We start from the raw sequence: 57,407 nt of genomic DNA, 5'->3' as shown, positions 1-57,407 counted from the left end.
ATTGGGTGAGCAGTCTCGGCCCCGTCTGGCCCGCGCTCCGTGCGATTGTTGCTGCCGTGCAGATCGAGCTTGGCGACAAGGTAGCTGGTGACCTTGACCAACTGCGGCTGCGGCCGCTGGTCAAGGGCGTCCGGCGGCTTTTCCAGGACCGAGACGATTCCTTCATCCTGTCGCCGCAGACACTTGCGGGTGCGCGCAGTGTCGCCAGTGCCGGGCTGACTTTCGATGCCTGTATCCGTTTCGGCCAGTTGACAGCTCTGGCCGAATTCGCGGCCCGCGTGCCGGAATTGAGCATCGTCCTCGATCACATGGGCAAACCACGCATTGGGGATGGCCACCGTGAACTGTGGAGCAACGGTCTGCGCCAACTCGCTCTTCAGCCCAACGTCACCGTCAAGCTTTCCGGCGCTGAAGCGGATCCGGGACGTCCGCTGGCGCCTCAGGCGCTTCCTTTTATTGAGGAAACTCTCCAGGTCTTCGGTGCGGGACGATGCATGATTGGAAGCGACTGGCCGGTGTCGATCAGAGATTCTTCTGGGTACGAGGAGTGGAACGACCTCATCCTCGACCGTGCTCTTACTGGTGCCAGTGACGCCGAACTGGAAGACGTCGCCTGGGGCACTGCCGCGCGCTTCTACGGACTCGAGAAGGGCTGAATAATGGAAAAAACATGGTTACCAACGCGGACCATCCCGGGGACCGCGGTATCCCTGACATCCCTGGGATTCGGTGCCGCGCCTGTCGGGAACCTCTACCGCAGCACCAGCGATGACGACGCGGCCGACGCGGTCGAAGCTTCATGGAATGCCGGGCTAAGGTACTTCGATACCGCACCGCACTACGGCCTCGGCCTCTCCGAGCGCCGCCTGGGCGGTGCTCTGAAAGGCCGGCCCCGGGACGAATATGTACTCTCCACCAAAGTTGGACGCCTGCTTCGGCCCAACCCCGTGCCGTCAGGCAGGGACACTGAAGGCTTCGACGTCCCGGATGACCTGCTGCGTGTGCGGGATTACTCCGCAGACGCTGTGAAAAGATCCGTCGATGAAAGTTTGGACCGGCTGGGCACGGATCGAATCGACATCGTCTACATTCATGACCCGGACGAGCACTGGGCGGAAGCCCTCGGGGGTGCCGTCCCCGCTCTGGCCGACCTCCGGGACCAGGGTGTGATCGGCGCCTACGGCGTCGGTATGAACCAGCACGAAATGCTGCACCGTTTCGTTACTGAAACCGATGTCAACGTCATCATGCTCGCCGGCCGGTATACCCTCCTCGAGCAAGGAGCATTACGAGACCTCATTCCGGCGTGCCAGCGGCGGGGTGTTGGCATTGTCAACGTCGGGATCTTCAACTCCGGGCTGTTGTCCAAGGACCGTCCCGCCGCTGATGCCACCTACAACTACGAACAGGCACCGTCTGCGCTCATCGCACGCGCAAACCTCTTGGCCGACATCTGCGAAATACATGGCACCACACTGCCCGCTGCTGCCCTCACCTTTTCCTTTCGCAATCCGGCTGTTACCAGCGTTGTAGTGGGCATGCGCACGGCCGCGCAGGTCGAACGCAACGTGGTTCTGGCACAGCAGAGCGTTCCGGAGTCGCTCTGGACAGACCTTCACGAGCGCGGGCTCATCGCCGAAACAGAGGCGCAGCTGAACGAGCTGAAATCACCAGGTACCGAGGCGCCGCCCAGGGCAGAACAATGAAGTTCATGCGGGTCGGCCCTGCCGGCACCGAGCGACTAAGCGCGATCCACGACGGTCATCACTACTCTCTGCAGGGCTTGACAGAAGACCTGGACGGCTTGTTCTGGGTTGACGGACCTTCTCGCAAGGCAGCAACGTTGACTGCGGGGACGCTGCCGGAAGCGGACATCCGCGGACAGCGTGAGAGTTCGCCGACCCCGCGCCCGGGAGCGGTGATCTGCGCTGGGCAGAAATATGCGGCCCACGCAGCGGAGTCCGGCGCCCAGGCGCCGGATCAGCAGATCATTTTCCTCAAGACACCCAACGCGGTCACGGGGCCAAACGACGCGGTGCACACCCCTACGGGTTCCGCAAAGACCGATTGGGAAGCGGAGCTGGGAATCCTGATTGGCCAGGCTACGGCCTTCCTCCACTCCCCGGAGGATGAACCAGGCCGGATCGCCGGTTTCGTGGCCGTCAACGGTCTCTCCGAGCGTACCTACCAGATTGAGGATTCTGGTGGCCCATGGAGTGGAGGTAAATGCGTTAAAGAATATTGCCCGGTCGGACCGACGCTCGCGACGACCGATGAGCTCGACGCCTCCAACTTACCACTGCGCAGCTGGGTCACCGGCGAGCCACGGCAGGATTCGAATACCTCCGACATGATCTTCGACGTGAATCGGATGGGCCACCACCTGAGCCAGTACATGGAGCTTGAACCCGGCGAGCTCATCCTCCCCGGGTGGCGCTCTCAGGTCGGCTTCCATATCACACGGAAGGCGATGTCGTCGAAATCGAGATCAGCGGCCTGGGCCGTCATCGCCAGAACTACGTCCAGCAGGCTACTGCAGGAAGCTGCACCCGACCGAGACTTGGAAGGAAGTAACTAGCGATGTCAGCAGAATTTGAGGGGCTAAAGGCCATAGTGACCGGCGGTGCATCCGGAATAGGCGCCGCCACCGTCGCGCATCTTCTGGCTCGCGGCTGCGCGGTCGCGGTTCTGGACCTGGCACCGCAGAGTGCAGATCCGCGCGCTGTGGCCATCCAGTGCGACGTGTCGAACACTGCCTCGGTGAACTCCGCCGTGCACCTGGCCGCGCACCGGCTCGGCGGCATTGACATCCTAATGAACAACGCGGGTATCGGAGCCCAAGGCGCCGTTGACGATAATGACGACGAGGAATGGCTGAGAGTCCTCAACGTGAACGTGCTGGGCATGGTGCGGACCACGCGTGCAGCGCTGCCGTACCTTCGCCGTTCCGGGTGCGCTGCAGTTGTAAATACCTCATCAATTGCCGCCACGGCGGGTCTTCCACAGCGCGCCCTGTATTCGGCGAGCAAGGGTGCGGTTCTCTCGCTGACACTGGCAATGGCCGCGGACCATATCCGGGAGGGCATCCGTGTTAACTGCGTCAGCCCCGGTACGGCCGACACGCCCTGGGTGGGACGGCTGCTCGAACAGGCTGAGGATCCTGCTAGTGAGCGCGCTGCGCTCAATAGCAGGCAACCGCACGGCCGTCTCGTCTCCCCCGCAGAGGTGGCAGCCGCCATCGGATACCTGGCGAGTCCGCAGAACGGCTCCACAACTGGGATCTCACTGGCCGTGGACGGCGGAATGAACGGTCTGCGCCTGAGACCTGTCGAAGCTCCCAGATAGTTGGCCCGGCAGGGTTCAATAGGCCCACCTAAACTCGGACCGGTCGCCACTTCACGTCAAAGCGGAGCCCATTCAAACGACCGCCCTCGACAGCAAACATTAGGGAAGATAGCATGATGACATTCGAGCTACGCACGTACACCGCCGCCCCCGACAAGATGGCAGCGCTGTTGCTGCGCTTTCAAAATCATACCCGAGCGCTTTTCCATGAACACGGAATCCATGACATCGGTTATTGGATTTCTACCGACAGCCCCGATGTCCTCATATATCTGGTGCGCCATGAGGGCGATCCTGAGTCCAATTGGGAGGCCTTCAAAAATGACGCAGAGTGGGTGGCCGCCCGCGCAGCTTCCATGGCAAACGGTGAGCTGATCACCTCCATCACATCCACCTACATGACGGCAACTGACTTTTCTCCGCTCCGATCCTGACCTGCCCTACCGGCCGGAGGTTGATCAGCGCCACCGCTGCCCGTCTATGACTCCTCGGAACGCCGCCACCATCTTGCGGAGACCCTCCAAGACAAGGACGACCGCTAGGCCGGTCAATTCCCCCTTCCGGCAGACATGCACCAGGGTGCGCCAGCGACGCAAACCGTGGCGAAAAAGCCATCCTTGGCCAAAACACCGAAACGGCCATGCAAGGCGGTAGAGGATCGAGAGTGCACCGCGGCGATCTCCAATGCTGAGACGCGTCCCACCCAAGAAATCCACGTTTTTTTCGGGGGTCGGTTTCGATGAGCGAAAGCGAAATAGCGGGGCTAATCGCACACTGGGGCAGAGCACCTTCCGATCCGAGGGTGTCATCACCAAGACCGGGAGTATCTGCGTCCGCCAGCCGGTGGTCGAGGCCGCCGGGCCCCACCGCCGCCCCTAAGCCAATGCCGGCCGCGACATGCGTTACCGCTGGGACGCAGCCGAGGAAGCGTCCCGGGTCCACGGCCCCCAGGGGAGCCACCGGCTCCGCCTAAATGGGACCGGTTCGAAGCCCGGCACAAATGCCGGGTCATCACCAACGTCGCCCTCGCACGGGAACTGGCCCGCTGGTGCTGGTCCCTCGCAGCCCGGGTCCCAACAGGAGCTGAGCTGCCGCGGAGATCTCGGAGGGTGGGCCCTCTTAGAATGAGGGTCTACCGAAAATAGAGTTCAGCGTGAACGCATCACGCAGGCGATTTACCCAGAAGTTCAAGTACCAGCTGTGCCGGGAGGTAATCAACACGTCCCAGCCGGTCAAGGACGTTGCCACCGCCTGCGGTGTCATCCCCGAGACGCCCCGCAAATGACTGGTGAAATACCGGGAGGCCAACGGCGGCACGGAGGCGGATCTCGCAGTGTCGGAACGTGCCCGGCTGAAGGAGTTCGAGCGTGAAGTTCAGGAGCTGCGGGCGGAGACTGCCTTTTTGAAAAAGCCAGCGCTTACTTCGCGCGGGAGCAGCGGTAGTGAGGAAGCATGAATTCATCGATTCCCAAAAAGCTGGGCCCGTCGATCTGAATTCGGTGGTGAAAATGTGCCGCTGATTGGCAGTCTGGACGTCCCGTTTCAATCACTGGGCCACACATTTGCAGTCGGCCACGTCTGCCCGCCGCCAGGTCTTGACCACGCAGATCGAGCACTATTTCGAGGAGTCCGAGGGCAAACTACGGGTATCGCCGTATCCACGCCGATCTCGCCGCGGAACAGACTGTCGGTGACGGTCGAAAAGTGAGCCATTCTGACGGTTGAAAACTGAGCCACCCGGTCCGAACGATTGGATGGGTGATCACAGTGGAAGATTGGGCACTGATACGGCGGTTGCATCTGGCCGAGGGTGAATCGATGAGGTCGATAGCGGCTCGGCTGGGTGTCTCGCGGAATACCATCGCGAAGGCGGTGGCGTCCGGGAGTCCGCCGAAGTATGAGCGGGCGGCCGGGGACTCCGCGATCCGGGCCATCGAGCCGAAGATCCGGGCGCTGTTGAAGGACAATCCCAGGATGCCGGCGACGGTGATCGCCGAGCGGGTGGGCTGGTCCGGTTCCCCGGCGTGGTTTCGGGAGAACGTGGCACGGATCCGCCCCGAGTACGCACCGGCGGATCCTGCCGACCGGATCAGTTACGAGCCCGGAGACCAGATCCAGTGCGACCTGGTGTTCCCGGAGGGAAGGATTCCCTGCGGGCCCGGCAGGGAGCGGGTGTTCCCCGTGCTCGTGATGGTCTGTTCACACTCGCGGTTCATCATGGCCCGGATGATTCCATCCCGCACTACCGGGGACCTGCTGGCGGGGATGTGGGAACTGCTGGAGGGCCTGGGCGCGGTGCCGCGGCGGCTGGTCTGGGACAACGAAACGGGCATCGGCCGCGGCCGCCGGCTTGCGGCCGGCGTCCCGGCGTTCGCCGGGGTCCTCGCGACCAGGATCGTGCAGCTCAAACCCTATGATCCGGAGAGCAAAGGCATCGTGGAGCGGGCCAACGGTTACCTGGAAACCTCCTTCCTGCCCGGCCGGACCTTCGCCTCCCCGGAGGATTTCAACGCCCAGCTCAGTGGATGGCTGCCCGGGGCGAACCGCCGGCTGGTCCGGAACACCGGAGGACGTCCTGCGGAGCTGATCGGCGCCGACCGGGCCGCGATGCTGGCGCTGCCGCCGGTGCCACCGCTGACGGGATTCTCCTCCCGGGTCCGTCTGCCCCGGGACTACTACGTCCGGGTCGCGTCCAACGACTACTCGGTGAACCCGCAGGCCATCGGACGTTTCGTGGAGGTCCATGCGGATCTGGAGACGGTGCGGATCAGTTTCGAGGGACGGGACGCCGGGATTCACCGGCGGTCCTGGGGCAGGGGCCAGACCATCACCGACCCGGCCCACGTCGAGGCGGCAAGGGTGCAACGGACAGCCTTCCAGAACGCCGCCGCGGCGCCGGAAGAATCCGGCCTGGACGCCGAGCTCCGCGATCTGGCCGACTACGACCGGGCGTTCGGTGTGGTCTTCGAAGACGGGCAGGTCCTCCCATGACCGGGGACAGGGAGATTTCCGGGCAGATCGAGTACTACGCCCGGGCCATGAAGGCACCGCGGATCCGCGAGTCAGCGGCCCGCCTGGCCGACCAGGCGCGCGAGGCCGGCTGGTCCCACGAGGAATACCTGGCCGCCGTGCTCTCCCGGGAAGTTGCGGCCAGGGAAGCCTCCGGCGCGGAAACCCGGGCCCGGGCTGCAGGATTCCCGGCCAGGAAGTCACTGGAGGACTTCAACTTCGACCACCAACCCGGGCTGAAACGGGAACTGATCGCCCACCTGGCGACCGGCGCGTTCCTGGCCGAGGCCTCCAACGTGGTGCTCCTGGGACCGCCAGGGACCGGGAAAACCCATCTGGCCACCGCGCTCGGCCTGCGGGCCACCCAGCTTGGCCACCGCGTCCTGTTCGCCACCGCAACAGGATGGGTGACCCGGCTGCAGGGCGCGCACCAGGCCGGCCGTCTGCCCTCAGAACTCATCCGGCTCCGGCGCTACGGTTTGATCATCGTCGACCTATGCCGAGCCCGCGACTATGCCGAGGCGTTCAGGGACAGGCGGCAAGGCCTTTGGCGCCACAGCGTTTCGTAGTCAGGATGGGCGTTGGCGTATCGGCATAGTTCCGGTGGTAGGAGCCTGATCATGGGAGCAAGGGTTGCTTCCATGAAGGAGGCGAGGTGCCGTGTCGGGGACAAGAAGGAAGGCCGGCCAGCTGGGCCCGCAAGTCGAGGGTTATCGGGCGTGGTTGGCCCAGCGCGGTTACACACCGGGCACGATCGGGAACATGCTGAAGGATTTGGGCCAGGTCGGCCTATGGCTTTCTGCCGAAGGGCTGAGGATTGAGGATCTGAACGAGGAACGGTTGGCTGCGTTCCAACTTGCCCGGCGACGGGGTGGCCGGAGCAAGAGCGCAGGCCCCCGTGCCTTGGTCCCCCTGATGAGCTACCTGCGGGAGACGGGCGCCGTCCCTGAACCAGCGCCCTTGGTGACACCGTTAGGTGCGCTTCCGGCCTCGTACCGGTCGTGGATGGTCCAGGAGCGTGGCTTGGCGCTGACCACTGTGCTGCGTTACGAGAACACTGCCCGGCGCTTCCTTGAGGAGTCCTCCTCCGGTGGCGTGTTCGCCCCGGAGGCTCTGACAGGGGTGGACATCAATACGTTCCTGCTGCGGGAATTCGCCCGGGTGTCGGCAGGGTCGGCGAAAGGCCGGGTGCCCGAGCTGCGTTCGGTTCTGCGTTTCCTCTACCTGCAGGGTATTACCGGGTTGAGTCTGGGGGCGTCGGTTCCTGCGGTGGGTGGATGGCGTTTCGCGACTCTGCCCCCTTCTGGGATGTCCGCGTCGGATGTGCAGCATTTGCTCGACAGCTTTGACCGCAGCACGCTGGTCGGTGTCAGGGACTTCGCAATAGTGATGCTGGTGTCACGGCTGGGCCTACGGTCCATCGAGGTCGCACGGATGGAACTACATGACGTGGACTGGAGGGCCGGCGAGCTCATGGTCCGGGGCAAGGCACGCCGGCAAGACCGGTTACCGTTGCCGTCAGAGGTCGGCGAAGCCCTGGTAGCCTACCTGTCCTCTGGCCGGAATCCTGCGGATGCCGTGCACGTGTTCCTGACCTGCCGTGCCCCGCGCGGACCGATCCGCGCCGACCTGGTCGGCGATGTTGTCGAGCGGGCATGCAAACGTGCAGGCCTGCCCAACGTTGGACCGCACGGGCTGCGGCACGCACTGGCCGGGGAACTCCTCCGCAGGGGCGCCGGCCTGGTGGCGATCAGCCAAGTCCTTCGCCATCAGGATCTGGCCACGACCGCCCTCTATGCCAAGGTTGATCTGGTCGCGCTGCGCCAGGTTGCCCAGCCGTGGCCGGGGGTCGTGCGGTGAGTGTGTTGGAGCAGGATCTCGCGGACTACCTGCAGCTGCGCCGATCGCTCGGACACGAACTCGCCGAAGCCCGTTGGCTGCTGCCGGGCTTCGTGGCCTATCTGGACGCCCACGGAGCGTCCACGGTGACGATCGAAGCGGCGCTGGAGTGGGCGCAGCGATCGCCGACAGGCCAGCCCACGACCGTGGGGCCACATCGGATGACGGCAGCCCGCGGGTTCGCCCGTTACCTGGCCGGCATTTACCCCGGCACCGAGATCCCGCCGTTCGGTCTGATGCCGCGCCGGCAACGATGGCGCCGACCGTTCATCTACTCCACCGCAGACATCGAGGCGCTGATGGGCCAGGCCCGAAGCTCGATCGCCCCACCGCTGCGGGCTGCGACCTACGAGACCCTGATCGGGCTGCTCGCGGCGAGCGGTCTGCGGATCGGCGAGGCAATCAAGCTCGACCGCAGTGACATCGACTGGTCCGAGGGCGTGCTGCTGATCCGCGAATCCAAGTTCGGCAAATCCCGGCTGGTTCCGCTTCACAGCACGACGATGCAGGCACTGGCCCGCCACACTGAACTCCGCGACGAGCTCGAACCGCGACCGAAGGAGCCAAGCTTCTTCGTATCCCGGACCCACAAACGCCTCAGCTACGCCGTTGTCTGTCAGACATTCCGGCAACTGGTCGATGCCGCCGGCATCGGGGCCGGGGCACCTTCAGCACCGAGGTTGCACGATCTGCGCCACACTTTCGCTGTTAGCACCCTGCTCAACTGGTATCGCACCGGCGAGGACGTGCAGGCGAAGCTTCCATCGCTGTCGACCTACCTCGGCCACCGCGAACCGGCATCCACCTACTGGTATCTCTCGGCAGCACCGGAACTGCTCGCCTTGGCCGCGGCACGCCAAAGCACCGGCTGGACGGCGGCACGCTCATGACGCTCATCGCACCGACACTGCAGATGTTCTTCACCGACCGGCTCGCCCAACAGCGCCAGGTGAGTCCACGCACAATCGCGGCCTACCGCGACGCCTTGAAGCTGCTCTTTGAGTTCATCCACGCACGGACCGGCAAGTTGCCTTCCCAACTGCACTGGGACGACCTTGACGCCACGATGATCGCAGCATTCCTGAATCATCTGGAGGACGAGCGGCAGAACAGCGTCAGGACCCGCAATGTGCGTCTCACGGCAATTCGATCGTTGTTCTCCTACGCCGCGCTGCGTCATCCCGAGCATGCGCTGCTGATTCAGCGGGTGTTGGCCATCCCGCCGAAGCGGTTCGACAAGCGTGTAGTGACGTTCCTGGCCGCGCCCGAGATCGACGCACTCCTCGCGGCCCCGGACCAGTCCAGCTGGGAAGGGAGGCGGGACAAGGCCCTGATGCTTCTGGCGGTCCAGACCGGACTACGGGTTTCGGAAATCACGGGACTGAACTGCCGCGATGTCACGCTGGGCACCGGCGCGAACGTCCGCTGCGAAGGCAAAGGACGCAAGCAACGCGCCGTTCCCCTCACCGGCCCCGTCGAGGGATTGATGCGGGTCTGGCTGGCTGAACGAGCCGGGCTCCCGCACGATCCGTTGTTCCCGACCCGCACCGGACGGCGCCTGAGCCGCGACGCTGTCGCGCTCCGGGTCAGCACGCACGCGAGGACCGCTGCGCAGCAATGCCCATCGCTATTGGGCAAGCGGATCCACCCCCACGTGTTCAGGCACAGCTGCGCCATGTCGCTCCTCCAAGCCGGCGTCGACACCTCCGTGATCGCACTCTGGCTCGGCCACGCGGGCGTCCGGTCCACCGACGCCTACGTTCATGCCGACATCACCGTCAAGGAGAAAGCCCTCGCCCTGACCACCCCAGCATCGGCGCGTCCTGGCCGTTACCACCCAACCGACAAGGTCCTCGCGTTCCTTGAGAGTCTGTAACTATGCCGAGTAACGACTGGCAGATATTCCGCCCGCTCGCCCGAGTCGGCGGCAGCCTCGGCATAGTCGCGGGCTCGGCATAGGTCGACCTATGCGGATATCCGCATAGGTCGACGAGGTCGGCTATATCCCGTTCGAACAGGACGCCGCGAACCTGTTCTTCCAGCTCGTGTCCTCACGCTATGAACATGCCTCGCTGATCCTGACCTCAAACCTGAGCTTCGCCCGCTGGGGCGATGTCTTCGGGGACCAGGTCGTCGCCTCCGCGATGATCGACCGCATCGTCCACCACGCTGAGGTCGTCACCCTCAAGGGCTCCAGTTACCGGCTCAGGAACCACCAGATCGAGTCCCTGCCCTCGACAAGACCGGAAAATACGGCAGAATAATTTCGTCAACGTGGCTCAGTTTTCACCCCACGAAACGGCTCACTTTTCGACCAGCACTGACACCAGACCAAGCGCTCACCCGGGCTGGTGCGGTAGATCATGCGCTGCCAGGGCCTGGTGGCCTGTCAACAACGCCCGTTCCGTCTCCCCACCGCGGCTGGCGCTGAGGCGGCCACGGGCATGCCTGACCTCGTCATCCGGGACTTCGCTGCCGACCGCCCCGGGGTGAAGTTCGTCGGCGACAACACCTACATCCAGACCTGGCAACGGTTCATCTAGCCCGCCACCGTCATCGACTGCTACTCCAAGAAAGTCGTTGGCTGGTCCATCGCCGATCACATGCGCACCGAGATCGTCGCCGACCGCTCAAGAACGCCGCCGCTACAACCCGGATCGAGCCGGACGCGACCTGGCACTCCGACCGGGGCAGCGTCTACACCTCGGCCGACTTCAGGGCCCTGGCGGCCGGCCTGGGCAGGCGCTCCTCGATGGGACGCGCCGGTGTGCCGGGACAACAGCATGGCCGAATCGTTCTTCTCTTACCTGAAAAACGAGCGTGGGTATCGGACCGTTTACGCGACCAACTCACAAGCCCGGAACGACGTCATCCGCTACATCGAGGGATTTTACAACAGCCGGGGCCGTCGCTCCTCTCTCGGTTACCGGCGGCCCAACGAAGTCCGCTACTGTTACCAACAGCCAGGCTTGACAGCGTAGAGAATCCATTAATTCCGCAGTCCGAAATCCCCGGCAGCTCAAGCAGCCATGGACGGATGACCAGACGTGTGCCGTTTCCGGCCCGGCCCGGATGCCCCGGCAGCGTGGAGGAGACCCGCGACTCGGCTATGGACAACCGGCAATCGCCGGCGACGCCCGACATTCCTAGACCAGCGGCATCCCGCCGGCCGAACACCTCGTCCTGCGGTAACCAACCCGCTCATATCAGCAGTCCAGGGCGCTGACGCCCTCCGTGACAAAAGAAAATTTCTGCCGCGCGTCGGTCATGTTCCCAGCCCTTGCCAGGTTAAAGGTGCGGGGCGCAGGCTGATCGTGTCTTCCGGTCAGTCGCCGCTCAGCCTGTGGTGCTCGTAAGCTCGCATATCAGCATGGTCCTGGAGGGCTTTTCCGCGGGAACCGTGGATTGTTGCCTTGAGCACGCGTGAGAGTCTCCTGCTTCATCCTGTCTTCCCCGGGATACACACTCATCCACAAAGACGAATAGGGAAAGGAAGCGGAGACCGTCCTGGAAGTTCTTCGTGAGAAGTGTGCCGGCATCGACATATCCAAACGAGAGGCCAAAATCTGCGTGCGTCTGCCCGGACGCCGTGCTGGCCAGTACACCTCGGTGGTTAATAGGTGGGGTCCGGCCACTAACGGGGTCCTGGCTCTGCGGGAGCACCTGCTCCGGGAACAGGTTACATTGGTGGTTATGGAAGCGACCAGCGAGTGCTGGAGGCAGGCAGTTTTACTTCCTGTTGGAAAACGGACCGAACGTATTGCTCGCGAACGCCCAGCAGGTAGAGAACATGCCAAGGCGCAAGACCGACGTCTCAGATGCGGACTGGCTGGCCCAGCTTAGCGCGTATGGACTCGTCGCGCCTCGTTCGTTCCGCCCGAACCAATCCGCCGCCGCCGTGACCTCATCCGAACACGTACGATGTTCATCCGTCAACGTGGCAGCGGAATCCAATGCGTGGAAAACTTCTCAAAGGCACCGGCGTCAAGCTCTCCTCCGGCGCCACGGACCTGACCGGGGTGTCCTCATGTGCCATGCTTCAGGCCCTCATTGGGGGCGAGCGGGACCGGCGGTACTGGCGAATCTCGCCGTCTACGGCTTGCGGGCAGAGATGCCCGCCTGACCGAAGCCCTAAACGGTAGATTCAACGACCACCATTCCTTCCTTACCCAAATGCATTTGAACATCATCGATGGGCACACCGGGCCATTGCCGATCTCAGTACCCGCGTCAGCGAGGTGCTGGCACCGTTCGCCGCCGCGCGGGACCTTTTGGTCAGCATCCCCGGCATCAATGAGCGCGTCGCGGAAATCATCATCGCCGAAAACGGGGCAGACAACACCGTGTTCCCCACGACGGGTTACCTGTCGTCCTGGGCCGGAACCGCACGGGCAACAATGAATCCCGCGGACGTGTGAAATCCAGTAAACCCATTCAGGGAACGGACACAAAAGAGCGGTCCAGAACAAATCAGTCTTGGACCGCTCACCTTCGCCCTCTTGACAGGAGAAAACTGCATATCACTTGTAATTCTTTCGCTCAAGGTCTGGTGTTGGGCCCGCGAGCCAGAACAGCCCGTTTGACAGAGGGGCGGTGGTGTTACCGGCCGCCCATCCCGCTTAGAGAGATGCCGCGAATAAGGTAGCGCTGGAGCAATATAGCCAGGGCCGCCGTTGGGATCATTGAGATGGTCGCGGCCGCCATAATCAACTGCCACTGTCCCCCGCCCTGGCCGATGAACATGTTCAGGCCCAGAGGGACGGTCGTGTTTTGAGGGCTGTTGACGATGATCAGCGGCCAGAGAAAGCTGTTCCAGTACCCGATGAACGTGAAAACGATCAACACTGCCATTGACGGCAGGACCATGGGAATCATTATGCGGGTGAGGATCTTGAAGTGGTTCGCTCCGTCGATTTTTGCCGCGTCTTCCAACTCCCGGGGCACCGTCATCAACGCTTGTCTAAGGAGGAACGTACCGAAGGCCGTGAAGGCCCAGGGCACGATGAGGGCCTGGATGCTGTCAACCCATCCCAGCTGCATCATGAATAGGTACATCGGGATCACGACGACTTCCTGCGGAACCATGAGGGTTCCGAGATAGACGAAGAATATCGAGTCGCGCCCGCGGAACTTGAGGCGGGAGAAGGCATATGCGGAGGCAAGGGAAGTGGTGACCACGAGCAAGGTGCCGAGCACGGCGACGAGAAAACTGACCAGCATGTATTGGCCGAAGGGCACGTAAGTCCATACATCCGCGTAATTTGCCCAGCGGATTTCACTCCCCACCAGACTCGGAGGTGTGGAGAACACTTCGGCGCCGGGTTTGAGGGATGTGGCGACCATCCAAATGAAGGGGAGGAAGAACACCAGAGCGAACAAAGTTAACAGTGACTGGGAAAGGATGCTCCGGCGTCGCTCTTGTTGGTGCCGTAGTCGGACAGAGAGTGTCCCCGCATTTGCCGATCGCGGCCCGAGGGCGTCAGCTGATCCGTCTTCATGAGTTAGCGTCGCATCACTCATAATGAACCATCTTCTTCTGTACCGCGAAGACAATGCCGCTGACGAGGAGAATGATCAAGAACAGCAGCACCCCGATGGCAGAGGCATAGCCGAGTTTGTGGAATTGGAAGCCGGATGTGTACAGGTACATGACGAGAGTTGTTGTGCTGTTACCCGGGCCGCCCGCAGTGAGGACGAACGGCTGCGCAAAGACCTGGAAGGAAGTGATCAGTGTCATGGTTGCCCCGAAAAAGATGGCCGGTGAGATGAGTGGGAGCTTGATCCGGAAGAACTGGGATGCTGTACCTGCCCCGTCCAATGAGGCCGCCTCGAGAAGGTTCTCCGGCACTGCTTCGAGAGCGCTGGCAAAAACGAGCAGGTTATACCCCAGGCCTTGCCAAAGCGACATCAGCACGACAGAAGCCATTGCGAACGATTCCGAGCCTAGGAAGTTTGGGGCATGCACTCCGAAAACACTCTGCCAAATGCCGTCCACAAGGCCGCCGGGCACCAACATGATTTGCCACACGGCGGCATTGGCCACCATTGGCGTCACAACCGGGATGAACAGCAGGACCCTGTATGCGTTTCGTCCCCTGATTCGCGGCGAAATCCACGTTGCCAGAGCCAACGAAAGGGTCAGGTTCAACGGAACGTAAGCCGCAACGAAAACAAAGGTGTTTCCGAGCGATTGTAGAAATTTCTTGTCGTCGGTTAGCAGTTTGATGAAGTTTGCGAACCCGGCGAAGGTCGGGACACCGGTAAGTGGCCAAATGGTGAACGCGACTACGAGTGACGCCCCAATCGGGATGAGAGTGAAGATCGCGAATCCGCCGATGCTAGGGGCGAGGAATCCCGCAGCAATGCGGCCATCGCCGCGCGAGCGACGTGTTTTCGGTCCCGCCGACCCTTTCCCGCTTTGCGGCCGCTCGAGCCTCCGGCGTTCCCCTCTTACGGTGACGGTCATATGTGCTCCTATATTCGCTCCGGCGACGAAGGGGTGAACCGGGCGGCCCTCGTCCTGTGAAAGGGCACCGCCCCGGGACCGATTACTGGCTGGCAGACTGATCCTGGACGTTCTTCAGGAAGGCATCGACGGGACTCTGTCCGTTGATGACAGGGACGGATCCCTGCTGCCAATTAAGGCCGTCCTGGGTCCAGGCCGCCGTTTCGCGGTAGGGGACCCCCGCCTTGAGAGCAGCATCGAGTACCGACTGGGCCCCGGGCACCGCGGACTTGTACCATGTCGGCTGCTGGGCCGTACGTGCAGGGAAAGCCCGGCCCTGATCGCCGAGGTAAGCCAAAGCATCAGGGCCGGTGATGATGGCCAATGCTTTCATGGCAGCATCCGGTTTCGAACACTTTTGAGTAATGCCGTAACCGGACCCCTCGATTGGACCGGCCAGACCTTTCGGTCCGGCTGGAATGGTAGCAACACCCACCTGGAACTTCGCCCCGCTCTTGATCCCGATCATCGACCACGGACCGTCAAGATACATGGCGGCATTGCCTGCCATGAATGCTTGGTTGGCCGTGTTCGCAGTACCGGCCACCAACGGGGCGGCTACCTTTTCCGTGCTGACGAGTCCGCTGTACCACTTGAGGGCCGACGCGATGTCCGGATTGTTGACATCAAGCTTTCCGTCTTCCGTGACGGCCTGCTTCCCGACAAGGGTAGGAGCCCAGTCCTGGATCGCTTCAATCGCGTTGTTGGCCCCGAAGCCGTAGTCCGATCCCTTAGTGAGCTTCTTTGCGTCCGCAACGAACTCATCGATCGTCCAGCCCGCCGTCGGCTCGGTCACACCCGCGGCTTTGAACTTGTCCTTGTTGTAGTACATGATCATGGGCCCGAGATCGTAAGGAACAGCGAGTTGTTTGCCGCCTGCCTGAAGAGCCTTCATGATCCCGGGATCAAAATCCGCCGGGTTCACCCCGGCGCCGGAAAGTTTGTCGTCAAGGGGCACCAGCGAGTCTTTGAATTCGGCCACATGGCCCATCTGCATGCCAATGACACAAGGAACATCACCACCCGATAGAAGCGTGGGAAGCTTTGTCCAGTAATCGGGAAACGACATGGTCTGCAGCTTTATCGTGAGATTGGGATCCTTCTGATGCACGATGTCGGCCACGTGCTGCAACGCATCGTTCTCCAGATTTGACCCTGCCCACACCGTCCAAGTCACCGTCGTCGGACCACCGGCGTTTGAGGCCGCGTTAGAGGAGCTGCCGCAGCCAGTAAGAGCCAGAGCCCCAGCAGCTACCATCGCTCCGGAAGCGATCCACGTCCTTTTCATTGTTACTCCTCGTTGAGGCATTGAATGCGTTGAAGTCCAATGATTGCGGAGGCCAGCACCCGGAAGCATCAGATGATTTGTCCAGCATTAGACAGTCATTGGTGCTTGTCAAGGTATTTCACTCCCTTTATGAATAAGAATTGTCTGATCAATTCTTATTCAGGGGCCCCGGGACTACTCGGCCGGACGGGTAGTCGCCGCCGGCACTAAGCCCGCCTGTGGAAGCCAGCTTGACGCATTGAGAACGGCGCTGGCCCGGACCAGGGGGCGGACGGAAGCTTCCAATCGGCTCGTCCCTTCCGGCAACCTCCCTCGCGACAGCCGTACCGAGCGGTCGGACTATAATGATCTGATGATTAACTCAGTCGAAGCAGCTGCCTCCGTTTCGCCCATGCGGTCTCAAACCGACGTCGTCGTGGAGGGCATTAAACGAATGATTACAGGAGGAGTCCTTTCCGCCGGGGCGCGCCTGCCGGTGGAGAAAGATCTCGCCGCGGAGCTGGGTGTTTCGCGCGGTTCATTGCGGGAGGGAGTGCGGGCGCTGTGCATCATGGGAGTCCTTGAGACGAGGCAGGGGGATGGCACTTACGTCACCTCTCTTGAACCGAGCCTCCTGCTTGCGCCGATGAGCTTTTTGGTCGATTTGAACGCATCCTCGAACAGTCCTCACCTGCAGTCGGTCCGCCGCGTACTTGAGACAGAGGCTGCGGGAAGGGCAGCGCTGCTGATGACGGATGCAGATTTGGCGGCGGCGGAAAAAATTCTCTTGTCAGCCGAGGCTCTCATTTACTCAACGACAGCAATCGACCATGACGCTGTAATGGAAGCGGACATTGCCTTCCATCGGGTCGTGGCCCGCGGTTCGGGCAACCCTGCCCTGGAAGCCTTGGTCGAGGCACTGGCGAGCCGAACGGTTAGGGCGCGGATGTGGCGCGCTGTCAATGAAGAAGGGGCCGAACGGGCCACCCACCAGGAGCATAGGGCCATACTGCTGGCTTTGGCCCGCCACGATCCGGACAGCGCCCGGATCCGAATGGGCAGCCACCTTCTTGCAGTTGAAGACTTCATGCATGACCAGGCCCGCCTGAGTGACCCCCCGCAGGCGGCCGCCGGACAAGGCGTGGCGGCAGAAGCAACAGAACCGGGTCGCACCTTCGCTTCGGCCGCGGATGTTATGACAGGCCAGGAATAGTTCCAGTAATGGGCAACTGGCCAAACATCCGATCTCTGCGGGGAGGCTCAAGAATTTAACTTGATCTCGGCCCCCCTTGACTTTGCTAACGGAACCCACTGAAACTGAGATTCATCCGATGCATTTTCTCGCTGACGGGCGGACGTCAGCGACGCTTCGGGCCGCTCAACGGCATGAGCCGTGGCCCCGGGGTTGATTGCTCGGGACAGAAACTCACTTCAAGGAGCGTAATGGCTGACAGCACAAGCACCTTTCCTCTACGTACCATCCACCTTGACTTTCACACTGGGCCGGGGATCCCTGAGATCGGCAAGGAGTTTGACGCCGCGGAGTTCGCACGCCGGTTCAAAGAAGCTCACGTGGACAGCGTCACCGTGTTCGCGAAATGTCATCACGGGCATCTTTACTACGACACGGACAGGCCAGAACGCCATCCAGGACTACCGAGGGACCTCGATCTGATGGGCAGTCAGATCGATGCCCTGCATGCTGAGGGGATCCGCGCCCCGATCTACCTGAGCGTGCAGTGTGATGAATGGGCCGCTGACAACCATCCGGAATGGGTAGCGCTGGACGAAGATCTCCGGCAAGTCAAACGGGGCGGCTCCGCGTACAAGGCCGGCTGGCAGATACTGGACATGTCCAGCCCCTATCAGGGACATCTGGCGGAACAAATCCAGGAAGTGCTCGATAAGTACGCCCCCGTGGACGGGATATTCCTTGATATGTGCTGGGATCAGCCCAGCAGCAGCCGATGGGCGGCCGAGGGCATGCGCCGCTCCGGTCTAGACCCACGCGATCCCGGTCAGCGCGCTGAATATGCCCGTGCTGTTTCCTTGAAATACATGGAGCGGTTCCGCGACATGATTGAACCATACCTTCGGGAAGACAGCGCCCAGGGGACCTGGTTCAACAGCAGGCCCAAAACACGCCTTCATGAGGAAAGCTACCTGGTCCGCCACGTCGAGATTGAATCCCTGCCCACCGGAGGATGGGGTTACGCCTATCTGCCATACGTCGCCCGTTTCGTACGTCCTCTTGGCCTGCCCACTCTGAGCCATACCGGACGCTTCCACAAGAGCTGGGGTGATCATGGTGCCCTTAAGCCGGAGGCAGCGCTGCTCTATGAATGCGCTCAGATCCTCAGCCTCGGCCTCACAGGGGGAGTAGGAGACCTGTTGCACCCCAACGGCATGCCGAACCCGGTGGTATATGAACGCATCGGCAAGGTGTATGACCACATCGAACGTTGCGAACCCTTTGTCCTGGGGGGGACCCTTAAATCAGAAATCGCATTGATTGTCGATCCCGAACTCGGTGACGCACCCGGACCCTCGGGAATCGGAGCCGTCAGGGCGCTGCAGCAGCTTCGACAGCAATTCGACATCATCGGCCCTGACGCAGACCTCTCCCCATACCGTTTGGTGCTGATTCCCGAGAGCACCAGGGTCCGGTTCGCTTTGCAGGAAAAGCTGAGCGCTTTTCTCGGCAGCGGCGGAGGGTTGATTATCGCCGGCGAAGCAGCCGTCGACGACGCTGGCAACCCTGTTCTAAATGAACTGGGCATTGAACCTCAGGGTCCGTCTCCCTTCAGCCATGTCTTCCTTCGAGCCAAAGGTTCTCTGGAGAAGGTAACCGACCCCTTCGACACGGTCATATACGAGCGTACCCAGCGGATGAGGGCCGCCAACGGTGGCGAAGTCTTGTGCAGCATCGTCGAACCGTACTTCGAACGATCCTATGACCAGTTCAGCGGCCACGACTATACCGTTCCCGAGGCGGAAAGCAGCTACGCGGCAATCATCCGCAACGGTTCTGCCGTTACCCTTGCAGCCCCTCTGCTCAAAGCTTTCGGAGCCCATGCAAACGCCCCATACAGGGAACTTCTGGGGGGCGTTATCGATCTGCTTCTACCCGATCCCCTCCTCCGGGACGACGGACCCGCCCACCTGGAAGCCACCGTCGTCGAAAGGGGCGGCACCACGGCCGTTCACCTGCTTAGCTTCATACCAGCGAGGCTCGCGGAAGGCCTGGACGTGGTTCATGACGCGGTCCCGGTATCGGACCTTAACCTCCGGGTCAAACGTGCCTCCGCGCCCCAGAGCGTCACCCTCCAACCGGAAGGACGACCGCTCGAATTCAGCCACCGGGAGGGCTACGTCCATACAACGCTTTCATTCAGCCAGGGGCACTCGATGGTCGTCATTCAATAATCTGGCCATGCGTATGCAGCCAATCCGCTCCACGGGTGATGTCCCCGTGGAGCGGATGGCCCAGGCGCAAAATTTTCGGATCCGGCGTCGTTCGAGGCATTCCTTCCAGCTGGTCTTGCCAGCATCCTTTCTGCCCGTAGGCGCTTCGCCGCCAGTCCGTCTCTTTTCCCACGAGTACAGTGCCGGCCTCATTCGACTGGTCCACCTTCATAATTCCACTGTCTTTCGGCTACGAGGAGGGCGGCGCGCTGCGGCTCACTCAGATCAAGGGCCCGAGAAGCCAGGTGGTCGAGTCTTCAGCGGCGCCACTTCAACCGCTGGTCGAAGTAATTACCCCGCACTGGGGGAACGGCAGGAGGAGCAACAGCAGCCGGTTTAGCGGCACGGACGTCGCGCCCCGGCTGCGGCAGCGTTATTACTAGGAACCACTGACGGCGATGTATCCCGACTTGTAATAACCCAGCGTGAGCCCGGGTGAGGTGTACCACTGATGTGAGACACATTTTGAAAGGATTGTGCCGATGTCTTCCCGTCCCACTTATTCCGATTAGTTCAAGGCCGATGCCGTGAAGCTCGTCACTTCCTCTGGCCGTTGACCCGCCTCAGTTGCCCCCGAGCGGAGGATCTCCGTAACCGCGCTGAAGCAGTGGCTCCAGCTGCACCGGGAAGGAGAGGCCGGGTCCGGCGGCAAGCCCGATGATCCGGTGGATCGCGAAATACAAGGCGTTGGACGCGCGACTGCGGGAGCTGGAAAGGGAGAATGATTTCCTGAAAAAGGAACGGCGTTCTTCGCCAAAGAACAACGGTATGAGGACCTCTACCGGCTTGTTCAGGAGAAGAACGCCGAATTCCCTGTCAGCTGGATGTGCGCCCCGGTGGGCATTCCGCGGGCCTCGTATTAACGCTGGCTGGACCACGAAGAAATCACCGACGGTGCCCGGCGCCGGGAGCTGATGGGGCTGGTCAGGGCGACGTTCGATTCCTCCTGCGTAGTAGGAGCTGCCGCGCACGTATCCGCCGTCTTCGTCATCAGGGCCCTCGACGTGCCCGGTTTTATCGTGCCCGGTGTCCAGGATCGGCCGCAGGGGGCGTAACGGGGCGATCGTATCGGCCTGCGCAGCTCGAGTTGGCATGCGGCTTCCACCCGGCTGGTGAGAACCTGCGAGACAGGCGCAGGACCGTCAGGGCTGGATCATAGCCGGCCCCCTCGATGCGGACAGACTCGAAGATCTCCTCGATGACGATCCCTGCCCGGTGCCCACGTCTGCCAGCCGGAGCCGCCGTGCACGCTCCGAGAGGAAGACTGGATGTTGCCGGTCTTGCGCCGCTGCCGTGTTAAAATGAAGGTTAAGGTGAATCGCCCCGGCCTGAATCGGGGCGATTCACCTTACTAGCACATTAACTTTGCCAGATATTATGGGTGGGAAAGTTCTTTACTCAACTCAGCCGGGCGCGTGCCGTTTCCTTATCGCGCTGCGGCGCTTCTCTACTCACGATTCGTCGTAGATAAACAGTTCAATCACAGGCACTGCGACCGCAGGACGCTGTACGGGAAGCTTGATCGTCAGAGTCCCTTCAGGCTGACCGCCCATATGGGTGTTCTGCGCTGACCGGTGAGGATCAAGCTGCACCATCTTCAGTTCTGAGCCGTCATTGAGCAACTGTGCGTACCTCACCTTGCCCGCGAGCCCCTTCAGGTGCACGTATTCGAACGGCCAAGCGAACAGATGTAGATACAGCCGATTGCCCCGTTGCGTGTATCGGGCGTCTGGCGGGGGTGCGTACCCGGATTGGCCGGCACCATAGATAGAACGGCCATGCAGTTTCATCCACTCACCGATTCCCGCCAGCGTTGTCTGGGCTCGGGAATCAAAGGCGCCCCGGCCTGTGGGGCCTACGTTCAACAGCAGGTTTCCATTCTTGGAGACTCCGTCAATGAGCATTCTGACTAGAAGGTCGACGGATTTATAGTCCAGGTTGTCACGGTCGTAGCCCCAGCTGCCATTCAGGGTTTGACAGGCTTCCCATGCCACGGGTTCACCGTGAACTTCCATCTGTGCCGCAGGCTGATACTGCTCAGGGGTGACGAAATCACCCGGAATGTCGAGTCGATCGTTGACGACAATCCCGGGCTGCAGCTCACGCACCATCGCCAGCAGCTCCTCCGAGCCCCAGTCCTCCCGTCCCTTCCCTCCCCAGATGCCGGCATGACCTTCATCGACATAGGAGAAGTCAAAGAACAAGTAGTCGATCTGTCCGTAGTTTGTCAACAGTTCCCGAACTTGGCCGTGGAGGTAGTGACGGTACTTGGCGATGTCTCGGTCCTTGTTCAGGGCACGGGCATCGTTATCGTCACGCCGTGGATGTACTCCATCTATGGGGAAGTCCGGGTGATGCCAGTCAATCAGCGAGTGATAAAAGCCCACCTTCAACCCGGCTTCACGCAAGGCAGTGATGTAAGCAGCGACCAGATCCTCGCCGAAGGGGGTTCGCGTGGCTTTGTAATCGGTCAGCGCCGAATCCCATAGACAGAACCCCTCATGGTGCTTGGTGGTGAGGACCACGTACTTCATTCCCGCGTTCTTGGCTGCCTGGGCCCAGGCATGCGGATCGTAGAGGTCGGGAGCGAAATGATCGAAGTATTTTTCGTAGGTTTCCTCCGGAATCTTTTCCCGGTTCATAACCCATTCGTGACGAGCTGCCATCGAATAGAGGCCCCAGTGAATGAACATGCCGAAACGAGACTCTTCGAACCACGGTGCTTGAGGTAACAAGACTGACTCCTTGCTGACTAGGACAGGCTGCTGGCCGAACGAAAATTGGACCGCCGGACGGACGGGCCGCCTAACACTCTAAACATCTAATGTATTCTCGACCCTAAGGAGTCCATCCATGCGCTGTCAACGGCCCTGCAGGAAAACTTGGTACATCAACCACGAAGCAGTACCACCAGTTTTTAGCCTGACGACCGCATTGTCGTTAGGTCGGCAAGACGTGCGGCGCCGTCAGGAATGACGGCAGAACGCTGTCAGAAATAACACCCAAATCTGCACTGATAGATCTTAGATCCGATGATTGCTATAGATTTGAACAGGATCTGCCCTGCTTGATCTCCTTGCCCAACTGAAACTCACCGACGTCTCCGATCGGATCCGCCGCCCCTTTCGAACGCTCCGAGGCACGAACCACGCAGCGCAACGGGTCCCGGCCCAGGACGTTGACCACAGCCGGGACCTGAACCTGAAGATCCCAAAGCTGCGGACCGGGTCGTTCTTCCCGCTCTGCTCGCATCTGCGATCTTTGGCGCAAGGCCTATTTGGACGGCACGAGCTGTCTAGCTGAGGCGGCCATCTAAACCCGAAGTGGCGAGCAGTACGGAGTGCGCTGCCCAACTGAATAGACCACCGTCGGGGCTTGTTACTTAGCCCCGGTACCCCTCGACGTTGCATGTGGAATTAGGCGTGCCTGGACCGAGCATTCAGCGGCTGATGCCGCTGCGGACTGAGAAGGAACGGCTGGTGGGTTTCACGGGGAGACGGTGCCTGACAAAGCTGATTAGTGTTTCGCCTGGCGCGGCCGATGCCCGAGGTAGGTATGAAAGCTGAAGCGCGCCGGCATCCGACCTCGAAGTGGTCAATTTTAGGGAGTCTATGAAAACCGGCGGGCGGAAAGTGTGGCAAGCCAGCAGCAACTGGCAGCCCGGGCTGGCACCGAGAGGCGCAGGAATGGCACTTCATCGAGAGCATTTCTCGGAGCGACAAAACGACGATCTGCCGGTGGAGCGGCTACCCGCCGGCACATCCGGAAAGCACCTGCTGGACGTGCTCAACTCATATCACCAGCGGCACCTGGATCCGTCGTGCGCTGTCCAGCTTTTACCGTTAGGGTCAAGTCCCGTGGAGTGGATGCTCCTATTGCTGTCAAGCGGCGGTTTGTGTGGTGATTTGCGTGAGAGCGCGGGTCGCGCGTTGTTCGAGTTCGGGGTCGGCGCGGATGCCGATTTCAAGTCGTCGGAGTCGCTGGTAGGGGACGCTGAGCGTGGCGGCGAGCACGCTGATCGGGATCCCGAGGCGTTGCCGTTCCATGCGCAGTTCTCGGCCGACAGGGTTGTCCCTGCCCGGGTTGAGGAGAGCGGCGTAGATCTCGTTCGCGATGTGGCGTTTGAGGCAGCGGGTGATGTCGCGATCGGTGAGTCCTTCGGCGCGGCGGCGGGCGAAGTATGCCATGGTGCGGGGTTCATGGTGTCGCCTGCGCAGCAGCACGATCCGGTGGAGGGCGGCGTTCGCTTGTCTGTTCCCGCCGCGAGACAAGCGATGACGGGTCCGTTGCCCGGACGAGGCGGGAAGGGGCGCGACGCCTGCCAGGGCGGCGAAAGAGGACCTGGTCGCCAATCGTTCCGGGTTGTCGCCGGCGGCGACCAGAAGCGTCGCTGCGGTGACCGTTCCGACGCCGCTGAGGGACAGCAGTGTCGGGTTCACGGCACGCACGATCGGGTTGAGTTGTTCCTCGATGGTATCGATCTCGTTTTGGAGGGCCAGATAGCGGGACGCTAACCGTTTGAGTGTCTGCCGGGCGACCAGCTCAGGATCGAATCCGCTGCCGGCGCTGGGCCTGGTGCGCGCGAGCGTGGCGACGAGCTTGACGCCGGCCAGTGCGCGGTAGGCTGTCCGCACCGGCTCTGGCGCGGTGATCAGCAGCGCCTGGATCTGATTCATCGTCTGCGCCTTCGCTTTGGCTGCCGAGCGTCGTTCGCTGATCAGGATCCGCAACGATTCGACATGGCCGTCAGCCGTCTTCGGGACGGTGGCGCCGGCACCGGTGAGCACCGCCAACGCGGCCTGGTGCGCGTCGATCGGGTCCGATTTGCCACGCAACCTGCGAGCCTGCCGGTTTTGCCGCATCACCTCGACCACCGTGAATCCCGCAGCGCTCAGATCCCGTGCGATGCCGGCGCCATAGGAACCGGTGCCCTCGACGCCGACCTGATCAACCTGCCCGTGGAGTCGGAGGAAATCGATAATCCCCGCATAACCCAGGGGCGTCGTCGGGAACTCCCGGTCCGCGACAGGACGGCCGAGAGGGTCGACGATAGCGACGTGATGAGTGTGCTTGTGCGTGTCGATCCCCGCGACCATAAGGCCCTGCGGTGCGGAGAGGCCGGCGGCTGGAGTAACGGCTGTCATGCTCGTCATAGACGGATTCCCTTCCTGCGGTGAACAATGTCACCGCGGGCCGGGTGGGGCAGACAGCACAAAGGCGAGACGACTTTCCGGTCAGGCTCCTGACTTGTTCCATGGTGGTGGGATGCCGCGGGATCTGCAGTCTTGTAGCGTCCAGGGTGTCAGCCGGCACAGGTCCGCAAGCTCCTTGCCGCCCGGTTGTCCGGGTTGGCTCACTGATAGCGTGCCGCGCCGCTGACACCCGCCCGGGGCGTGGCTCGACAGAGGCATGCAAACACTTCAAGTCAGGGTGCCCGCCACGGGTGATCCATCACCGACATCGGCGAAAGGAACCCCGGACATGATCGTTATTGGCATCGACCCTCACAAATCCTCCATCACCGCCTCAGCCATCGATTCCACGGGCTGTCAGCTCGCGGTGCGGCGTTTCGTGGTCAATGCAGGCACTGCCAAGCAACTGCTGGGCTGGGCCGCCCAATGGCCCGAGCGCAGATTCGCCATCGAGGGCGCCAACGGCCTGGGGCGCCGAATCGCTCAGATCCTTGTGGCAGGCGGGGAGTCCGTGGTCGATGTCCCCTCGACACTGGCCATGAAGGTCAGAGTCCTCTCCACCGGCGGTGGCCGTAAGAGCGACCCGGCAGATGCTTTTGCTGTTGCCGTCACTGCACTCCGGCAGGAGAATCTGCGCCCGGTCGCTGCCGAGAACCAGAGCACGATTCTGCGGCTGCTGGCCGAACGCCGTGAAGACCTTGGCCACGAACGGGCCCGGCTGCTTAACCGTCTGCACCGGCTCCTGCGCGAGCTCATACCCGGAGGAGTTGAGCCCGGCCTTAGCGCCGACAAGGCTGCCGCCGCGCTGCGTACCATCCGGCCGGCGACGGCCACCGATGCGCTCAGACGCGAGCTCGCCCGGGAACTGCTGGCCGATTTGCGGCGCATCGATGCAGCCATCAAAAACAACGAGGCACAAACCCGCGACGCCCTGGCCGCATCCGCCACGACACTGCAGGAAATCCCAGGAGTCGGCGTCGTCCTCGCGGCGAAACTCCTGGGCCACGTTGGCGACATCACCAGATTCCCCAGCGCCTCACACTTCGCCAGCTACACCGGAACAGCACCCCTGGACGCCTCCAGCGGCCAACAAAACCGTCACAGACTCAACACCGGAGGAAACCGGCAGCTCAACTCCGTGCTGCACACCATGGCCGTCTGCCAAAGCCGTGACCCCGGACCAGGCCGGGAGTACTACCTGAAGAAAACCGCCGAAGGAAAAACACCCCGCGAAGCCCGTAGGGCGCTCAAACGACGCCTCTCCAATGTCCTCTACAGGCGGATCCTGCACGACCACAACCACGCCCAAAAACTGGCGGCTTGACACACAGAGGCGCTGACAAGTCATGGCCTGCCCGGCCCGCGGAAACTCCGGCGACGACGGACAGATCCACTCCAAGACAGCCCTCGCGGGCGTCCGTGTAATTTCGGGTCACGCCGACGCCGGAGCCGAATCCATCATCTCTGTGTAACGGTTGATCCTTCGCTTAGGCGCTGAGGGCCATGATCGTGTCGGTGTCCACCTCGCTTCCGGTGTCAGTGATGGGGCGCATGCGAGAGCGGGCGAGGATGTCGAGACCCAGATAGCGGCGTCCCTCGGCCCATTCGTCGGTTTGCTCGGCGAGGACGCCACCGACGAGGCGGATGATCGCGTCCCGGTTGGGGAAGATTCCGACGCTGTCGGTTCGGCGGCGGATCTCTCTGTTCAGCCGCTCGTTGGGGTTGTTCGACCAGATCTGCTGCCAGAGGTCCTTGGGAAACGAGGTGAACGCGAGGATGTCTGCCCGGGCCGCGTCGAGGTGCGAGGCGACGGCGGGAAGTTTCTCGCTCACGTAGTCCAGGGTCCGGTCGAACTGTGCGGTCACCGCGGCAGCGTCGGGTTGGTCATAGACACTGTGCAGCATCGCTTTCACGGCCGGCCACATGCTCTTGGGTGTCGCACTCATCAGGTTCGCGGAGTAATGGGTGCGGCAGCGTTGCCAGGCTGCCCCGGGCAGGTTCGCGGCGATCGCGTCTTTCAGCCCGGCGTGCGCGTCGGAGGTGACCAGCTGCACCCCGGTAAGGCCGCGGGCGGTGAGATCGGCAAAGAACGCGTTCCATGCCGGACCGGTCTCTGACGTGGCGACCTGGAGTCCGAGGACCTCGCGGCGTCCGTCGCCGTTGACCCCGGTCGCGATCAGGACCACGGTGTTCACGACCCGGCCGCCCTCTCGGACCTTCATCGTCAACGCGTCCGCGGCAACGAAGGTGAACGGGCCGGCCTCGGACAGGTTGCGGTGCCGGAACTCGTCCACGTGTTCATCGAGATCGGCCGCCATCCTGGACACCTGCGACTTCGACAGGGAGTGGATACCGAGCTGCTTCACCAGTTTGTCCATCCGGCGGGTCGAGACGCCGGCGAGGTAGCAGTCCGCGATCACGGTGATTAGCGCGGCCTCGGATCGTTTCCGGCGTTCGAGGAGCCATTCCGGGAAGTAGCTGCCCTGTCGCAGCTTCGGGACAGCGACATCGATCGTCCCGGCACGGGTATCGAGGTTCCGATGCCGGTAGCCGTTGCGGTGGGTGGTGCGGTCAGGGCTGCGTTCGCCCCACTCCGCGCCGACGACGGCATCGGCGTCAGCGGACAGCAAAGCGTTGATCATGGTCTGCAGCAGATGCCGCATCAAATCCGGGGACGCGTCGGTCAGGGCTTCGCCGAGCACGGTCGCGGGGTCGACAATATGAGGAGCGGTCATCGTGTTGATGCCTTTCGAGTGGGATGTGAGAGTTTCCTCGAAGGATCACACGGTGACCGCCTTCACGTCAGCAACGACGCAGACAACCACCGTGGCGTTACACCACTATGCGGGACTCCACTACCGTTAGTTCGAATTCGTGGTGCCTAACCGTCATGTCCGCCACTTCTCTCGGCCCGAGGCTTCGCACTTGCCGTAGTCAAAGAAGCTGGCAAGCTTCGTCGATGAGTAACTCCGGGGTCGATCTTGACCCGTCGGAGCACCTCGGATTTTCTCGATCTGCGAGCTGTTAATGTGCACGTCACGGTTGCACTACCCCTGAAGGGATCACCAAGATCCGCACAGCATGGGCAGCGTTTCTTCGGCGTCGGGACGGCACCAGATCGATTTGCCAAAATCTCAGGGGAACCTGCGCCATAACCCCCCAATTAGACTGGCCGGGATGACCCAGTTCCAAGATATGTGCCTCCGTCGGATCCCGCCGATTCCGTGTTGGAAGTTCTTCCAAATCCATCTACATCTCACAGCCTGGCGTGATGTAGTCAGTATCCGGCGACTGTGTGTAGGACGTAGGGGCCTTCCAGTTCGGCCTTTTCCTCGGGGGTGAGCGTCAGTTCCAGCGAGGCGACGGCGTCCTGGAGGTGGGCCGCCTTGCTCGCCCCGACAATCGGCGCACTGACCACGTTGTTGGAGCGGACCCAGGCCAGAGCGACCTGGGCGCGGGGTACGCCGCGGCGTTCAGCGATGACGCGCACGGCTTCGGAGACAGCCCTGCCGCTTTCCTCGGTGGTTTAAAGCGTCTTGCCGAACTCGTCCTTCTCCGAGCGGTTGGTTTCTCGTCCCAGTCCCGTGTGAGCTTCCCGCGAGCCAGGGGACTCCAGGGCAGCACCCCGATCTTCTGGTCCGCGCAGAGGGGTAACATTTCGCGTTCCTCCTCCCGGTAGACCAAGTTGTAGTGGTCCTGCATGGTGACGAAACGGGTCCAGCCGTTTAATTGCTGCAGGTGCAGCGCTTTGCTGAACTGCCAGGCGACCATCGAGGATGCGCCGATGTACCGGACCTTGCCGGCTTTGACGACGTCATGGAGGGCGTCCAGAGTCTCCTCGATCGGCGTGGCGGGGTCCCACCGGTGAGTCTGGTACAGATCCACATAATCCGTTGCCTGCCGGGTCAGGCTGGCATCAAGTTCCGCGAAGATAGCCTTGCGTGACAGGCCCCGCCCGTTCGGGCCCTGCCGCATGACCCCGTGCACCTTCGTGGCAATGGCGGTTTCCTCCCGGCGGGTGAAATCGGCCGGGGCCCGGCCCATGATTTCCTCGCTCGAGCCGTTGGAATGCACGTTGGCAGTGTCAAAGAAATTGATGCCCGCCTCCACGGCCTGGCGGATTAACGGCTGGCTCTGGTCCTCCGGCAGCGCCCAGGGATGCGGGTCCCGGTCCGGGTCCCCGTACGTCATGCATCCCAGGGCCAGCGGCGAGATGTCCATGCCGGTGTTTCCGAGTTTGATGTATTCCGTGTTCGTCCTCCGTCAAACAGTCCCGGGCCCGGCTGCGGCCGTTGCCCCCACGTTATGTGAAAACGGACCCCTGTGGGCGCACTGAAAGTATCCCCGCCGATCCCACCATCACAGCGTCGCAGGCAGAGGCAGATGCCGTCGGGTTGGGAGAAACAGGAATTGCTGAAGATTTAGTTGAAAGCTTGACCTGGCCCAAGCTGTCAACGAAACCTTCGGCAGTCCCCTTGGCCGTCAGCACAGGCCATGGTCGACAACGCTGTGCCTGCTTCGGGGCGAGGCCGGCTCGTCGTCGCCATGCTGTGGTGGGGGCCGGTGTCGTCGCAATGGCTGCCTTGCGTTCGTGTGTCCGTTGTGTCCGCGGACAGGGTCTGAGGGTCGCTGCCGGTCATGCAGCGGTCCGCCGATCGAATCATGAATGGTTTGAAAGGGGTGAAACCGTGATGGAGAGTCCTGGAGGCGGAGCATGCAGCCCGGCATCCCGGGAGTCCGCAACGAGCGAGGGCATGACCATGTTGCTGCCGCTCGCGGAGTCCTACGGCCGGTCAACTTTGTCAGGACAGAGATACCCCGCACCGTGTCGATGCGGGGTGCGGCTGTTTGGGGGAGGCCTTTGGTGGGGAGAACTGAGGGTGTGGACAGTGTCCACACTTTGGGTCACGGACTGGGCTGTACCGATGCCGGACTGGCCCGGATTCCGCAGGTTTCCGCGCGACCCCAGTGTTTGCAGGTGCCGAATGCAGTTCGAGTCCCACCTCGGGCGCAGCATGACCCCTCGTCAGAGGGGTTTTTGCTCTAATGTGTGGACATTGACCCTCCGCGGGTCCCTCTGACGTTGGCCGCGATCTGTGCCTGGCGCCGCGATGGCCTGTTCGGTTGTGTGGGTGGCGGGGTCAGGGTCCTGGCCTGTGGGCCTTCCGCCTGCTGGAATCTAGGGTGTGTGCCGTCCTATGTTTGCTGTTCCGGTGACCAGTTTTTGGCCCTCACTCATTCATGGCCAGGAGTTGTGGTGATGACATGACGAAGCCGAATTTTCTTCGAGGTTCTTCCTCGGATTGCTGCTTTCTGCGAAGCGGACAGAGTCCGCTCGTCGGCGTTTGTCCGGCCAAAGGGGTGTGGACAATGTCCACACCTTGTCCGGCCGGCTTTTGAGCCGCATTTTTGGTCCCTTCCCCGTGGTTCTGTCTTCACCACTTCATGCAGGTCTCTGTTGCAGGCGACATGACCTTGCTGCTCGGACCCTAGGTTTCCTAGGACGCTCCTGCCAACGGAAACGTCTTCCGGGGCGGCTGCGGCTGTGGCCGGCGTGCGATCCCTTGACAGAGCGGACGTGTGTGGGATCCGGACTTTCTTCCGGGCGGTCCTGGTTTGGTTGATCCGTGAGCCCTGTCCATAGTTGGACGCGCCTCCTTCGTTTTGCTCCCATGCGTAGGGTCAGTGCCGTTGCCGCTAAGAAGGGCGTCCCCCGCAGACTTTGCGGTGGGCGAGGCGGCTGCCGCGCCTCTCAGTCACGGGCCCGTCACCGGCGCCAGGAACACAAAGCGGCACAGCGGCTTGGATGGTGATCATGACGGGCCAAGCCACCTACACCTGCGATCTCATGGGCGGCCCGTAGCCGCAACTGAGCAAATCCCAACATGTCCGGTGAGGGATCGGCTTACCGTACGTGCTGGGCCACAGGTAGGCCGCGCTGCCGATGCCCACCGCGTCGTACCGCCCATTGCCGGCGGTTCGGCGCCATGGCTGCTCATCCACCGCGGGCCGTGCTCCCTGAGGCGTGCGGCCACCGGTTCAGCCACTTCCCGGGTGGAACCGCGCCGGGACGCATAGGCCACTGGAACCGTCACTGTCTGCCTGTCTTTCCGGCCGGCGCCGCGGCAGGCCGGCGTACCAGCAGCAGCACCGCCGCGATCACCGCCCAGAGCGTCGGCGGGAGGTTGGCGATGATCACCGGGCCCCAGCCGGCGGCGTTGTAGAAACCGGCCGGGTCCAGCGGCCCGCCATACCTCGCCATACGTCGACGGTACCGCTGCTGCACACAACAGGACCCCAACGTAGGCGACCCACCGGGTCCAGCGCGGAAGGACGCCGGTAGCGGCGGCCGCCCAGCCGGCAGCACCTAGAAAGAGGCAGGTGATGGCGAACGCGATGGAGCTGTTGTAAATCAGGATGTAGCCCATCGTCAGCGCGCGGTTCACTGACGGGTCCGGGTTCGGTGCCATGGCATCCAGGGCAAGACCCCCTTCGAGCCCGTTGGCCACCAGGGTCACGCCGACCCACACAGCCATGGACGCGAGGACCAGCGACCCCGCCCACCCGTAGTCCGGATTGGCTCGACTAATAAGGTGGCCCAGTCCGGCAGCGAAGATCATCGCAGGCACGTAGAGACCCAGATCAAGCAGGATCCTGGTGAAGATGACGTTACGGATCCTGTACGCCTCCGCCGCACCCCCGGCGCCGTCGTAAATTCCCACGGACTGCTCATTCACCAGGTACAGCGGGAACTGGGCAGCCCAGAAAACCACCATTCCGACGGCGGCCCACCCGGTGAGCCGCCGGATCGTGCGACCTTCCACAGCTGACACCTTCCCGTGTTCTTCGGAGGAACCGGCGCACGGCGTGGCATGCCGGTGGTGCGCTGTGCTGGTTTAAAGGCTAGGGACCCATGGCGCGTCCTGCAACGGACGTGGCACGACGCCGCAGAACGATACACGCAACCGGCAACGGGTCCGGCACGGGCCAACCCGGCTGCTAGGTACACACCGGCACTGTTATGAACGGGCCTCTACTGCCGTCGATTAGTCCGTACTACCATGGCGAGCAAAGGGGGTGGCCGGCATGCGCATTCTGGTCGGATACGCCAGCGCACACGGATCGACCGCGGAGATCGCCCACCGGATCGCCGACGTCCTGCAGCACCCGGACTGGACGGTCGACGTCGTGGAGGTGCAGAAGATCGCCGATCCCGGATCTTATGACGCGGTGGTGCTGGGCAGCGCGATCCATAACCAGGCGTGGTTGCCCGAGGCCACCGAGTTCGTCCACCACCACCAGGACGTGCTGCGGGCCCGGCCGGTGTGGTTGTTCAGCGTGGGAATGTCCGCCGGACTGCCCCGGTGGTTGCGCAAGCAAGGACGCGCGGCCCAAGACCGGCGGATGGCCCACGCATTGCGGGACGTCGTGCGCCCGAGGGGCCACCACCTGTTCTCCGGGGCCGCCTGGCCTGAGCAGTTCCCGCGCACGTCCGGCATTTTGGTCCGTGCCATGGGCGTCCACTTCGGTGACTACCGGGACTGGGCTGAGACCGAGGCCTGGGCCCGGGACATCGCCGCGGAGCTGGTCCGGTACTCCAGAGCCGAGACCGACCACGCGTGACCCGGGGACATGATGAGCCCGGAGCGAAGGATCCAGTACGGAGGACGATATGCGGATACTGGTGATCGACGGCCATCCCGACGCCGGCAGCTACTGCGACGCCCTGGCACGTGCCTATGTGGAAGGTGCCCGCACTGCCGGTCACGAGGTTGAGCTCCTGCGGCTGCGGGAGATGAACTTCGACCCGATTCTCCACGGCGGATTCACCCACCCCCAGCCGCTGGAGCCGGCTCTGACTAGGGCGCGCGACGCGGTGCGCTGGTGCGAGCACATGGTGATCGTGACCCCGTGCTGGTGGTTCTCGGTCCCGGCCCTGCTCAAAGGCTTCATCGATCGGGTGTTCGTGCCCGGGGTGGGGGTGGACTACCTCGACCGGTTCCCTTACATACGCAAGCTGCTCAAGGGCCGCTCGGCCCGGGTGGTCTACACCCAGAACGCGCCCCAGTGGCTGGCCGTACTCACCCGCGAGGACCTGTTCTGGCGGCACCTGCGCCGGGCAGTTCTGGGGCATTGCGGATTCCGTCCGGTTCGACGCACTGTGCTGGCCGGAATGCAGACCGCCACCGCTCAGCAGCGCGCCAGGTGGTTGGAGCAGGTCCGGTTGCTCGGCACCGGCGGCCGGTGACCGGCACAGGCAGCATGAGAGGTTACGGGAGCCCATATCCGACGGCAGGGCGGGCTCCTAAGTTTGGGGGGCGCCGTGCGATGATCCGCCGGGCTTTATCTGACCAGTCGTGGAATGCCAGCGCCGGCTTACGGCATATGAGAGCGCCTGCTTTGACTGGCTGTGTCGATCGGTACAAATCACGCCCGAAAGTCACCGCGAAGGCGGCTGAACATGACCTGGTCACGCAACTCGCCTCTGCGGAATTGAGCGTGGCGGAGCACGCCATCGCGATGGAATCCGGCCTTTTCAAAGCGCGTTGTTCCCAGAGAGATCCCGCAACGGAGCCATTGCCGCCTGGTCAGTCGTAGTCGGCGTAGGAATCGGTGTCATCCTCGGCGGGGCGGCGGCGGAAGTCTCTGGAAAGGTACAAGGCCAGGGCCGCTGCGTTCTCTTCCGCCACGGTGACCGTCACCGTGGGCCGGCCCAGGGTGTGCAGGGCGTGGATGCAGTGTCGGAGGAGTTCCTCGGCCAGGCCCTGGCGTCGGTGATCGGGGTGGGTGAAGAGTTCGGCGATGACTGCTTCGCCGTTGCGTTCGGCGACGATGATGGCGGCTGTGATTTGCCCGTCAGGTCCGGAAGTCACGAGTGATGCTCTCTCGATGGTCTCCCCGAGGCCCTCATCGAGGGGAGCATCGAACCCAGTGGTGTCCCCGCGGTGCGTCTGCGCGGGTCCATCGGCGTAAGCGTGCCGGTGCAGGGCGGTCAGTTCGGCAAGATCATCGGGTTCCAGCGGCCGGACAAGGGCGAGTCCTGCCGTGGTATTTTGGTGCCCGGTCAAGGCAACCAGGGTGATTGAATCGTCCATGCTGTCGCTGCCTTTCGGGGTGTGCGGATGACACCGTTGAACATAGTGTCCGGCATCGTGCCCGCGCGCGGAAGACACAGGACCGCAACGATGTCCGGGGAATTAGAGGTGCGGAACGGCTGTGTACGGACCGTGGCATACGCTCGTGGCCCTGGGGCGGGTCTGGCGGGTCGATGTACCCCAAGCTCCGACACTCAGAGTTGTGCGGACGAATCCGAAAACTGACAAATTTTGGCGGCGGGGGAGCGGGTCGAGGGTGTCGCGGTGGGGGACCGGCTAACGGGCGGTCCAGATGGGGATGCTGGTCTCCGTCGCCGGGTTGGATAAGTTTGCAGGATCATCTTGGAGCGTTACCTAACGAACGGACGGGGCGGTCATGGGATCAGGTCCCAAGAACCTAGTGGAACTTCGGCGCGCGGGCGATATCCAGCCTTCCTGGTTCCTCGACCTTGTTCAGCCGGAGGTCGGCGGCGGACGGTTCAATCTGGGCCAATTCTCGAAGATCGAGGCGAACCCTGGCGCGAAGGCCCTTCGTGTTAGCGGCATCGACCAGTCCACGTTCGAGCGGCTGGTCTCCAGCTACGGAACGCAGTTCAAGGCCATTGAGTTTTGGAAGTGTCCCAGACTGGTGGACCTCACACCGCTTGAGGACCTGCCGGAGCTTCGGATGGTCTCGTTCTACTGGAACCAGCGATCAACGCGTCTTTGGAACCTTGCGTGTACTCCGCATCTGACGGCGTTGCGCGTCGAGGATTTCACGCGGCTCCTCCGGCTAGATGACCTCTGCGCCGGACACGCGTTGAGGGAACTCATCATCGGTGACGCCGTATGGAGCAAGTCGACTTTCGAGACTCTGGAACCTCTGGGCACACTCAAAGGACTACTGAGCCTATGCCTGCATCCGAAGCGAATCGACGATGGACGAGTTCAGCCTCTTGGTACCTTGACGAACCTTGAGAAGCTATGGATCCCGTTCAACCTATTCACGACGGAACAGATCGCTTGGCTTCGAGCACGGCTGCCTGAAGCAGTGGAATCGCAGGCGCTGACCGCGCTCCTTCCGCTGAGGCCGGCGATGGAACTAGGCGGCAGGTCGCGCGATGTTCGGCTGGTTGGGAAGGGCAAGCCGTTCCTCAATTCGGAACTCGACGCCGCTCGAATTCGAAAACACGTATTGAAGTTTGAAGAAATGGTCACAAGCTTTCGAGACGACCCGGCCCTCAAGCCCGAGTGACAGATTGGAGAGAACCCACAGTCGTCCTCAGCTTTCGCCCGGCGGCTGGGGCGGAGCCTTGGGAAGGCTCCGCTCAAGGATCACCTTACGGGCTGAAGGGTGACAAATAGCGCTGCGCAAAGACCGCCATTCATCGCTGCGAGTCACACGCTGGCGCCTTTCGTCTACGCAGATGCGGGCAGATCCGCCTCGTTCTGGTCGCGCATCATGTCAGAGTCAGTGGCATTGGAAGCGGCCCAAACACTTTGCGGATCGGCGCCCCCATCCAGGGCCTCCGTCATGGCATCGCGTAGATCCATCCTCGCTTGATCAGCTGCAAAGTCCGCGGACTCACTGTCTGCGGAAGCAACCCAAACACGCGCCAAATTCTCTTCCACATCAGCCTCCAGATATTGAGTCCACAGCCTTCCCCGGTGGGAGGCAGATCGATTATAGCCATTCGAATCCGGCGAACTCCACATGCATGTGCCCGTCATCGGGCGGGAACGAAACGACGACCCGTGAGCGGCGCAATCGCAGGGTTGCTGAAAGGACTTTGCCAAGCGGTGGGGCCTGGAGGTTGGACACCGCCTACTGGACCTCCTCCCTTAAGCCCCGCGACAGTGGGACGACTCTCAGGATGGCTGCCCGGGTCCGTACCCGAAAGGGATTAAGCGGCGGCGGCGGATAGTCGAGGCCGCTGCCCGCATCTTCGGGCAATACGGATATCACCGCGGTTCCCTGCGGCAGATCGCGCAGGACATTGGCGTCATCGCCCCGACGATGGTCAGCCACTTCGGCCACAAGGAAGCGCTGCTTATGGCTGTCCGGGACAACTGGAACGCACAGTCCGGCATCGTCAGCGGCGACCACGCAGCCCTTGCCTACTTTCAGCGACTACCCCGGCTGATGGAGGATCACACTGCACACAGGGGTTTGCTGAACTGTTTCTGACCTTGGCCATGGAAGCCTGCGGCTCCGGTCAGTTTCGGTGTCGTGGGTGGGTTCTCCTCAAGGTGATGTGCCGGTTTTGGGCAGCCGGAAGCCAGCGGCGTCCGGTCGGTTGTGGTGGTGGGGCCTTGCGGTGGGGGCCAGTGGACGACGGCGGGACCTCCCGCCGTCGTCCACTTGCGTTTGGTTTCAGGCGTCGTTGTGGGCAAGGTTGCTGGAGAATTCGCGGTGGGCGTCGGCCTGGTTCAGGAGTTCCCTGGCACGGTCTCGAAGACTCCGACGGCGTCTGCTCCGGCCACGAAGCGCAGCGGCGGCTCGTCCAGTTCGGCCAGTTGGATCAGCGCCTCGGCCAGCTTGGCCGGGTATCCGCCCTGCGGCCCGTTCATGCCCTTCCAGGCGCCCGGCCGCAGGCGCCGGGCCGCAGGCGGTCGCAGCAGGCGTCGACGCGTCGTCGGACCCCCAAGCCTCGATATCTATCTCCAGCCCAAGAAAGACAGTACTGTCGGGTCACGACAAGAAATGGGGAATGGAACCGTGGGTTTTATTTTTCGGAAACGAATAAGGCTGGGCAAAGGATCGACGCTCAACGTGTCGAAGTCAGGGGCGAGCGTGTCCGAGCGCATCGGATCTGTGACGCTGAACAGCCGGGGGCGCGGGAGCATCCGCATCCTTCCGGGACTGTCGTTCAGGTTCGGCAAGCGACGCTAACGAGCTGGAACTTGGGCGTTCGAAGCAAAAAGTAACTGCCGGCCGCACGGTCAGGCGGCTTGGCTGTAGCTTCGTCTCCGAATGGGCACGTGTGCCGCCTGACACCAGGGGCACGAGCAGATCAAGTAGCTTCGGAGGGTGGACGCGCCCTCGTCGAGGCTCGCTCCACGTCAGTCGTGGCCACTCAAAGACGGCAGGGTTCCTGGAGGGCGCGAAGCGGGGCTGGTCACGCCTGTTGACGGCAAAGTCTGAATGGGCGGCGACGGTGGGCCGGACTCGTGGGCGGATTCCGGCGGCCTGTGTTCTGGCGCGCGGAGGGTGGATACTCGGTGGTGTGCACCAATCTTGGAGCCGACTACCGTCACATTGTCCCGACCAGGCGAGGGGCCAATCCAGTAGCGGGACCGTGGCGTGCAAGCAACGTTATGTTGTTGTGCTGGAATGTCGGTTAGTGAAGTGAAGGGCTTCGTCTGGGCCTTATTGGCCGCACTCCTGTGGTTGTGCGGGTGCGCCAGTTCAAGCAGGCCGGTCACTGGGCATTCCGGGGTTGTTACCGGCCTCGTGCTGACCGCCCCGGTCTGTCCCGTCGAACGTATTGGTCAGGAGTGTCCACCGCGCCCCGTGTCAGGGGCTGCGGTTGTGGCCTTGGACGGGGATGCTGTCCGGGGCTCAACGCTGACCGACAGCACCGGTGCCTTCCACCTCAGACTCCCTGACGGTCGCTACGTGATCAGAGCGAGCAACGTCGGCGGTTACGCTTCGACGGCTACCGGGCCGGTGGTGATCTCGGATACCCCCGTTCACATCACGCTGGTTGTTGACAGTGGGATTCGCTAGGCCGGCACCCGACACGCAGGCCGGAGAGCCGCCCGCTTTAATTTCGGACCGGGGCGTCCGAGAGTGGCTGACGGTTCCGGGCTGGGGGCCGCAGCAACGCGTGGATTTCAACTGCCGCCTCTTGGCAAGCCAAGGTAATCCGGTGCCATCGAACACGGAATCGCCCCCGCTGCATCCGCTATTGGTGAACCGGCTTTGACCTGTGACTCGCAGCGATAAATGGCGGTCTTTTCGCAGCGCTATTTGTCACCCTCCAGCACGTAAGGGGATCCTTCACCGCGACAAGTCAGGCAGAGCTCGCCACCGCGTGTCTGCACGAACGGCGCCTTCTTGGTTTCTCATAGGCTGACTCGTAGACGACGGGATGCTCTCGTCGGCCGGAGGAGGACGATGAAAAGCTGGGGAAAGATTGTCACGTTGGGGCCATCTTCTTGGTCTATGCAGGTTCATGTTCTACCGGCTCGTGCACGACATCTTGAACGAGGGTCTGACGGGGCCGAACATCTTCGGAATCGCAGTGTTTGTCTTCCTCCCTGTCCTTTGCTGGGCGCTGGCAGTCGGGACAACGCGCTTTAACAGGTCGCACATGGCGCGGACGCGCGCAGCCTTTCCTGGCCTGCTTGTCTTGCCAGCTGGCTGGGCCTGGTTCATGGTGCCCCCGCTGCGCTCATGGCCGTACAAGCCGATCAAAAACGCCGGGTATATCGGCTTCCTTTTCGTGGCACATGAACAGCATTTAGCTGTGTACAGGACGCAATTCCGGAAGGGGTACGTCCTCGCCGGACAGCTGCCGTGGAACCGGGTGCAGTCCATCGGGAACATTCCCGCCAACCCGGCATCTGGCGACAAGCCTGGGACGAAGGTGCTCACTCTCGCGTTGGACGCCCGGGAAAGCGACCTCTCAGATCGCCTTGAGCTGTATCTTTGCGCAGACGACGCCTCAATCCTGGCTGGCGCTGAATTCGATGAAGCGAAAGACCGGCTTGAGAGCGTCCGAGCTGCCGCCCTAAGGTGAGACCCAACGGGGAGCGAACAGACAAGCGTCCGGTGGGGGATCCTTCAGCGGGCACTCGACGCTCCATCGAGCCCAGAAAGAGAGCGAGCCCGCAGCGATTACGCCACGACAGCGACGACCCCGCTATCGTCGTCAAACTGTCGGTAGGGAATCTCCGGATAATCAACTTCCCGAGCTGTTCTTCCCCGTGAGGTTGTGAACGCGGGCTGAGGGGGCTTGGCTGCCGAGTGGTCACTTCCTTCGGCGGACGACTAGCACAATGTACAGAGCGACAAAGACTGCGACCAGCGCGCCGGGGGTGATTCCCACTATCGTCATCTCCTCAAACAAGTCGCTGAGTCTCCCCGGGGTTCGATGAAGACTCGAGTACGTGATGTCCGGCGCCATCGGGACTGGTTCCTGACGGTACACCGACCCTATCGATCGCGGCTGCCGCTGCGTGCGCGCCGGCTGAGCACGTTTCAAAGCTACCGCGTTCACAACCTCACGGGTATGAATCTCAGCCAAAAATCGGCCTTTTATTGCAGCACGGACTGTCACCTCGCCGCACGTAAGCCGATCCCCTTACGTGCTGGAGGGGACAAATAGCGCTGCGAAAAGACCGCCATTTATCGCTGCGAGTCACACCGTCTCACATCACGTGGAGAAGCGACCGGCATAGAGGGTCCGTTTTGACCTGCCCTTTGCGGCGGAAGGATGTTCCGGGCCATGGACGTCGACGAATTGGCCCATGTACAAAATCTTCGCCGCCTGTCAGGATTCGTCTCATTCCTGTTGTTGGCGCTCTGTCTGGGGGGAACAGTGTCCCGCTCGGGCAATTCGTATCGCGTGGATGGTGTGAAGGCGTCAACCAATGACGGGGGTTGACCGATTCAGGGCGTAAGGAAGGCCCGCCAATGGGGGACTGGCGGGCCTTCCAGATATCCACGTTACGTTGACTTGATTTCGACATCGAGTTGAGGAACGCCAGGGGAGAAGGCCGGACGAGATTCATTTGTCGTCGCGGCGTCGGCGCCCACTGACCACCATGTCGCACCACCAGGACTCGACGGGTCTGCAGTCAGGGGCGTACGTTTTCAACCGAAGGCCCACACGGAGTGGGGGACATGGTGAGTGCTTCGCCAATTCATTAGCACCTGGGCGCAGCATCCCGGCGGCTTCGCCACGCCGGCCGCACGCGGGGACCGGCGGGAGAGGGGCAGGCACGGGCATCACGCTACCCGCGGGGTTTCATTCGGGGTTGGAGAAAAGGGGGGCCTGAGCGACTTCTCGAGACGTTTGGAGGTCACGCACAGCCGATTCCTTGACGACGTATGGGTCCGAGAAGAGCGCACGATGGGCCCTCGCAGCTTCGGGTTCTGATGTGCGCGGCAATGGCGCATCGATAGCGGTTGTCATATCCAGCAAATCTACGGCATGGCCGGGGCGGTCTCGTTCGGGCAGAACATCTCTGCTGGTTTTCGGCACCGTGGCCGCCGCTCCGATGTCATCTCTTTGGTCGATGGAGTCATCAAGTGGATCAACGCCGGCCGACGATCCGTTTTACAGCTCCGGCCGCTCCAAACCGAATCTAGAAGGACGCGGCGGAGGCCTGACGTCAACGGAACGCAGTTCCGTCTCCTCAAGACGAAGTTGGGTACGCCCATAACGGACGTTTCGTCCGGTGGGCTGGGGGTTTGGGAGTTAAGTCATCGGCCAAGCGTGTCGTCAAGTTGTCGCTGGTCCAACACATCTAACCAGGAGTGCGCCTCCCGTACGGGGGAGCTTGTAGCTGCCTGCAGCACGCCGCAGGTGCAGCTGATACCGGTCCTGGTGGGAAGCCGTAGGCCTCGTTGGCGCTTTTGGTAGCCATGCGGTTGTATGTCCGAAAGCTCATGAGATGGGTGAAGGAAGAAGGTGTAGCCCCATGAACGCCTTCACTGTTGGACGGTTCTGCCGGTCACTGGGGGCTCTGTCCCTCGCGGGAGGAATCACCCAGAACGTGGGACGGCGCGAACCCGTCCGTTGTCCCAAGTTTGCCAGCGGAGATACAAACCGCGTTCCCTCAACTGGGAGCGCGGTTGGCGTTGCGGCCTGCGCAGAACGGCGGAACGGGCGTGTGGACAACGTCCACAGAATGGGCTTCGGGTCGGGTCGGACATAGGCCGGAGTGGCTCGGATTGCCTGTGTTTTCGGGACTCCCCAGTGTTTACAAGGGCCGGAACCCGGTTCGAGTCCCACCTTGGCCCCTCGTCAGAGGGGTTTTTGCTTTAATGTGTAGACATTGGCCCTCGGTGTCAACGGCAGCTTAGAAGTGACCGGTGGTGGCATGTTGGTTTGCCCGCTGGGCGAGTTCTAGTGAACGTTGCAACACCCCCGAATAATCGGGAGTCGCAACACCCATGGAATCACCATCAGAAAATAGTCCTTCCTTAAGGGAAAAATCTCCTTTACCGGAAGAACCGGCGCCTTGGTCTGGGGCTGCCGTGAAGCGTCAGCAGCAGTCTCATACCGGTGCGCAAAGACAGGATTTCCTGTCCGCCGTGGCGCGGTTGGGAACTGTCGCCGAGGCGGCTCAGGAGCTCGGCATCAATAGGAGTACCTGCCAGAAGTGGGCGAACGCTGCCGGGATCAGGCCGCAGCGCCAGTACAGCCAGGCGGACAAGGACCACTTCTATGCCGTTCTGGACAGGACCGGCACCATCACTGCGGCGGCCCAGGAGCTGGGATTGAACATCAGCACCGCGCATAACTGGGCCGGCAAGGTCAATCCTGCCGCGAGAAAACCACGGGCCACGAGGACTGTGAAGCCTGTTCCGGCGCAGCGCCACCCGACGGCGGTGATTGAGGAGTTCCTGGGTCTGTTGCGCGAAGTCGGCAACGTGAGCGCGGCAGCCCGGCAACTGGGCCTGAACCACTCCACCTGCCACAACTGGGCCAAGGCCGCCGGTCTGGTCTCCGTCGGTACGCGAGGCCCATCGGCGAAGCAGATTCACTACCTGCGCCTGCGCCGGGAAGGAACCGGCCGGAGGGACGCCGCCCTCGCCGTCGGCGCCAGCAAACAGAGCTCCTACGTGTGGGACCGGCAACAGGCTGCAAAGGACACGGCCGCGGCCCAAGGTCAAGCAGCTGATCTGCCGTATAAACAGGAAGTGAGAACTACATTCGCGGAACCGCCGGCCCCTGCAGCGGCACCAGAGCGGACGGCAGCGGCAGCGCCGGAGCTGCCAGCCTCAGCGACGGAGCCAGCACCCGCCGCGGTGGCGCTGGAAGCTCTGGAGCAGCCCATCAGCGCCCGCTACCTTTCCTTGCAGGAGCGGGAGAGGATCGCGGATCTGCGCTCCCACGGGACCTCCATGCGGGCGATCGGCAGGGCGCTGGGCCGGTCCATGGGAACCATCAGCCGGGAGATCAAGCGCAACAGCCACCCGGTGCTTGGTTACCGGCCTTACGGTGCTCACCGGGCTGCCACGGCGGCCCGTGCACGGCAGAAGGACAGTAAGCTGGCAGAACCCGGGGAACTGCACGACTACGTGAAGACCAAGCTCCTCACCCGCTGGTCCCCGGAACAGATCTCGAAGGCGCTGATCAAGGACTTCCCCGATGACGAGCAGATGCGCGTGAGCCCCGAAACGATCTACCAGGCCCTGTACTTTCAGGCCCGCGGCGGACTCAAACGCGAGGTCAAAGAGGCCCTGCGCAGCGGCCGGACCCGCCGCAAGCAGCACAGGAAGCCCGAGGAACGCACCAGCCGTTTCCGGGATCCGATGATCAACATTTCCGAACGCCCCGCCGAGGTCGAAGACCGCGCCGTCCCAGGCCATTGGGAAGGGGATTTGGTGACCGGAGCCTACAACCAGTCGGCGATCGCCACCCTGGTCGAACGCACCACCCGCTACGTGATGTTGGTGCACCTACCGGTGGACCATACCGCCGAATCGGTCCGCGACGGGCTGATCAAGACCATGGCCACCCTGCCGGCGCACCTGCGCGGATCCCTGACCTGGGACCAGGGCGCCGAAATGGCCAAACACAAGGCATTCAGCATCGCCACCGACATGGACGTCTACTTCTGCGACCCCGCCAGCCCCTGGCAGCGCGGATCCAACGAAAACACGAACGGGCTGCTGCGCCAATACTTCCCGAAAGGCACGGACCTGAACGCCTACGGGCCAGAGGACCTCGAGCACGTCGCCCAGGAACTCAACGCCCGACCACGCAAGACACTGGACTGGGACACCCCAGCCGAGCGTCTACGTGATTTACTGATAGCCAGCTAAGCACGGGCGTTGCAACGACCCCTAGAATTCAAGCGAACGGTCAACCAGTTTTGCCGTCTCCGGTCAGTTTAAAGTTGCCGCTTACACCTCGGCGGGTCCCTCTGATGTTGTCCGCGGTTTGTGCCTGGCGCCGTGGTGGCCTGTTCGGTTGTGTGGGTGGCGGGGTCCGGGTCCTGGCTGGTGGCCCCTCCGCCTGCTGGAATCTAGGGTTATGTGTTGTCCTTATTGCTGTTCCGGTGGCCAGTTGTTGGTCGTCACTCATTCATGGCCAGGAGTTGTGGTGACGACATGACCAAGCCGAATTCTCTTCGACGATCTTCCTTAGATAGCTGCCTTCTGCGGACCAGCCAGAGTGCGCTCATCGCGTGTTTGTCCGGCCAAAGGGTGTGTGCACTTTGTGCACACCTTTGTGCACGGCCGGCTTTTCGCCCGGCATTTTGATCCCTTCCTCATGGTTCTGCCGACACCACTTCATGCAGGTCTCTGTTGCAGGCGACATGACTTTGCGGCCCAGGCCCCCTGTTTCGCTGGACGTTCCGGGTTCGGCGGGAACGTCTTTGGGGGCGTCTGTGGCTGGCGCACGATCCGTCGACAGAGTGCAGGTGTGTGGGACCCGGACTCTTCTTCCGGGGCGGTCCTGCTTTTGCTGATCCGTAAGACCTGTTCATGGTGGGACGCGCGGCTGTCGTTTTCCTCCCATGCATCGGGTCGGTGCCGTTCCCGCTAAGAAAGGCGTCCCGCGCAGACGTGCGGTAGGCGGCTGCCGTGCCTCTCAGAGTGGGGGAGCTGGGCGGCATGACGGGGAGGGACCCGGTGGGAGTGCGCTGGTGCGTGCAGAAAGGTTGTTTTTTTGGGGTCGCGAGCCTGCGGCGGTCCGCCGACGGCCCTGGAGTTGGCGTGTACCCGACGGGATCAACGAACTGGCGAGAGCGCCGTCTGGGGCCTTTTGTCCGGCGAAGAGGGGGTGCGCGGATTGTCCGCACCGGTGTGAGTGTTCTGCCGTTGATCGTTTGTGGCTCCCCTCCTTGCATACTTCTATGGTGGGTTTTACGGCCAGGAGGGACCGTCGTCCGCATTGGGGGGTGCACCGATCGTGGCTGGCTGGTCAACGACCAGCAGAACGCGGCCGTGTTTTTTCAGTAAGGCCAGGATCTCGCGCAGCCTGACCTCATCGTTGGGCAAGGCCTTGTCGAAGAGCTTCTTCCCGGCCCGGTCCACGGCAACGGCGTGGTGCTCGCCCTTGCCGACGTCCAGGCCGATGAAGACATCAATGCTTTCGTGGTTTCCGATCACCTGTACCTCCCAGTCGCAGCAGCTGATACCTGTGCTGGACTATCCGCGGTGTCAGAGCCCGGCATCCACGTTACGCACGACGATCCCAAACTGTCCTGCCTCTATTAGCGGTCTCTCCGGCACCTACCGGACCCCGGTGACAACACCCCCCGGATCATTGACGACTGGGGGCGGCAATCATGCCGGGGCCGGCAGGCCAGCACACCCTCATCCTGCAACAGGAACGGGCTACGAAAAAGGTAACGGGGTAGGCGGCGGGAATTTTCGGTCGGGGCCGGCGTTAGGTCTGAGTATGAAAGCTATCGTGTACCGTGCCACCGGTGATCCGTCTGTTCTCGAGCTCGTCGAACGCGAGATCCGCGATCCGGGGCGCGGGGAGGTGCGCGTGCGGATCATGGTCTCGGCGGTGAACCCCACTGACTGGAAGTCGCGCCGCGGCGCCAAACCGGGCGGGTCCTTGCCTTTCGCGGCTGTCGTGCCGAACCAGGACGGCGCCGGCGTGGTGGATGCCGTCGGACCCGGCGTCGAGCGTTTCCACGTCGGTGACAGGGTTTGGCTGGCGCTGGCCGCCTACCAGCGCGCCGACGGCGGAACAGCGCAGGAGTTCGCCGTCCTGCCGGCCGAGCGGGTCTTTCCGCTGCCGGAGAACGCCGGGTTCGACCTCGGCGCAAGCCTGGGCGTTCCCGCGATTACCGCCCATCGGGCCCTGACCATCGCCGAGGACGGCCCGCGGCGGCTGCACCCGGGAGCCTTGGACGGCAAAGTGGTTCTCGTCGCGGGAGGGGCCGGCGCCGTCGGCCATGCGGCGATTCAGCTGGCCAAGTGGGCCGGCGCCGTTGTGATCACGACTGTGAGCGGACCGGCGAAGGCTGCGCTGGCCACGGCCGCGGGCGCCGGTCACGTGATCAAGTACCGGGAAAGCGACGCGGCCGCGGAGATCCGCCGGATAGCTCCCGACGGCGTCGATCAGATCGTGGAGGTGGCACCGGCGCAGAACGTTGAACTCGACCTGGCAGTGATCCGCAACCGCGGCTCCATCGCCGTCTACGCTAACAACGGCGGGGATCAGATGACCCTGGACGTGCTCAGGCATTTCAGCCTCAATGTCCGCTACCAGTTCGTGCTGCTCTACACCGTTGGCATGGCGGCGGTGCACGCCGCCGCCGAGGACATCAATGCCGCCATCGCCGACGGCGCCCTTCCGGTGGGAGAAGCCGCGGGCCTGCCGCTGCATCGCTTTGACCTGGCTGACACGGCTGCAGCCCACGCGGCGGTGGAAGAGAGCATCGTCGGCAAGGTGCTGATCGATGTGTCAGCGGACTAGCGGATAACGCATCGGGAGCCTCGCGCGGGGGTCATGAGGCGGTGCAGCGGGGGGACTGGGCGGGCCGAGCAGTCTGGACTGCGGACGGGTAGTCCGGTCCGGAAGGAGCCTCGGCCTCCGAGTCGAGGTCCCGGTCTCGGTTTTCGGAGCGAAGAACCCGGCGGCCGAGCCCAGCCCGGCGTGGCTCGTCAGGATTCCCGCCACCGGCACCAACCCTGGACCCGACGCCGCGATGACAGCCGCGGCCGGTGTCTCTCGGAGCGCCTGAGGACATTTTCGATGACGCCCCTGGCGTCCAACGTGATGCACACGAGGCTTTCCTGCGGCCAGAACCCGAGGGTGTGCCCAATGAAACTGAGGACGTCGGTTGGGGTTTTGATGGTGAGCGGTTCCATGTTCCTTCTGCTTCAGCGACTGGCGGGCACCGGATGTGTCGGTCAGATTTGTGCGTCGTTCTGATAGTGGAGTCACCGCTGGGTTTGAGGTCCGGAGTGCAACTTGGGGAACCGGGAGTGATTCAAAGCTTCGTGAGGAAATAGGCCACGGAGGAGCGCCGAAGGAAACTTTTGGATCGTGAGCGGCGCACGGCGCCCTGGTTGCGTGGACCTGCCCGGCGATGATGGGGATCAGAATGACAGACAGCGAAGTTGCTTCTGGTGGTTCATGGAGGTGGGGGAGTGGGGCGGCACGACGCCAGGATCTTGCGGGGGCGTGCAGGGGGCGGTGCGGGTCGGCCTGAGGAAATGGCCGCGAAAGTCCCAGCTGTGTCGAACATTTGAGACCGGGCTGCGGTGCCGGGAACCGTCACGGGTCATCGTGTGATGGCTATTCTGATTGGATGGGCGATCGTCGCAATGAACTCGATTCAGATTTATGGGTGCGAGGTACGCTGTGTAGTCAGAAGCCAACTAGCGTGCTTAACGATGGAAGCGCAGGGGTCAGCGTCGGAGCATTGGTGGCAGTGGCCGCTGCCTTGTACATCGTGCTGGTGGTGCGCCGCAGGAAGTGAATTTCACTTCGGTACGGGAGCTCCACGCCGGATGGGTTTGTCCCATGAACTGGGGACCCCGCCAACATCTACAGCTTCGGCGCCTCCGAGAAGATCATCGGCCGCGCGATCAGGACGCCAACCAGAAATACAGGGCCGGACATCGTCCCGCGCCCCGCGGAACCGGCCGGGGCATCGGGACGGATCAATGCCGGCGCCCGAGATGAGACGGATGCCTCCGGCAGCCGCGCCGTTCGCCGACAACCGGACACAGGCGAGGGAAATGAAGAATTCCTTTCGCCCTCGTCCATAACGAGCCCTCCTTCGTTCCGGGTAATGCCGCAGAACGCGGCATTACCCGGAAACGTCCAAGGGGCCGGCCCTAGCACCTGTTTCGGCGATGATCACGTCAGCGACGACCGTCGGGACACAGGGATCATGCTCAGCGCTTCCTGGGCCGCACGAAAGGGTTCCATCACCATGTCGAGCTGCTCCGTCAGCACGGTGATAGCCCGGGCAAGCGGTTAGTGCCGGGATCTTGAGCCTCATGCTTGCCCGGGCAAGCTGCGCTAGTCCCTGCGGATCCCGTTCCCCAAGGATCAGTGCCTCGAGCATCGCCAGGGACGATTGAACCGCTGTACATGGCTCACCCCGACTCGGCGGCTCTTCCGGGCATAGGTAAGGAAACGCACCAACCCGGGCCTACCTGCCCGGGCCCTCCCTCGGCGAAGGATTCGAGTTGCTCCGGCGAATCCCCACCGCCGGCAAAGGATCCCGGACACCACTGAACAATGCAGAGCCCAATGACCGTACTGGGCCGGAGCCGTGTCCCGCGGTTCACTTTCGGGTCCTACAATCAGGACCGGCGCGGCCGCCAGCCCACGACGGGCATCGTGCACGGTCGTCATCCTTGCTGACAACGCGGACGGGTGCCGACCTGAGCCGGAGACCCGGAAATTATGAGGGTAGGCAAAATGTTTCGCAAATGGCTGGCACGGCGGCCCGCAAAAAAGGCGGATGCCCCTGAGGTCTCCGAGGTGTGCCACGGCTCGGAGAGCACCAGCGGATCCGCTGCTATCGGACCTGTTGGGCACGCGCCAGGCGGGCTATTACGGTCTGCCCTCTGGCTGAAGAAATAGGCCCTGCCCGGATGGCCCGTGTGAGGCATATTTTCTAATCAGGTCATTGGCTCAAAATGAATGCCACGGCGGCCTGAGGGTCGTGCCGGTGAAGGGCTCAGGATTTCGGCGGAGGGCCGCTCCGCGGCGACCTGTTTGATGAATCCGAGCGCGTCAGCAATGCTTGCCGAGCTCATTCCTTCGTCGTGAGCTCGAATGACAGCTTCGACGAGGAGCTGGTCGACCGCCTCGCTGAGGGTCTTGAGGTCACGAAGAGCAGCTTCGGTCTCGGGTATCTGGAGGTTGACCTGGTGCCAACGGAATTCGTGGGCGTGGCGGCTGGCTTTTCGTTCTGCGCTCATGCGGACAATATTAGTTGTACGGGCAGATACCAACAAAAAGAAACCGCTGCGCCGAGGAACGGGGCTTCGTTGTAGGAGTGCGTAACTTAGTCCAAAGTTTCCTATCCACTGCGGGCCACGGTTGGGCTGTTCCTGACCAGAACTGACCGGAAACGGGTCATGTGTGGGTTGAGAGCTACGCGGGCGAGGGGTTTAGTCTGAGTGTCACCGAGAGCTTTTTATTAATCCGAGAGAGGGGGAGGGGTCCATGGCGAATCTTCAGAGCAAGGTCGCAGCACCAAAGGCCAAGGCCGCTACTGTGAAAACGGCAAAAACTTCTGCTGTAAAATCTGTGAAGCCGCAGCCGCACCGTTTCAGCATGAGCGTCCCCGCAGCCGATGAGGCTGTGTTGGTGTGGATGAATTTACAGGACGACCCATCGCTGTCTTTTCGGATGCTGATCCGTGAGAGCATCGAGCGCCTTGGCTATGTCGATGTCTTCAACCGACCAGTTGCTCAGCTTCCCGGGCGCGGGCGTCCTGTCGGTCCTGAAGAGGAATCAACAGAGACAGAGCGGAATGAACAAACGGCTGCGGCTCCGGTGGCGCTGGTTGAGCAGGTGGCGCCACCTGCTGCGTCCACGGATCTGGATCTCCACCGGGGGACAAACACCGAACCCGAGATCCCGGGCATCGCCTCGGAAGCCCCGGCACTGGTACAGAAGCCTGCACCAGGACAAGACGACATGCGCACTTCCCCCTCGACCGCTCCGGAACCGGAGCAGCCTCCTGTCCGAGAGCTTGAAGTCAACGATATTTTCTCGATGCTGCGCTAACTCCCGTAACAACTCCCGGCACTTTCTCTTGTATGGGACCTCAGTAACCACACCAAACACTTCACGAAGGGATCACATTCATGACCATTTCGATCAATCTCACCGGTGGCATCGACGTTGGCAACGGCTACGTCAAGGGCCTCATCCGCGGCGCCGGTGCATCCAGTAAAACCAACATCGACGAGATCGACCTCCCAAGCGGCGTGTCCACGATCACGCGCCCGAACTCTCTGCCGACCCCTGACGGTGAAGCCCCAGCGAAGATGGAAGGCAATTTTTATAATGAGTTGGACGTCAGCTTCGTCTCCCCTCTGGTTAGCAATTATCACCGCAGGCTCTTCGGCCTGCGTGCCCTGAGCGCCCAAGGCGCCTTTGATGAGTTCGACGTGGTCGGCCGTCGCAGCAAGGCCCAGCAGGAGCTGAGCAAGGTTCTGGTCATGGGTGCTTTCGCCGCCAAGGCCCTGCGTGACTACGTGCGTCAGCACGGTGGATTGCCGCCAGCTATCGAAACCCTCAGTGTGGAGGCTCGGGTGGCACTGGCGCTGCCGATCAACGAGTACGTCTCACACCGCACTAGCTACGTAACCGAGTTCACGAACGGCACGCATACGGTTACCGTGCATAACTTCGAGACTCCGGTCACCGTGAAGCTTAAATTCGTAGATGTACAGGTGCTCCCCGAGGGTGCGTCGGCTCAGTATGCGATCACTGCCAAGGGTGAGCCGTTGATGGACGCGATGCTCGCCGATGTCCGCCGGCGGGGCCTGTCATTGGAGGGCATTACTTCTGATGACGTGCTTGCAGCCCAGAACACTGTCGGCATTGATATCGGCGAAGGGACCGTCAATTTTCCGGTGTTCACCGCCGGAGAGTTCAACGCTGACGCCTCGACCACGCACAACCGAGGTTACGGTTCGGTTCTTACTGACGCGCTGAAGGCGATGGAGGACCAGAGCTTCTCGCCTGGCTTCACTTCCCGCAAGCAGTTGGCCGAGTACTTGCAGGCCGGAGCGTCGCCGTTGAAGCGTAACTTCTACGACAAGGTCGCTCAGTTCGTGGACGAAGAGATGCGGTTCTTTGCCAAGGAAGTCGCCGAGCGGTTCGGCCGCGTTCTGGCGGTCGTTGGTGCGACCACAGAGGTCGCGTATGTCTTCGGCGGCGGGGCAGGCCCGGTGAAGGCACATCTGTATCCGGCACTTCTGGCTAAGGCCACCGAGATGAACTCGGTTGATGCGTTCCCGACTCTTTACCTGGATTCCTCTTACTCGCGCCACCTGAACCGTGAGGGTCTCTACATTGCCGCCGAGTTCGTGGAAAGCCAAGCCGGCGCCGCGCCGGCTGCCAATGGGAAGCGCAGCGCTCGATCAAGCGAGAAGAAGCTCGTCGAGGCTGCTGTGTAGGAGTCGCCGTAGTGCTCGCCGAAAATCGGGCGGATATTGCCGGGGGAGGTTTCTGAGCCGGGAATTTGCGGGTTCGTTGGAGGTCGTTCCTGGCTAAGGCGTTCCCGGATGAAGAGCTGGATCGGCTTCGGGCTTCCCGGGGATCGGCGATCTGCAGATCGCGCGCGGGCCAGGGTCAGTCTTTCCCGGCTGCTGCTTCACCGGCAACCGATGTGTCACAAGGTCATTGGCGGGCTGATCCCGGATCGTCGTGCGGTTACATGTGGCGGAGTACGCGTTGCAGATGCCGCTCAAGCTTCAGTTCAGCGTCGGCCCGGCCCAGTGCACACACTGACGGGTGAACGGGGCCGCGGCTTCCCGCTCTTGCGGCCCACCACGACTGCCATCACGGGAGATGGAGTTGACCGCTCCCTTCCTTGGCGGTGCGGTCAACCATCTGCGCGGTCAGCTGTCTAGGAGCCCTCTTGGCCGTAGCGAAGGTGTCTTACCGCCCCGGCGCCGCGGCCACGGAGGCAATAGCAGCGGCCTCCATCAAGGATTCTCCGGCGGCCAGCCGCGCAGCCACGGCGCCTGTGAAGGCGTCGCCGGCCCCGGTGGTGTCCACGGCTTCGACTTTGGTAGGTGGGATGTGGGTGATTTGTTGAGTGGGTTCGTTTTGGGAGTCCAACACCACGGAGCCGTGGGCGCCTAGGCGTACTCCGCCAGCAGGTTGGTTACATCTGCTGATGGGTGCTCGGCCTCCGAGGGCGCTGTGGTTGCGTCGGTGGTTGTAGAAGTCCAGCCACCCGGTGAGGGCTTGTGTGCGGTGGTCGCTGGAGTCGTAGGCGTCCTTGTAGGCCCAGCCTTCCTGGAGGGTCCCGTTGAACCGTTCGGCCTTCCCGTTCTGCCAAGGGCTGCGCGGTTTCGTGCGGCGGTGTTTGGCGCCAAGATCCACGATGACTTTGGCGAAGTCGGCGGACCGGATGTAGGCCAGGGCGTTGTCGGTCATGACCTCGCGCACGGGTGCGCCGCTGGCGGCCATTAACGTTGCGGCGTTGGCCAGGAACCGGGCGCAGGTCGGTTCCTTCTCGTCCGGGAGGACCTCGACGTAGGCCAGGCGGGAATGATCATCCACGGCAACGTACTCGTAGCCCCGTTCGCGGCCTCTAACCGCCTGGCTGCGGCCGTGGACCCGGCACCCTTCGGGATCTTCCCCGGTTTCTTCACATCGATGTGCAGCAGCTCCCCGGCGGTGTCACGTTCGTAGCGGTGGCCGGTGGCACGGCCGGCGCGGGTGCGTTCGGGACGAACGATCCTCCATCCCGTCCCAGCATTGCTCCAGGTAGCGCCGGAACCACCGGTGCGCGCAGGTACGGGAAACACCCATCTCCTTCGCCACATGGGCCACGGGCCGGCCCTGAAGGACGCGCTGGACCAGGATGCCTCTACCGGCAGGAGTCAGACGGGCATTACGGTGGACCAGGAAGACCTCTTAGTCGTTATGTGTGTGTGGTAACCACCAACCCAAGAGGTCTTCACCTTTTCACCGCCTAACCAACGTCCTGGCTGAGTAGAACCAGGACGACGCTTTAACGAGAGTGATCCGGTCCTGTTGGTATCGCGACGGTGTTTCAAAGCCGGGGCATGGGGCAAACTGGCAAGATGTCGATAATCGATCTTCCCATTTCTGAACTGGAGCAGGACGAGTCCACTCCTGTCGTGGTGTTCAGCGTTAGCGGCAACTTGCTTCTGGCCGATGGTCACCATCGCGTCGCGGCAGCCGAACAGCTTGGCCGATCCACGGTGAGGGCGGAAGTGCGGGAAGGCGAGCGGGGTGATGCTCTGCAGTTCGCGATCGACCTGGCACAACGGCAGCGGAGCCTTTCAAAGCAAGAAGTCATCGACGCCATCGCACGCCGTGGGCAACGCCCGATTGAGCGACGGTAAGCGTTCTCCGGACGCTTACCGGCCATTTACCGCTGGCAGAACAACGGCCAAATATCGCTGCGATTCATAGATCCACCCTCGTGAAGTTCCGGCCATGGAGGTCCCGTAAAGACCAGTCCGGTGAAGGATCCCCTTCCGGGACGACGGCCAGCCTGGGAGCGCATTACCGAGGAGCAGAGTTCACGAGCTCGTAGTGTTCGACTAAAGGAAAGGGCTCGTAGAACTTGTGCAGTATCTCCCGCCACTGCTGATACTTCGGGGATCCCCTGAAGCCAATGGTATGGTCCTCCAAAGTGTCCCACTGCACGAGAAGTAAGTACATGTTGGGAGTTTCGATCGAGCGCGAGAGCGACAAAGAGGCAAAGCCGGGCATTGAGGCAATAATCAAACGAGCGCGATCGAATGCTGCTTCAAAGTCCTCTTCCTGCCCGGAAATGACGGGCAGCAGCGCGTGTTCGGTAATCATTGGGAAAGTCTTGCAGATTCCCGTTGAGGGTTCCGTAAACGGAACGCAACCACCAGGCTCCGATTTAACCGCTATCCCGGGCTAGCAGTCACAACCCGTGCACCGCACCGAACGTTGCAGCTGTCACAGGTGATCGTGGCGGGGATTGTGGAACAACAAATGGGACGGGCAGGTTACGCGCCGGCTGCGGTTCGCGGTCAGGGTGGCACGTCCCAGGATGGCTGTTCCAGGTCCTTACTGAACGGGAAGAGACAGCATCCGTGGCCATAGCTACCAACGAATCATTCTCCGGTTGGCCCAAAACCTTCACCAACCCACGGCTCGTTGACCGGCTGACCTTCAAAGGAACCGTCATCGAAACCGGAACCGACTCCCACCGCCTCGCGCACACCCTCCAACAAACGAGATAAGGATTCAGGGCACAGGGCAGTCGTCCGCGATGCCGGCAACCGTCGGCTTTCCGTGCTCGCCGGCACCCATTCAGGTGTGTCGGCGCACGGAGTCGCCCGCACCCGAGCCGGGTCGGCCTCCGGACGGTGAAATCGCGTCAGTACTGCTGCCCCCGTGCCCGGTCTTGCTTGTTCCGCTTAGCGAGAATGCGGTCCGTCGCCGGATCGTGCATGGGGACGTAGCCGCCCTTGAGGGGTATGCCTTTCAAAGCCATGTGGCTGTCGAACCGCCCTGCGTCGACCAGCATGACCGGCGGGAAGATCCCCTTGTGGAGCTGAGGCGGTTTGCCGAGGTACTCGTAGGTCAGGCGTCCTGCGCGTTTCATGCGGATTGAGAAGGTCGACCAGGTCAAGACCACGAAGAATAGCCACGTGACGATCACGACCGAGATGAGGATGCTTAGCCACAGGGGCATGGTTCGCGACACGCCAGCGGTGAACGCCACAGCAATTGTGGCCGCCCCCGACGCGAAGAAATAGCGCACATACTGGTAGGCACTTTGCCGCGCTCGAGCCGCTTCCGGCCCGATCCTCGGATCCCATTCTGCATCGAATTCTTCGGTCCTCATTTTGCCTTTCGAGCATCTCAAGCCGGCCGACCGGCGCACCAAGTGCAAGGTGAACCGCCGCAAAGCCGATCGCCGCACCTGGTTTGATCGCCATGCGATGTCGGCCGCACCCGCTCAGGCTACAACCGAACCATAAGAGGTACACGTGTACATCAATACGCAAATCGTTAGCAGTACTTTGGCACGCAGTTGAAGGCATCCTGGGCTGCCGATGCGATATTTCCCTCACCTCAAACTGGAAGGCGGCGCTCTTCATGCTCTGATTCCCACGCGTTACCGCGCATCACCGTCCCAAACACTGGTGCGCCACCAACGCTGGTCCCGAATCAGGCTGCCATTCAAGCCAAAGTGGGCTCAAGGCAGATTGACGTTCTCAACGGTTCTTGAACGCCGCACAAAACGGAACGGGTCCCGCCGTCGAAGCGAGCGGGCGCATTAGACAAACTCCGGCAGAAGCAAATCGGGCCATTTAGGTCAAGGAGAGCGCGGTCGCGTCTGCAGGAGCCTCAGCCGATGGGTCGGACCGGCGAATACCGAGCGCCGGGTATGACGGAAGAAAATTGAGCGACGTCCCGGTGGGGCGAAATGCAGGGCTACTGAGAGCAATTGTGAAGCCGCCCGGACTCATGGGTGGCGCATGTTGTTAGTATCTCTACGTGCTGAATGATGTGTACGGCCAAGGTCCCGAGGGGGCGCCCAATGATGCGCTTCGTGGTTTTGACGTACGACCTGATCGCTCAGATTTTGCACGGGCTTTTGCCGACTGGCAGCCACGCGCGGTGGTTTTCGACTGCGACGGTCTGCTGATGGATACCGAATCTCTGTGGATTCAGACCCAGAGGATTGTTAGCGAACGCCATGGCGTGCTGTTCGACACCGACTTGCAGCACCGTCTCGTTGGTCTCCCTGCCAGCCGTATCGGGCCGGTGATTGCCGCCCGTGCGGGAAAAGATCCTGATTCACTGGTGGAAGAATTGCTTCAGGTCAATATGACCATGGTGACTCAATCTGCCGCGCCGATGCCGGGGGCGCTATTTTTCGTCGCCGCTGTGTCCTTACGAGTTCCCGTGGCAGTGGCGAGCAATTCCGCCCGGTGCATCCTGGATCAGGCGCTGCTCCGTGGCGCGTTCCCCGGAGGGTTCAGCGTGACTGTCTCCGCCGACGAGGTCGCCCATCCCAAGCCGGAACCCGACGTGTATTTAGCCGCCGTTGACGCCCTGAATATGTATCCGGAGGATTGCCTGGCCTTCGAAGATTCCGAAGCCGGTGCCGCCGCTGCCCGCTCCGCAGGGCTGAAAGTCATTGCAGTACCTGCATCTCATGATCAGCAACCGACTGCCGACCTGATCTGCGACTCGTTGGAAGCTGCAGCCCTTCTGGATTGGGTGGATAGCTGGGCATAAGGACTAATCCTGCGGGGACTCAGAGAAGCGCCGATCACCAAGCCCGCCCAACAGCCGCGAGCGGATTACAGGGAGCGCAGAGATTTCCGTCGTTCCTGGGCCTGAGACACCGTGAAATAGCGTCGGAGCCTCCTCCTTCGTGCGGACTACCCGGCCGCTTGCTCAAGGCCCACCTAGTCACAGCCTTCGGATCCGGTCCCGCCCGTGTGCGACGCAGCCTGCCGTAGTGAAGCCCCATCACAGATAGGCGCCCAATATCGGCCGGTCCAGGCCACCGGTCATTGGATTAGGACGGCGAAGTCGGAGGGGTGCTGCGTGATTGGCGGATGGCGCCCTGGTACGTCTGCTTGAGATGTTCGACGGTGGCATCATAGTGCCGGCTGGCGTAGGCGGCATAGAGAATATCGATGACCAGCAGCTGCCCCCACTTGCTCGTCACAGATTCCCCGTAGAGTTCCCCGCCGCTGGGCACAGTGGCGGTGTAGAGGATGACGTCCGCGCAGTCGCGCAGCGGGGACCCCTCGGTGCCGGTAATGGCAATGGTCGCAGCGCCACGTTTTTGCGCCAGGTGCATCGCATCGATGATCGGGGTGCTCCGGCCGGAGTCGCTGATTCCGATCAGCAGATCTCCGGGTTCGATGATCGCCGCCAGCATGACCTGGATCGTCGTGTCCCGGTACAGCATGCATTTCTTGCCGGCCCGGGTGAAGCGCATGACAGCTTCTTCGGCCGCAATGCTTGATGAGCCCATGCAGCAGAAGATCACCGTGTTGGAGGCATCGATGAGGTCCACCGCGTGCTCGATCGACTTGATATCTTGCCGAGCCCCGGTGCGTCTGAGGGACTGGATGCTGCTTCGCTCGACCTTCCCGGCGATGTCTTCTGTCGAGTCTCCGCGGTTGACGCCTTCGTAGACGACCTCGGAAACCGCTGACTGTGCGCCGTTTGCCGCTTTGGAAACGAAGGTGGCTTCGGCCAGGCCGAGCATCATGGATTTGTATCCATCGATGCCCAGTTCTCTGACGAACCGCGAGACCGTCGACTCTCCGACTCCAGCGGCCAGGGCCAGTTCGGTGATGGTCATGGACTGAGCCTGCTCGGGGGCCTTCAGCACCGCCTCGGCCACCAGACGAAGGGAAGGCGGCAGGTAGGGCAGCCGCCCCGATATTCGGTGCAGCAGTCCGCCTCCTGTAGAGGTCTCCGTCATTGTGCAGTCTCCGGTCTAGCGCTGTGCGGCCAATGCTTTGAGCAGGTTATCCACCGCGGCCTCGGTGGCTCGATCCACGCTTTCCCTAGTGTATCCACCGATGTGCGGGGTGGTGATGACCCGCGGATGCGAAATCAGCCGGCTCGGTGGCGGCGGCTCCGAGCTGAACACGTCTGTGGCCAGGGTATCCACGCGGCCGGAATCCAGAGCTTGGAGCATTGCGGTGTCATCGATGAGCGATGCCCTCGCGGTATTGATGACGATGGCGCCCGCGCGCAGGAGTCCCAGCGTGTCGGCGTCAAGAACGGGAAGGTCCGCCGGCGGCATGTGAAGTGAAACGATCTGGCTCGATGTCAGGACCTTCTCCAACGGTGCCCACGAAAAATCGGGAGAGGGTTCGAAGGAAGCAAGGGGATATTCATCAAATGCCAGCACCTTCATCCCCAGCCCCAGAGCCAGGGAAGCCACCCGCCGGCCAATCTGGCCACAACCGATGACACCCAGGACCTGGCCGGAGATTTCCCGGCCTTGCCGACGCTTCCAATTCCCTGATTTCAGTTGTGTATCGTGCCAGGGGATACTTCGGCAGCTGGCCAGCATGAGGGCGATCGCTAGTTCTGCGACTCCTTGGGAATTTGTTCCCGGTGCCGTCAGTACGCTTATGCCAAGACGCGCGGCTGCCTCCTGATCGATGGAGTCAACGCCCACGCCGTTGCGGGAGATGGCCCGGAGGCGCGGAAGTTGTTCCAGTAACGCGCCGGGGAGGGGTTCGGTCCCGGCCAGGTAACCGACACAGTCACTCAGCGAGGCCCGGATCTGGTCCTCGGTGGGGACTTCGCCGGGGGCCGGAAATACGAGATCGTATCCGGCGTCTTCGAGCCACCGGAGGGCAGGGTGCCCCCCGTCCGAAAGCGAACGGGGGGTTACTGCGATACGGCCCTTGCAGCCGGTGTCTGTTGCTCTAGTTGGCGGCATGGAGCTCAGGCCTGCCAACGGGGATTGTCAATGAACTCCGGCTTGCCGTCGCGTTCGACGCACAGTTTGCGGAATCCCTTGGTTTCGATGGTTCCGTAGTCGTGGCCGGCGTGCCCGGGGAAGGCGAAGAAAGTTACGAGCGGCTCGGTGTCGGAGACGTTGATGCTGCGGTGGGCGTAGCGGCGCGGAACGTATACCGCCTGGCCCGGAGTGAATTCGGCGGCCTGCCAGTCACCTTCGGGGTTTTCCATGAGCATGTAGCCGCGTCCGCTCAGGCAGTAGTAGATTTCCGCGGTGTCCAGGACCTCGTGAAAGTGTCCTTTGGTCATGTGGTATTCATCGCCCACCTTTCC

At 62.3% G+C, this 57,407-nt stretch carries 46 protein-coding genes and 10 pseudogenes (2 of these 56 only partly in view); 34 read left to right on the top strand and 22 right to left on the bottom strand.

Going from position 1 to position 57,407, the window contains the following annotated elements; all coding sequences use genetic code 11:
* From ACP4XC_RS13970 to ACP4XC_RS13905, 14 genes and pseudogenes are all read left to right on the top strand, one after another.
* Positions 1–656, top strand: partial view of an amidohydrolase family protein gene (locus ACP4XC_RS13970; protein ID WP_427170611.1) — the 3' portion only. It extends 184 nt beyond the left edge of the window; only the last 656 of its 840 coding nucleotides appear in the window; the start codon falls outside the window, past its left edge; its stop codon occupies positions 654–656.
* A gap of 3 nt (positions 657–659) precedes the next feature.
* Positions 660–1,706, top strand: coding sequence for an aldo/keto reductase (locus tag ACP4XC_RS13965; RefSeq protein ID WP_427170609.1), 1,047 nt, complete (start codon positions 660–662; stop codon positions 1,704–1,706).
* Positions 1,703–2,578: a fumarylacetoacetate hydrolase family protein gene (locus ACP4XC_RS13960; protein ID WP_427170606.1), complete on the top strand. Its 876-nt coding sequence runs from the start codon at positions 1,703–1,705 to the stop codon at positions 2,576–2,578. Before ACP4XC_RS13965 ends, ACP4XC_RS13960 begins: the two co-directional genes overlap by 4 nt.
* A 2-nt stretch (positions 2,579–2,580) precedes the next feature.
* Positions 2,581–3,345, top strand: a complete 765-nt coding sequence (locus ACP4XC_RS13955; RefSeq protein ID WP_427170604.1) for an SDR family NAD(P)-dependent oxidoreductase — start codon at positions 2,581–2,583, stop codon at positions 3,343–3,345.
* 113 nt (positions 3,346–3,458) lie between these two features.
* Positions 3,459–3,779 (top strand): NIPSNAP family protein, encoded by a 321-nt coding sequence (locus tag ACP4XC_RS13950; protein WP_427170602.1) that lies wholly within the window; start codon positions 3,459–3,461, stop codon positions 3,777–3,779.
* A gap of 719 nt (positions 3,780–4,498) precedes the next feature.
* Positions 4,499–5,031 (top strand): annotated as a pseudogene (locus tag ACP4XC_RS13945) (transposase); the annotation flags it as partial.
* A gap of 72 nt (positions 5,032–5,103) precedes the next feature.
* Positions 5,104–6,336: an IS21 family transposase gene (gene istA / locus ACP4XC_RS13940; RefSeq protein WP_427170600.1), complete on the top strand. Its 1,233-nt coding sequence runs from the start codon at positions 5,104–5,106 to the stop codon at positions 6,334–6,336.
* Positions 6,333–6,848 (top strand): annotated as a pseudogene (locus tag ACP4XC_RS13935) (ATP-binding protein); the annotation flags it as partial. The gene istA and the pseudogene ACP4XC_RS13935, both read left to right, overlap by 4 nt.
* Before the next feature lie 268 nt (positions 6,849–7,116).
* Complete coding sequence (locus ACP4XC_RS13930) at positions 7,117–8,214, top strand: tyrosine-type recombinase/integrase (protein WP_427170597.1); 1,098 nt, start codon at positions 7,117–7,119, stop codon at positions 8,212–8,214.
* Entirely contained in the window at positions 8,211–9,143 is a 933-nt protein-coding gene (locus tag ACP4XC_RS13925; protein ID WP_427170595.1) for a tyrosine-type recombinase/integrase, read from the top strand. Before ACP4XC_RS13930 ends, ACP4XC_RS13925 begins: the two co-directional genes overlap by 4 nt.
* Positions 9,140–10,129: a tyrosine-type recombinase/integrase gene (locus ACP4XC_RS13920; RefSeq protein ID WP_427170593.1), complete on the top strand. Its 990-nt coding sequence runs from the start codon at positions 9,140–9,142 to the stop codon at positions 10,127–10,129. The genes ACP4XC_RS13925 and ACP4XC_RS13920 overlap by 4 nt, the downstream gene beginning before the upstream one ends.
* 109 nt (positions 10,130–10,238) lie before the next feature.
* Positions 10,239–10,517 (top strand): annotated as a pseudogene (locus tag ACP4XC_RS13915) (ATP-binding protein); the annotation flags it as partial.
* A gap of 96 nt (positions 10,518–10,613) precedes the next feature.
* A pseudogene (locus ACP4XC_RS13910) lies at positions 10,614–11,234 on the top strand (IS3 family transposase); the annotation flags it as partial.
* Between the two features lie 1,257 nt (positions 11,235–12,491).
* Positions 12,492–12,671: a transposase gene (locus tag ACP4XC_RS13905; RefSeq protein WP_427170591.1), complete on the top strand. Its 180-nt coding sequence runs from the start codon at positions 12,492–12,494 to the stop codon at positions 12,669–12,671.
* A gap of 181 nt (positions 12,672–12,852) precedes the next feature.
* Here the strand turns inward: ACP4XC_RS13905 and ACP4XC_RS13900 are convergent, their stop codons facing one another.
* From ACP4XC_RS13900 to ACP4XC_RS13890, 3 genes are all read right to left on the bottom strand, one after another.
* Positions 12,853–13,632: a carbohydrate ABC transporter permease gene (locus tag ACP4XC_RS13900; protein ID WP_427170589.1), complete on the bottom strand. Its 780-nt coding sequence runs from the start codon at positions 13,630–13,632 to the stop codon at positions 12,853–12,855.
* Between the two features lie 133 nt (positions 13,633–13,765).
* Positions 13,766–14,719: a carbohydrate ABC transporter permease gene (locus tag ACP4XC_RS13895; protein ID WP_427170587.1), complete on the bottom strand. Its 954-nt coding sequence runs from the start codon at positions 14,717–14,719 to the stop codon at positions 13,766–13,768.
* 82 nt (positions 14,720–14,801) lie between these two features.
* Complete coding sequence (locus ACP4XC_RS13890; RefSeq protein WP_427170585.1) at positions 14,802–16,046, bottom strand: ABC transporter substrate-binding protein; 1,245 nt, start codon at positions 16,044–16,046, stop codon at positions 14,802–14,804.
* A 415-nt stretch (positions 16,047–16,461) separates the two neighbouring features.
* On the opposite strand from ACP4XC_RS13890, the gene ACP4XC_RS13885 reads away from it, so the two are divergent.
* Together ACP4XC_RS13885 and ACP4XC_RS13880 are read left to right on the top strand one after the other, a co-directional pair.
* The gene (locus ACP4XC_RS13885; RefSeq protein ID WP_427170583.1) at positions 16,462–17,238 is read left to right on the top strand and encodes a FadR/GntR family transcriptional regulator; all 777 of its coding nucleotides are present in this window, start codon (positions 16,462–16,464) and stop codon (positions 17,236–17,238) included.
* Positions 17,239–17,468: 230 nt separating this feature from the next.
* On the top strand, positions 17,469–19,451 hold the full coding sequence (locus ACP4XC_RS13880; RefSeq protein WP_427170581.1) for an alpha-L-fucosidase: 1,983 nt from the start codon (positions 17,469–17,471) through the stop codon (positions 19,449–19,451).
* On the opposite strand, the gene ACP4XC_RS13875 is transcribed toward ACP4XC_RS13880, so the two are convergent.
* The 3 genes from ACP4XC_RS13875 to ACP4XC_RS13865 form a co-directional block, all read right to left on the bottom strand.
* Positions 19,441–19,662, bottom strand: coding sequence for a hypothetical protein (locus ACP4XC_RS13875; RefSeq protein WP_427170579.1), 222 nt, complete (start codon positions 19,660–19,662; stop codon positions 19,441–19,443). The genes ACP4XC_RS13880 and ACP4XC_RS13875 overlap by 11 nt on opposite strands.
* Positions 19,663–20,053: 391 nt before the next feature.
* Complete coding sequence (locus ACP4XC_RS13870) at positions 20,054–20,584, bottom strand: hypothetical protein (protein ID WP_427170577.1); 531 nt, start codon at positions 20,582–20,584, stop codon at positions 20,054–20,056.
* Between the two features lie 357 nt (positions 20,585–20,941).
* Positions 20,942–22,225, bottom strand: coding sequence for an alpha-L-fucosidase (locus tag ACP4XC_RS13865; RefSeq protein ID WP_427170575.1), 1,284 nt, complete (start codon positions 22,223–22,225; stop codon positions 20,942–20,944).
* 328 nt (positions 22,226–22,553) lie between these two features.
* Here ACP4XC_RS13865 and ACP4XC_RS13860 point away from each other — a divergent pair.
* Positions 22,554–22,769: pseudogene (locus ACP4XC_RS13860) on the top strand (transposase); the annotation flags it as partial.
* Between the two features lie 602 nt (positions 22,770–23,371).
* On the opposite strand, the gene ACP4XC_RS13855 reads toward ACP4XC_RS13860, so the two are convergent.
* Positions 23,372–24,643 (bottom strand): IS110 family transposase, encoded by a 1,272-nt coding sequence (locus tag ACP4XC_RS13855; RefSeq protein ID WP_427170573.1) that lies wholly within the window; start codon positions 24,641–24,643, stop codon positions 23,372–23,374.
* A gap of 328 nt (positions 24,644–24,971) precedes the next feature.
* Between ACP4XC_RS13855 and ACP4XC_RS13850 the strand changes: the two genes are divergently transcribed.
* Both ACP4XC_RS13850 and ACP4XC_RS13845 read left to right on the top strand, forming a co-directional pair.
* Positions 24,972–26,006, top strand: a complete 1,035-nt coding sequence (locus ACP4XC_RS13850) for an IS110 family transposase (protein ID WP_427170571.1) — start codon at positions 24,972–24,974, stop codon at positions 26,004–26,006.
* 22 nt (positions 26,007–26,028) lie between these two features.
* Positions 26,029–26,154 (top strand): hypothetical protein, encoded by a 126-nt coding sequence (locus ACP4XC_RS13845; protein WP_427170569.1) that lies wholly within the window; start codon positions 26,029–26,031, stop codon positions 26,152–26,154.
* Positions 26,155–26,169: 15 nt separating this feature from the next.
* Here the strand turns inward: ACP4XC_RS13845 and ACP4XC_RS13840 are convergent, their stop codons facing one another.
* The 4 genes and pseudogenes from ACP4XC_RS13840 to ACP4XC_RS13825 all read right to left on the bottom strand — a co-directional run bounded on the left by ACP4XC_RS13840 (position 26,170) and on the right by ACP4XC_RS13825 (position 31,506).
* Positions 26,170–27,417: an IS256 family transposase gene (locus ACP4XC_RS13840; protein WP_427170567.1), complete on the bottom strand. Its 1,248-nt coding sequence runs from the start codon at positions 27,415–27,417 to the stop codon at positions 26,170–26,172.
* Between the two features lie 542 nt (positions 27,418–27,959).
* The gene (locus tag ACP4XC_RS13835) at positions 27,960–28,172 is read right to left on the bottom strand and encodes an aldo/keto reductase (RefSeq protein ID WP_427170565.1); all 213 of its coding nucleotides are present in this window, start codon (positions 28,170–28,172) and stop codon (positions 27,960–27,962) included.
* A gap of 113 nt (positions 28,173–28,285) precedes the next feature.
* A pseudogene (locus tag ACP4XC_RS13830) lies at positions 28,286–28,873 on the bottom strand (aldo/keto reductase); the annotation flags it as partial.
* A gap of 1,655 nt (positions 28,874–30,528) precedes the next feature.
* Complete coding sequence (locus ACP4XC_RS13825) at positions 30,529–31,506, bottom strand: hypothetical protein (protein WP_427170562.1); 978 nt, start codon at positions 31,504–31,506, stop codon at positions 30,529–30,531.
* A gap of 262 nt (positions 31,507–31,768) precedes the next feature.
* On the opposite strand from ACP4XC_RS13825, the gene ACP4XC_RS13820 reads away from it, so the two are divergent.
* Together ACP4XC_RS13820 and ACP4XC_RS13815 are read left to right on the top strand one after the other, a co-directional pair.
* Positions 31,769–32,305, top strand: a complete 537-nt coding sequence (locus tag ACP4XC_RS13820) for a flavodoxin domain-containing protein (protein ID WP_427170560.1) — start codon at positions 31,769–31,771, stop codon at positions 32,303–32,305.
* A 49-nt stretch (positions 32,306–32,354) separates the two neighbouring features.
* Entirely contained in the window at positions 32,355–32,930 is a 576-nt protein-coding gene (locus ACP4XC_RS13815) for an NAD(P)H-dependent oxidoreductase (RefSeq protein WP_427170557.1), read from the top strand.
* A 340-nt stretch (positions 32,931–33,270) separates the two neighbouring features.
* Here the strand turns inward: ACP4XC_RS13815 and ACP4XC_RS13810 are convergent, their stop codons facing one another.
* On the bottom strand, positions 33,271–33,777 hold the full coding sequence (locus tag ACP4XC_RS13810; RefSeq protein ID WP_427170555.1) for a GNAT family N-acetyltransferase: 507 nt from the start codon (positions 33,775–33,777) through the stop codon (positions 33,271–33,273).
* A 376-nt stretch (positions 33,778–34,153) separates the two neighbouring features.
* On the opposite strand from ACP4XC_RS13810, the gene ACP4XC_RS13805 reads away from it, so the two are divergent.
* Together ACP4XC_RS13805 and ACP4XC_RS13800 are read left to right on the top strand one after the other, a co-directional pair.
* Positions 34,154–35,011 carry a hypothetical protein gene (locus ACP4XC_RS13805; RefSeq protein ID WP_427170553.1) on the top strand — a complete coding sequence of 286 codons (858 nt, stop codon included), beginning with the start codon at positions 34,154–34,156 and terminating at the stop codon, positions 35,009–35,011.
* A gap of 648 nt (positions 35,012–35,659) precedes the next feature.
* The gene (locus ACP4XC_RS13800) at positions 35,660–35,944 is read left to right on the top strand and encodes a TetR/AcrR family transcriptional regulator (RefSeq protein ID WP_427175113.1); all 285 of its coding nucleotides are present in this window, start codon (positions 35,660–35,662) and stop codon (positions 35,942–35,944) included.
* Positions 35,945–36,186: 242 nt separating this feature from the next.
* On the opposite strand, the gene ACP4XC_RS13795 is transcribed toward ACP4XC_RS13800, so the two are convergent.
* On the bottom strand, positions 36,187–36,327 hold the full coding sequence (locus ACP4XC_RS13795) for a hypothetical protein (RefSeq protein WP_427170551.1): 141 nt from the start codon (positions 36,325–36,327) through the stop codon (positions 36,187–36,189).
* Here ACP4XC_RS13795 and ACP4XC_RS13790 point away from each other — a divergent pair.
* The 4 genes from ACP4XC_RS13790 to ACP4XC_RS13775 all read left to right on the top strand — a co-directional run bounded on the left by ACP4XC_RS13790 (position 36,326) and on the right by ACP4XC_RS13775 (position 42,760).
* Positions 36,326–36,649, top strand: a complete 324-nt coding sequence (locus ACP4XC_RS13790) for a DUF4236 domain-containing protein (RefSeq protein WP_427170548.1) — start codon at positions 36,326–36,328, stop codon at positions 36,647–36,649. The genes ACP4XC_RS13795 and ACP4XC_RS13790 overlap by 2 nt on opposite strands.
* Before the next feature lie 441 nt (positions 36,650–37,090).
* Positions 37,091–37,486 carry a carboxypeptidase-like regulatory domain-containing protein gene (locus tag ACP4XC_RS13785; RefSeq protein ID WP_427170546.1) on the top strand — a complete coding sequence of 132 codons (396 nt, stop codon included), beginning with the start codon at positions 37,091–37,093 and terminating at the stop codon, positions 37,484–37,486.
* Positions 37,487–38,228: 742 nt separating this feature from the next.
* Complete coding sequence (locus ACP4XC_RS13780; protein ID WP_427170544.1) at positions 38,229–38,501, top strand: hypothetical protein; 273 nt, start codon at positions 38,229–38,231, stop codon at positions 38,499–38,501.
* A gap of 2,984 nt (positions 38,502–41,485) precedes the next feature.
* Positions 41,486–42,760 carry an IS30 family transposase gene (locus tag ACP4XC_RS13775; RefSeq protein WP_427175064.1) on the top strand — a complete coding sequence of 425 codons (1,275 nt, stop codon included), beginning with the start codon at positions 41,486–41,488 and terminating at the stop codon, positions 42,758–42,760.
* 1,071 nt (positions 42,761–43,831) lie between these two features.
* Here the strand turns inward: ACP4XC_RS13775 and ACP4XC_RS13770 are convergent.
* Positions 43,832–44,118: pseudogene (locus tag ACP4XC_RS13770) on the bottom strand (IS110 family transposase); the annotation flags it as partial.
* Between the two features lie 227 nt (positions 44,119–44,345).
* Between ACP4XC_RS13770 and ACP4XC_RS13765 the strand changes: the two are divergent.
* Together ACP4XC_RS13765 and ACP4XC_RS13760 are read left to right on the top strand one after the other, a co-directional pair.
* Complete coding sequence (locus ACP4XC_RS13765) at positions 44,346–45,377, top strand: NADPH:quinone reductase (protein WP_427170542.1); 1,032 nt, start codon at positions 44,346–44,348, stop codon at positions 45,375–45,377.
* 913 nt (positions 45,378–46,290) lie between these two features.
* Entirely contained in the window at positions 46,291–46,386 is a 96-nt protein-coding gene (locus ACP4XC_RS13760) for an MYXO-CTERM sorting domain-containing protein (RefSeq protein ID WP_427170540.1), read from the top strand.
* Positions 46,387–47,542: 1,156 nt separating this feature from the next.
* On the opposite strand, the gene ACP4XC_RS13755 is transcribed toward ACP4XC_RS13760, so the two are convergent.
* A complete protein-coding gene (locus tag ACP4XC_RS13755) occupies positions 47,543–47,845 on the bottom strand; it encodes a hypothetical protein (RefSeq protein WP_427170538.1) in 303 nt (100 codons plus the stop codon).
* Positions 47,846–48,092: 247 nt separating this feature from the next.
* Between ACP4XC_RS13755 and ACP4XC_RS13750 the strand changes: the two genes are divergently transcribed.
* Positions 48,093–48,659, top strand: a complete 567-nt coding sequence (locus tag ACP4XC_RS13750; RefSeq protein WP_427170536.1) for a hypothetical protein — start codon at positions 48,093–48,095, stop codon at positions 48,657–48,659.
* Between the two features lie 80 nt (positions 48,660–48,739).
* The gene (locus tag ACP4XC_RS13745) at positions 48,740–50,059 is read left to right on the top strand and encodes a hypothetical protein (RefSeq protein WP_427170534.1); all 1,320 of its coding nucleotides are present in this window, start codon (positions 48,740–48,742) and stop codon (positions 50,057–50,059) included.
* A gap of 496 nt (positions 50,060–50,555) precedes the next feature.
* Here the strand turns inward: ACP4XC_RS13745 and ACP4XC_RS13740 are convergent.
* Positions 50,556–50,756: pseudogene (locus tag ACP4XC_RS13740) on the bottom strand (PfkB family carbohydrate kinase); the annotation flags it as partial.
* 3 nt (positions 50,757–50,759) lie between these two features.
* Positions 50,760–51,521, bottom strand: a pseudogene (locus ACP4XC_RS13735) (integrase core domain-containing protein); the annotation flags it as partial.
* Between the two features lie 179 nt (positions 51,522–51,700).
* Here ACP4XC_RS13735 and ACP4XC_RS13730 point away from each other — a divergent pair.
* Positions 51,701–51,985 (top strand): ParB N-terminal domain-containing protein, encoded by a 285-nt coding sequence (locus ACP4XC_RS13730; protein WP_427170532.1) that lies wholly within the window; start codon positions 51,701–51,703, stop codon positions 51,983–51,985.
* 163 nt (positions 51,986–52,148) lie between these two features.
* Here the strand turns inward: ACP4XC_RS13730 and ACP4XC_RS13725 are convergent, their stop codons facing one another.
* The gene (locus tag ACP4XC_RS13725) at positions 52,149–52,451 is read right to left on the bottom strand and encodes an antibiotic biosynthesis monooxygenase family protein (protein WP_427170530.1); all 303 of its coding nucleotides are present in this window, start codon (positions 52,449–52,451) and stop codon (positions 52,149–52,151) included.
* 221 nt (positions 52,452–52,672) lie between these two features.
* Between ACP4XC_RS13725 and ACP4XC_RS13720 the strand changes: the two are divergent.
* Positions 52,673–52,861: pseudogene (locus ACP4XC_RS13720) on the top strand (ATP-binding protein); the annotation flags it as partial.
* A gap of 137 nt (positions 52,862–52,998) precedes the next feature.
* Here ACP4XC_RS13720 and ACP4XC_RS13715 read toward each other — a convergent pair.
* A complete protein-coding gene (locus ACP4XC_RS13715; protein WP_427170528.1) occupies positions 52,999–53,469 on the bottom strand; it encodes a hypothetical protein in 471 nt (156 codons plus the stop codon).
* A 656-nt stretch (positions 53,470–54,125) separates the two neighbouring features.
* Between ACP4XC_RS13715 and ACP4XC_RS13710 the strand changes: the two genes are divergently transcribed.
* Positions 54,126–54,872, top strand: a complete 747-nt coding sequence (locus tag ACP4XC_RS13710) for an HAD family hydrolase (RefSeq protein WP_427170526.1) — start codon at positions 54,126–54,128, stop codon at positions 54,870–54,872.
* 286 nt (positions 54,873–55,158) lie between these two features.
* Here ACP4XC_RS13710 and ACP4XC_RS13705 read toward each other — a convergent pair whose 3' ends face one another.
* The 3 genes in view from ACP4XC_RS13705 to ACP4XC_RS13695 are tightly spaced (at most 15 nt apart) and all read right to left on the bottom strand, a layout consistent with a single transcriptional unit that may run on beyond the window.
* Complete coding sequence (locus ACP4XC_RS13705; RefSeq protein WP_427170524.1) at positions 55,159–56,079, bottom strand: MurR/RpiR family transcriptional regulator; 921 nt, start codon at positions 56,077–56,079, stop codon at positions 55,159–55,161.
* 15 nt (positions 56,080–56,094) lie between these two features.
* The gene (locus tag ACP4XC_RS13700) at positions 56,095–57,054 is read right to left on the bottom strand and encodes a phosphoglycerate dehydrogenase (protein ID WP_427170522.1); all 960 of its coding nucleotides are present in this window, start codon (positions 57,052–57,054) and stop codon (positions 56,095–56,097) included.
* Positions 57,055–57,059: 5 nt separating this feature from the next.
* A protein-coding gene (locus tag ACP4XC_RS13695; RefSeq protein ID WP_427170520.1) for a glucose-6-phosphate isomerase crosses the window boundary here: on the bottom strand, positions 57,060–57,407 show its 3' portion. The gene runs 243 nt beyond the window's last position; only the last 348 of its 591 coding nucleotides appear in the window; its start codon lies off the right edge, out of view; the stop codon is at positions 57,060–57,062.

This window comes from Arthrobacter sp. 92, assembly GCF_050260325.1.
In the GTDB taxonomy this organism is placed as follows: Bacteria; Actinomycetota; Actinomycetes; order Actinomycetales; family Micrococcaceae; genus Arthrobacter.
The sequence above is the reverse complement of the archived record's forward strand: the minus strand, read 5'-3'. Positions and strand labels throughout refer to the sequence as shown.

What these genes read in the sequence shown, in the direction of transcription:
- ACP4XC_RS13870 (WP_427170577.1), bottom strand. Translation starts at nt 20,584, where the DNA reads ATGCCAACTCGAGCTGCGCAGGCCGATACGATCGCCCCGTTACGCCCC.
- ACP4XC_RS13765 (WP_427170542.1), top strand. Translation starts at nt 44,346, where the DNA reads ATGAAAGCTATCGTGTACCGTGCCACCGGTGATCCGTCTGTTCTCGAG.
- ACP4XC_RS13950 (WP_427170602.1), top strand. Translation starts at nt 3,459, where the DNA reads ATGATGACATTCGAGCTACGCACGTACACCGCCGCCCCCGACAAGATG.
- ACP4XC_RS13790 (WP_427170548.1), top strand. Translation starts at nt 36,326, where the DNA reads ATGCCCTTCCAGGCGCCCGGCCGCAGGCGCCGGGCCGCAGGCGGTCGC.
- ACP4XC_RS13820 (WP_427170560.1), top strand. Translation starts at nt 31,769, where the DNA reads ATGCGCATTCTGGTCGGATACGCCAGCGCACACGGATCGACCGCGGAG.
- ACP4XC_RS13845 (WP_427170569.1), top strand. Translation starts at nt 26,029, where the DNA reads ATGGCCTGCCCGGCCCGCGGAAACTCCGGCGACGACGGACAGATCCAC.
- ACP4XC_RS13955 (WP_427170604.1), top strand. Translation starts at nt 2,581, where the DNA reads ATGTCAGCAGAATTTGAGGGGCTAAAGGCCATAGTGACCGGCGGTGCA.
- ACP4XC_RS13700 (WP_427170522.1), bottom strand. Translation starts at nt 57,054, where the DNA reads ATGCCGCCAACTAGAGCAACAGACACCGGCTGCAAGGGCCGTATCGCA.
- ACP4XC_RS13810 (WP_427170555.1), bottom strand. Translation starts at nt 33,777, where the DNA reads ATGGACGATTCAATCACCCTGGTTGCCTTGACCGGGCACCAAAATACC.
- ACP4XC_RS13745 (WP_427170534.1), top strand. Translation starts at nt 48,740, where the DNA reads ATGACCATTTCGATCAATCTCACCGGTGGCATCGACGTTGGCAACGGC.
- ACP4XC_RS13785 (WP_427170546.1), top strand. Translation starts at nt 37,091, where the DNA reads ATGTCGGTTAGTGAAGTGAAGGGCTTCGTCTGGGCCTTATTGGCCGCA.
- ACP4XC_RS13730 (WP_427170532.1), top strand. Translation starts at nt 51,701, where the DNA reads ATGTCGATAATCGATCTTCCCATTTCTGAACTGGAGCAGGACGAGTCC.
- ACP4XC_RS13805 (WP_427170553.1), top strand. Translation starts at nt 34,154, where the DNA reads ATGGGATCAGGTCCCAAGAACCTAGTGGAACTTCGGCGCGCGGGCGAT.
- ACP4XC_RS13705 (WP_427170524.1), bottom strand. Translation starts at nt 56,079, where the DNA reads ATGACGGAGACCTCTACAGGAGGCGGACTGCTGCACCGAATATCGGGG.
- ACP4XC_RS13855 (WP_427170573.1), bottom strand. Translation starts at nt 24,643, where the DNA reads ATGACGAGCATGACAGCCGTTACTCCAGCCGCCGGCCTCTCCGCACCG.
- ACP4XC_RS13895 (WP_427170587.1), bottom strand. Translation starts at nt 14,719, where the DNA reads ATGACCGTCACCGTAAGAGGGGAACGCCGGAGGCTCGAGCGGCCGCAA.
- ACP4XC_RS13815 (WP_427170557.1), top strand. Translation starts at nt 32,355, where the DNA reads ATGCGGATACTGGTGATCGACGGCCATCCCGACGCCGGCAGCTACTGC.
- ACP4XC_RS13930 (WP_427170597.1), top strand. Translation starts at nt 7,117, where the DNA reads ATGCTGAAGGATTTGGGCCAGGTCGGCCTATGGCTTTCTGCCGAAGGG.
- ACP4XC_RS13965 (WP_427170609.1), top strand. Translation starts at nt 660, where the DNA reads ATGGAAAAAACATGGTTACCAACGCGGACCATCCCGGGGACCGCGGTA.
- ACP4XC_RS13960 (WP_427170606.1), top strand. Translation starts at nt 1,703, where the DNA reads ATGAAGTTCATGCGGGTCGGCCCTGCCGGCACCGAGCGACTAAGCGCG.
- ACP4XC_RS13920 (WP_427170593.1), top strand. Translation starts at nt 9,140, where the DNA reads ATGACGCTCATCGCACCGACACTGCAGATGTTCTTCACCGACCGGCTC.
- ACP4XC_RS13795 (WP_427170551.1), bottom strand. Translation starts at nt 36,327, where the DNA reads ATGAACGGGCCGCAGGGCGGATACCCGGCCAAGCTGGCCGAGGCGCTG.
- ACP4XC_RS13850 (WP_427170571.1), top strand. Translation starts at nt 24,972, where the DNA reads ATGATCGTTATTGGCATCGACCCTCACAAATCCTCCATCACCGCCTCA.
- ACP4XC_RS13840 (WP_427170567.1), bottom strand. Translation starts at nt 27,417, where the DNA reads ATGACCGCTCCTCATATTGTCGACCCCGCGACCGTGCTCGGCGAAGCC.
- ACP4XC_RS13725 (WP_427170530.1), bottom strand. Translation starts at nt 52,451, where the DNA reads ATGATTACCGAACACGCGCTGCTGCCCGTCATTTCCGGGCAGGAAGAG.
- ACP4XC_RS13890 (WP_427170585.1), bottom strand. Translation starts at nt 16,046, where the DNA reads ATGAAAAGGACGTGGATCGCTTCCGGAGCGATGGTAGCTGCTGGGGCT.
- ACP4XC_RS13750 (WP_427170536.1), top strand. Translation starts at nt 48,093, where the DNA reads ATGGCGAATCTTCAGAGCAAGGTCGCAGCACCAAAGGCCAAGGCCGCT.
- ACP4XC_RS13715 (WP_427170528.1), bottom strand. Translation starts at nt 53,469, where the DNA reads ATGAGGACCGAAGAATTCGATGCAGAATGGGATCCGAGGATCGGGCCG.
- ACP4XC_RS13880 (WP_427170581.1), top strand. Translation starts at nt 17,469, where the DNA reads ATGGCTGACAGCACAAGCACCTTTCCTCTACGTACCATCCACCTTGAC.
- ACP4XC_RS13875 (WP_427170579.1), bottom strand. Translation starts at nt 19,662, where the DNA reads ATGAAGGTGGACCAGTCGAATGAGGCCGGCACTGTACTCGTGGGAAAA.
- ACP4XC_RS13755 (WP_427170538.1), bottom strand. Translation starts at nt 47,845, where the DNA reads ATGAGCGCAGAACGAAAAGCCAGCCGCCACGCCCACGAATTCCGTTGG.